This window comes from Halomonas campaniensis (assembly GCF_002211105.1).
GTDB classification, from domain to species: domain Bacteria; phylum Pseudomonadota; class Gammaproteobacteria; order Pseudomonadales; family Halomonadaceae; genus Vreelandella; species Vreelandella campaniensis_A.
Map to the genome: position 1 here is coordinate 889,555 of NZ_JPUA01000034.1, position 57,671 is coordinate 947,225.

The following is a 57,671-nucleotide window of genomic DNA, read 5'->3' on the forward strand; positions in this document are numbered from 1 at the left end:
GTGGGCTTTTTCAGCATGTTCGTCAATTTGCTCATGCTAGTTCCCCCCATGTATATGCTCCAAGTGTATGACCGCGTACTTACCACGCAAAGTCTCGATACGCTCATCATGTTAACGCTTGTCGTCGTCTTTCTTTTTATGGTGATGGGGGGGCTTGAGCTAGTTCGGTCAAGAATGTTGGTTAGGATAGGGAACCGATTAGATACCACGATTAATCAGCGTCTCTATGGCGCTATGTTTCGCCGTAGTCTAGTTGCACCAGGGTCTCAAAGCGCTCAGCCGCTAAATGACTTGACCAGCCTGCGACAGTTTCTTACTGGGAATGGCTTATTTGCCTTTTTTGACGCGCCTTGGGTGCCCGTTTATCTAGGCATTCTGTTTATTTTTCACCCATGGCTAGGCGTATTTGCCACCTGTGCAGGGATTATTTTGTTCGCGCTTGCAGTTGCTAATGAAAAATCTACTAAGACCCTACTTGCTGAAGCCAATAGCGAGCAAATTCAAGCTCAGAATCTTGCTAACTCTAACTTGCGAAACGCTGAAGTACTTCATGCTATGGGCATGCTGCCAGGCATTATGGGACGCTGGTCAAAGCGACATCATGAGTTCCTTGCTAAACAGTCACAAGCTAGTGACCGTGCAGGTGCCTTAACCAATACATCTAAAGTAATGCGCTTGCTCTTTCAGTCATTAATTCTTGGCCTGGGTGCGCTTTTAGTGCTCCAGGGTGAAATGACCCCCGGAATGATGATTGCCGCCTCTATCCTGATGGGGCGTGCGCTGGCACCTATCGATCAAATGATAGGTGGCTGGAAAGGCTTTGTCGCAGCACGTGGCGCTTATAGCCGATTAAACGAGCTATTGACGCAGATACCCGATGAGCAGCGTCATATGTCTCTGCCAGCGCCGAAAGGCATTATCGATGTAGAGAACGTAGCGGCTGCTCCTCCAGGTGCCCGTATGGCTACCATCCGGGGTATTAACTTTAGCGTCGCTAAAGGCGAGCATGTGGGCATTATTGGCCCAAGTGCGGCAGGTAAATCAACCCTTGCCCGCGTACTGCTAGGGATATGGCCAACGCAGGTTGGAGATGTAAGACTTGATGGTGGTGCGGTTAACCAATACAACCGTGACGAACTGGGCCCCCATATTGGCTACTTACCGCAGGATATCGAGCTCTTTGATGGCACTATCAGTGAAAATATTGCCCGTTTTGGGGATATTGATTCTGAAAAAGTGGTTGCTGCAGCCAAAAAGGCGGGTGTTCATGAAATGGTGCTAGAGCTTTCTAATGGTTATGACACCATTATTGGTTCTAACAGTGGTGCCCTCTCTGGTGGTCAACGTCAACGCTTAGGCCTGGCTCGTGCCTTATACGGCAATCCTGTTTTGGTCGTTTTAGACGAACCTAATGCCAACCTAGATGATGCTGGAGAGCGAGCGCTGAGCCAAGCAATCGCTCAGTTAAAAGCTGAAGGCACAACGCTATTTGTGATAAGCCACCGAACTAGTGTGTTGAAAAACATGGATAAGCTACTGGTGATGAAAGAAGGACAAGTAAGCATGTTTGGCTCTAGAGACGAAGTGCTTGCTCAGTTTGCTAAAAAACCGCGCCCCCAGGTTAACCAGCAAAGTGCTGCTCGTCTCTCTGCCATAGCAGGTGGGCGTGGCACTGGTGGCAGCGAGGAGTCGTAATATGAGCAACCGCAAAGATCAGCTCCCAGTTAAAAGCGAAATAGATGTAACACCACAAGGCCCTGCTACCATCGAAGGCGAGGCGCAAGAGAAGTTGCCAACCAGTGATAAAGGTTATCGTAGGCTTGGCTACGCTATTTTAGGTATAGCGCTTGGCGGATTCGTATTATGGTCTGTGACTGCCTCGTTGGCGGTGGCTGTTGTAGCCCCTGGCAATGTTTCTATGGAGTCTTTTAAGCGTACTGTTCAGCACCTTGAAGGGGGGATTGTTCGAGAGTTGTTGGTGCAAGATGGCGATAAGGTAGAAGCTGGGCAGCCACTGGTGATCTTGAGCGATACGCAGGCACGTTCGCAGTTGGAAATTGCTCAGTCACAGTACTTTATAAATCGTGCTATGGAGGTGCGCTTACTGGCAGAGCAGCAAGGGGCCGAAACGCTTGAGATGCCCGAAGAACTGATGTCGGTGGACAACGAAAGAATCCAGCAGGTAACGGCTGTTCAGCAAAGTCTGTTTCATGCACGTCGTCAATCACTGCTCAGTACACTCGACTCAATGGATCAGCAAATTATCCAAATGCAGGAGCAGATTGAAGGCCTAGAGGCGCGCGAACGAGTCAATAACCAGCGTATTAGCTCGTTGCGGTCTGAAGCAGAAGACTTTCGTTCGCTGTACCGTGAAGGGCTAGGCGACAACCAGCGGCTGCGTGAACTAGAACGACAAATACTGCAATACCAAGGCGATAATGCGGAGTTCCAATCTAATATTGCCCAATTACGTTCGCAAATCAGCGAAAACCGTATGCAAAAAGAGATTACTCAGCAAGAGTTTCAGGCTGAAGTGGGGGAGCAACTACGCAGTGCCCAGGCGCAAATAGCGGAAGCAGAGGAGCAAATTACCTCGTTGACCGACCAAGTGAATCGCACCGTGGTAAGTGCTCCTGTTTCAGGCACCATTGTGGGGCGTCAAGTTCATACTATTGGCGCGGTAGTTCGCCCAGGCGACACCATTATGGAAGTGGTGCCTTCTGATGATGGCTTTGTGGTAGAAGCTCGTGTACCTAATCGCGATATTGACAGCCTGTTTATAGGCCAGCTTGCTGAAATTCGTTTTTCTGCCTTCAATCAGCGATTAACAAACATTATTGATGGTGAAATTATTCACCTTAGTGCCGATAGTTTTGAAGATGAAGCGACTGGTCAGCGTTACTACAAAGCGCGCATTCGGGTAACTGATGAAGGAAAAGAAGATATGACCGAGCAGATGCATCTGCTTTCTGGGATGCCGGCCGAGGTCATGATTCGTACTGGTGAACGTACTTTTGCTAGCTACATTGCTAAGCCTGTTACCGACATGCTAGCTCGCGCTATCCGGGAGGATTAATGACACGGACGCCACGTTTTGCTCTTAGTGCGCTTGCACTGACTATCACGCTGTTAAGCCAGTCTGCATTAGCACAGAGCGATGTGCCTGCTGATCAGCAAGCCCTTAGCGAATTAGAAGCGCTTGCCAATAGCGAGTCAACGTCCCAAACGTTGCCTTCACTGCCTGATCTGTTTTCCAGGGCTCTACGCCATGACGCAGATCTTTCACGTCAGCGTTATGAGTTAGATGCCACTCGCGAAGAAGTGCCGATGGCGCGTTCTCAGCTTCTGCCACAAGTTAGTGCCTCAGGAGGCTATTTGTGGCAGGACTCATCGAATTCTCAAACGGTTGATGAGTTGAATTTGACAGGGGATGCCCCGCGGCCTGCTGAAATCGATGAAACCTATTACCAGGTTCAGCTTCAGCAACCACTGTTTAGCCTCGAACGTTGGCGCAAGATGGATGTTGCTAACGCTCAGGTTAGTGCCGCCGAATTACAGCTTGCCGTCGTTGAGCAAGAGTTGGCGCTGCAGGTTAGTGAAGCCTATATAAAAGCCTATTTAGCCTCCCAACGTTTAGGACTCTTAGAGTCTCAACAAGCTTCTCTTGAACTACAGGTACGCCAAGCGAGTCGAGCATTTGATCTAGGTGTTGGTAACCGTGTCGACTTGCTGGAAGCTCAATCTAGGTACGATCAGGCAGTATCCGACGCAGTTGAAGCTGAAAATGAGTTAGACAATGCGCTTAGCGAATTGGAACGCCTTACTGGTGTTACGCCACGGTTTCAACGTTCAGCTCCTGGTGAGCTGACCACTGTTACCCTCAATGGCGATATTGGTAATCCCGACGAATGGATTCCACGCACCAGCCAAAACCTAAGGGTATTATTAGCCCAGGAAGAGCAACAAGTTGCGCAAGCTAACACCAGCGTTAGGCGTTCGGGTTATTACCCTGAGGTAAATTTAACGCTTAGCTATTCGGATAGACAAAGTGAAGATTATCTTCGTGAAAGCGAAGATTACCGAGCCAATGTCGAGGTTAGTGTGCCAATTTATCGGGGCGGCTATACCAACGCAAGTGTTCGCCAAGGGGAAAAACGTATTGAAGCGGGCTTGGCTGCTTTGGACAACGAGCGCAACTTAGCCATACAAGAGGTGCGACAACGGATTAGGGCTCTCAATGGCGGCGAACGCCGCCTTGAAGCGCTCAATCAAGCCATTTCATCCAGTCAGCTGTTTTTAGAAGCTGCCGAGAAGGGTGAACAACTGGGGTTGAGGGATCTAGTGGATGTGCTTGATGCACGAGCAAGCCTCTATGATCAGCGTATTCAGTATGTCGACACAGTCGGTAACTATGCTTTGGATATGTTGTCACTTCACACTGCAGTGGGTAGCTTAGAAAGTGACGATCTTAATCGTATTATGTCGCTACTGGCCTCGTTGTCCACTTCATCGCAGGTAGCGCGGTAGTCAGCAACTATGGCCGTTATAAAAACAAGTCAAGGTAGCGAATGGTTGCGGCGCGCTATGCGCTGCTTTGACGCAGGTATCGCCACGTTAGTGGCATTGGTTGCCCTTTGGCTAATGCCCGATATCGATTCCGACGGCAATGATTACCTTTTTTTAATACTTATTGGCAGTTTATTACTGCCAGCAGTAGGCGAACTAATTGGACTCTACCAGCCATGGCGCGGGCGTAGCCTTTACACCATGCTCGGTATTTACCTCGCCACCTGGATTGCTACTATAGGCTTGCTCAGCCTATTGCTTGTCGCTATTCAAGGTACGCAGAGTTTTTCTCGGTTATGGATGGGGGTTTCTGCATTATCAGTTCTGGCAGTGGGCAGTATTATGCGTACCTTGCTGTATGGGTATTTAAGACGCCTGCGAGCAAAAGGGCACAATTTAAAGCGCGTGCTGCTAATCGGTAAAAAAGATAATATCGCGCTATTAGAAAAAAAAATCGTCGAAACGCCCCATGCTGGTTATGTAGTAGTAGGGCATTACGTAGATGAAGACGACACAACGTTTTTTCACAGAATGGCTGTTTTCGCAAAAGAAAATATATTTCAACGTGGTTTTGATGAAATATGGTTAGGCTATCCTTTGATCCAAGGTAATCGCGTTCGGCACTTAATGCGTTTACTTGCCGGTATTCCATCAAGTATCCGCTTTTTCCCCGATCTACCTGATATACGTTTTCTGAATCATCGCATTGCGCAGGTAGCAGGTCTTTACTCATTAGAGCTCAATTATACGCCTCTCAATGGCCCCATGCGTTTAGTTAAAGCCTTGGAAGATCGTGTGCTAGGCCTAGTGCTCTTTGTAATTTTTCTTCCTGTAATGTTGGTTGTGGCTGTCGCGATCAAATGGAGTATGGGTAGCCCGGTACTTTTTAAACAAGAGCGCCATGGTCTGGATGGTAAGCGTTTCAGAATTTACAAGTTTAGAACAATGCTCTTGCACGATGGTAGCCAAACCAAACAGGCATCACATTGTGATGAGCGGGTAACCCCGCTGGGGCGTTTTCTGCGACGTACTAGCCTGGATGAATTGCCTCAGCTATATAATGTTCTTCAGGGCCGCATGTCGCTGGTTGGGCCCAGGCCTCATGCAATGGATCATAACGATCACTACAAAGATCATATTGATATATATATGCAAAGACATCGGGTTAAACCGGGTATGACAGGTTGGGCTCAAGTCAATGGTCTACGAGGGATAACCGACGATGTAAAGCTTATGGAGAAGCGAGTAGAGTACGACCTATATTATATTGAACGATGGTCTTTAGGATTTGACTTGAAAATATTAACAATGACCTTGACTAAGGGTTTTGTTAACGGCCAGCCTTAAAAAAGAAAAGTACACTTATGGCTAATAATGAGTACTCTGCTAAAAATTTTGAAGTGAATTAGTGTTTAATGGCATGAGTATAAATGCTAAATGAAAATTTTAAGTTTGGATGCTGATAGCTGCCAAGTGGCTTGTCTCAAGGAGGATTTATGATTTTACCCGTAATTTTATCAGGTGGGTCAGGTTCACGCTTATGGCCAGTGTCTCGTGAGCATTACCCCAAGCAGTTTTTGAACCTGCATAAAGATGATGTTAGTTTGCTGCAAGAAGCGGCACTTCGCCTGAAGGATGTCGCCAATGCAGGCGCACCCATTATTGTATGTAACGAAGAACATCGTTTTTTAGTTGCCGAACAAATGCAGCAGGTCGGCTTCAAAGGTAGCCAAATTATACTAGAGCCCTGCGGTCGGAATACAGCACCCGCATTAGCAATTGCAGCGTTGGCTGCAGCTGAAGTAAACGTAGAAGCTGAATTGTTGGTAATGCCTGCTGATCACGTGATCAAAGATGTAACAGCATTCTCTGATGCGGTAGAAAAAGGCCATACGCTGAGTCAGCAAGGCAAGCTAGTGACGTTTGGTATTACGCCAGCTTCGCCGCACACAGGTTATGGATACATAAAGCGCGGTTCAGCACTGAGTGAAGGATTCGCCGTTGAAGCGTTTGTCGAAAAGCCGGATTTAGCCGCTGCTGAAAGCTATTTAAAAACCGGTGACTACCTCTGGAATAGTGGAATATTTTTATTTAAAGCCAGCAGCTACTTAGAAGCATTAAAGCAGTATGCGCCTGATATCCTAACGTCTTGCCAAGCCGCCTACCAAGCGCGCACAGAAGACATGGACTTTTTGCGCATTGAAGCGGCATCGTTTGCCCAATGCAGAAATGAGTCCATAGATTATGCGGTGATGGAACACACCAAGCAGGCAGCCGTTGTGCCTATGTCACCTGGCTGGAGTGACATAGGTGCTTGGGACGCGCTCCACGAACTGCGTTCTATCGAGGACAAGCAGAGCGGCAACGTCGTGCATGGCGATGTGATGCTCCATGAAACCCAGAACAGCTTGGTTTATAGCGATTCACGTTTAGTGGCGGCTGTCGGCGTTAAAGATCTGATCATCGTCGAAACCGACGATGCCGTGTTAGTTGCTGACCGCCATCAGGCTCAGGATACAAAATTAATCGTTAATGCCCTTAAAGCTGCGGGGCGTAAAGAGTTTCAGTCGCACCAACAGGTTTATCGACCCTGGGGGCATTACCGCACCATGGTATTAACGGATAGCTTTCAGGTGAAAGAAATAGTCGTTAATCCAGGCGGCAAGCTCTCCTTGCAAATGCACCACCATCGTGCGGAGCACTGGGTGGTTGTGCAAGGCACCGCGCAGGTTACTCAGGGTGAAGGGCATGGGGATATATCGAAGTTGCGCAGCTTTTTGTTGTCTGAAGATGAGTCCACCTATATACCATTAGGCACAGTGCACTGTCTTGAAAACCCCGGTGTGATACCTCTCAAGCTGATTGAAGTGCAAACCGGTTCCTACCTTGGGGAAGACGACATCGTCCGTTATAACGACAAATATGGTCGAGAATAAGCACCGAGGCGAAAAAAGCGTGTGGTTACAAATAGGAGCAAAATGCTGTAATGAAAGTCGCCATTGTCCACGACTGGCTGACCACCTGGGCTGGTGCCGAAAAAGCGCTGGCCGAGTTGCTCAACTGTTTCCCTCAAGCTGAGATATTTACCACCGTCAATTTTCTCTCCGAGGATGCTAACTCTACCCTTGAGCGTCATGTTATCCACACCAGTTTTATTCAGCGATTGCCCTTTGCAAAAAAGCGCTACAGGCAATATTTGCCACTCATGCCGTTAGCGGTAGAGCAGTTCGATCTCAAGGGGTTCGACCTGATTCTATCCAGCAGCCATGCAGTAGCCAAAGGAGTGATATCCGACCCCGGCGCGGTGCATATCTGCTACTGCTACAGCCCCATGCGGTACGCCTGGGACATGCAGCACCAGTACTTACGTCAGTCTGGTAAAGAGAAGGGCCTGTTAAGCTGGTTAATGCGTTGGCAGCTTCATCGCCTACGTCAATGGGACTTCATAAGTGCTCAGCGCGTTGACCACTTTGTGGCTATTTCTAATTATATAAAGCGGCGCATTGAAACCTGTTATCGTCGGGAGGCCGAAGTAATTTATCCACCGGTAGATGTGGATAAGTTTTGCTATGACCGTCCAAGGGAAAAATTTTATCTAACCGCTTCACGGATGGTGCCTTATAAGCGTATTGATCTGGTCATAGAGGCTTTCAATAAAACTCCAGAAAGGCAGCTAATTGTGATTGGCGATGGGCCAGATTATGCCAAGCTGGCATCGCTAGCAGGCCCAAATGTAACGCTTATGGGGTATCAGCCCGATCACATATTAGTGGATCATTTGGAGCGAACCCAGGCCTTTATTTTTATGGCTGAGGAAGACTTTGGAATACTGCCTGTGGAGGCTCAGGCTGCTGGAGCCCCGGTAATTGGCTATGGTGTCGGAGGATTAACTGAAACAACGCTGAACAACGTCTCAGGCCTCTGGGTTGAAGAGCAGAGCAGCAAAGCGCTGGTTGAATGTCTGCAACAATTTGAAGCACTTAAGCGCGACAATGAAGCAGCCTTCTCGCCTAAAGTGTGTAGGAAAAATGCAGAGCGGTTTGCCACGGCGAATTTTACCCAAGCAATCCAGTCGCTGGTGAAGCAACACCTGTCCCGCTAGTTGACATCTGTTAAGCCTTGATAAAACTGTTCACACTTCAGCATCGGTTGGCTACCTAGCCAGCCGATGATCTGACGTGTGTAATCCAGCCGTGCCTCGTCTACTAAATGGAAATTAGTGTCAAAGAAATCGTTGGCATCGCGCATAGCAGCTCTGGGCTTGCCTACCCAAAAAAGACCTTCTGCTGTGGCTATTTGGGGTAATGTTTCATAAAAATGTGCTTCGGTAAAAGAGTCCACATAGCTTCGCTGGAACAACATAGGGGGCGGCAAAAACACCGGGCAGGCGCCTTTTGCAAGCAATTCATTGCGAAAGCGACGTAGCCGTTCCCAATCAAAGCTACCGTCTCGCAATGCCTTGCCATAGGTTTCAGCAGGTAAAGAGTTCAAAAAATTCCAGTGACGCTCTTCACGCCGTGCACGCTCGGTGCCTATTTGATCGCCATGCTCATTCTGATGCTGGACACCATAATCACCGTTTACGGTGAAGCCCTCTGGGAGCCCGCGGTAACCTTCTAGAATTCGTGTAAAGGGTGTTTTAACGACCACCTCAAGCGTTCGCTTGAGAGGTAATTGCAGCAGGGTGCTAGGGTAGCTGTTTGCCCAATGTATCAGCGCGCTTGAAACCGCCTCTTCCCGGTTATACAGCGGATATTCAAGGGGTAGAAGTACCAAATCTCCTGGGCGGATACTGTTTTCAGCGCTGCTTAAAATTACAGGCAGAGAGATGCCAGCATTGACACCAAAATTAACGGCGGGGCGATCATAAGTTTCTTCCAAGTAAGTACTGTTAATCCCAAACATCGCGCCAGAACCAGCCAGCACCACTATTTTGGGGGACGCTAACGCATCAGCGATTTCCTGTTTATAGTTGATCGATTCAATAATCCACTCATTGTTAGGGTGAGGCCGTCCCAACTGCCCAGCCCAAAAAATTACCCACAACGTGAGAATGGCTAAACCGCCAGCGGCCATCCCTGTTAAAAACCGTACCATTTAAAATTCCTTTAGGAGGGCGTAGGACTAAAAGTTAAAATAAAGAAAAGCCTGGCTGGGCAGATCCTGCATTGCTTTCATCACTACTAATAATACCCCGCCAGCGACGACGCCTTGCCAAAAATAGTGGCGAGGTTGGTTCAGCTGCTTCACCCACGCCATACTATTTGGCATTACCAACACAATTAGCGTTGCCACTATGATAAGCAGTCCAGGTGAGCGTAGAGACATGGCCCCTTGGCCTAGGGTGCTTACAAGCTCACCAAGCGCCCCCCACTCCCATACTGTCAGGCCTGAATAGAGAGACCAAGTGTGTTCAAGACTGGTTGCTCGGAAAGGCACCCAGGCGAGCATTACAGTACAAAAGGTCAAAAGCCAGCCAGCGGTTTTGGGCATGCGAAATAGGCTAAATTGCCGCCATAAAACCATTACGGCTAATAAAGCCCCATGCATACCCCCCCATAACAAAAACTGCCAGCCTGCACCATGCCAAAGCCCTCCTAACAGCATCGTTATGAATAACGCAAATAAGTGGCGTGGTAAGCCGTGTTTGCTACCTCCGAGGGGAACATACAAGTAATCGCGAAGAAAACGTGAAAGCGTTATATGCCAGCGTCGCCAAAATGTTTGAATGTCGCTCGCTTGGTAGGGGGAAGCAAAATTTTCGGGCAGCTTTATGCCAAACAGTAACGCTAGGCCAATGGCCATATCCGCATAGCCTGAAAAATCAAAATAGAGCTGTAAACCATATGACCAGCCCGCCAAAAGCGTATCACCTGCGACGATTGAGCTCGCGGGGGTGTTATAAAGGTGCTCCACATAAGGTGCCAAATTGTCGGCAATTATTAACTTTTTAGCCAGCCCAAGGATGAGTAACAGCAGGCCACACCGAACAGCTGAAGAGCTTGGCGCCTGTAAACGCGCAAGCTGAGGAGCTAAATCTCGGTAATGAACAATAGGGCCGGCAATCAGCTGTGGGAAAAAGCTAACAAACACGCCGTAAATTGAGAGCGGCCCTCTTTGAATAACCCCTTGGCGAATATCGACTAAGAAAGCAATTTGCTGAAAGGTAAAGAAAGAAATTCCCAGCGGCAGCACCAAAGGGCTAAACGCTTGCGGTGGGAGGGCAGCGAATGAAAGGAAAAAAACGGAATACTTAAACCAGCCCAGCAGCGCTAGGTTGAAACCAACGCCCAGCCATAGCCAAGTCCGGCTTGGCCTGGATACATAGCCAGCCAGCCAATAGTTAACGACAATACTGCCCACTAAAAGCGGGAGTAGCGTAATGTCCCATACGCCATAAAAGGCAAAGGACGCCAGCCCCAACCAGCCAAGTAATAAGCGCTGATTAGCATATAATGACAATAGCCAAAAAATTAGCCAAGTAGTGGGTAAAAAAATAAAGAGAAACTCAGGTGTGCTAAAGATCATGCCGCAGGCGCTCACTCAAGGGCGGGTTGAATGGTTTAGAGTAATAAAATAGAGCCAATAGTAAACGGCGCGCAGCATAGCATACCTGATAGTCGCCCTGTGTTAGTGGTAAGGCAATGCCATGTGCGCCGTACGCCGACTATTGGTAATATACCCGCTTCCAGAAATCTCCCCATGCTCAAAGGTCTTGGAAATGGATATCCGCCCCCGCGTTACAATAGCGCTTGCTGCCAGCATCGCTGGTCTGCTGGCAAGCTACCTCTATGCGGGTATTCTCAATCCGTTGCAAGTGGAGTGGCTATTGCAAGAAGGTGATTTGCTTCAGCACTTCCTTGGTTGGCACTACTACCGCCATGAGGAGTGGAGCTGGCCAATTGGCGCTCTACACACCTTCGGCACAGAAGTACGCAGCAGTATTGTATTTACCGACTCTCTGCCATTGATTGCCATTCCCCTGAAGTTAATCCAGGCATGGCTGCCGGATCCATTTCAATATCAGGGATTAGCCTCATGGGGCCACGTGGTGCTCAATGCCACTGCTGCCAGCTGTATTTTCAGCCGTTTTAGAATGCCTGCGCTCGTGGTGATTGCGTTCAGCCTTATGGTTGCCTTCATGCCCAACGTGCTCTTCCGTGGGCCTGGGGGGGCAGGGCACGAATCGTTAATGGGGCATTGGACATTTTTATTCGCCATCTACTTAGTGCTCTTTCGCCAAGACACGGGCTGGGGAACTCGTAGCCAGTGGGGATTATTGTTGACGGTGGCAGTGATGGTGCATTTTTATCTGTTTCTGCTGGTGGGTATATTCTGGGGGGTATGGTGGCTGCTGGGCAGCATAGAGCGATATCATTTCTATATCCAACATAACCTAAAGAAGCGTTGGTGGCTGGGTTGGGGAAGCTATAGCTTGCTGCAGCCGTTATTTATCTTATGGGTAATGTGGGCCGTAGGATATCTGCATAGCAGTGGTGATTCACCAGGTGCAGGCGGGTTCGGGTTTTATTCGGCAGAGCTTGCGACCTATTTTAATGCCTACAGCTACCTGCCTGGCATTGCTAGTGCATCTGCGCTGCTTCCTTCCTGGGTGCCTAGTATTGTCGGTCAGTATGAAGGCATGGCCTATACTGGAATGGGCGTATTAGCACTGTGGATAGGGGCGCTGCTACTTTATATCAAGCAGCCTCTGCGCATATCCGCTGAGTATAAGTGGCAGCTTTATGGCTTGGCAGTACTGGCAGTGGGCCTATTCGTTTTTGCATTAAGTAATAAAATAGTTATTGGTTCATACGCAGTCAGTTTACCTTTGCCCTGGCCTGAACCGCTGCGCGCTATTTTACGCGCTAGTGGAAGAATGGTCTGGGTGCTCATGTACTTGGCTATTTTTGCGGCTGCGCTTGTATTTGCACGGCGCCTAGCACCCCGCCCCTTCATAATAGTCGCTTATGCTATCCTGGCTCTACAGTTCTTCGATTTGTATCACTGGCACCGCTACTTTCATGAGCGCAGCCAAGAAGCCAACGCTTACCGCATGGTAGAAGACCCACGCTTTGTTGGCTGGCAAACCCCCGCGCTGCAGCAAGCGTTAAGCCGGCGCCAGGCACTGCACATCTCCCACGCTGATGATATTGTCGGTATGCTGCCACTCGCTTGGTTAGCAGGCCAGCACCATATGACAATCAACGTCGCCTATGTGGCACGCATTACGCTGCCCATTATTCGTCAGGCATCAGCCTCCTCTTTGCAAGCGCTGTCGGTGGGACAGCTTAACCCTGACGTGATGTATGCCATCACCAGCCCTGAGACAGCGCAAAATACCTGTGCCTTCGCTAATGTACAGTGTGTCGCTACACCCATGGCGACTTTCGCTTGGCAACCAACACCTGAGGAAACGAAATGAGCAACGCCAGTTGGCGCCTAAGTATTATTGTGCCCGTGTTAAACGAACGTGACTCATTGCAGTCGTTTATTGCTCAGGTACTACCGGTGCTGGAGTCCTGTACCCCAGCATTCGAGGTTCTATTTATCGACGACGGTTCTACCGATGAAACCCTTGCTCAATTAAAAGTGCTTAATCAGCAGGATGCACGCATACGCTTTGTTTCTTTCAGTCGTAATTTTGGCAAAGAAGCCGCTTTGACCGCAGGGCTGGCCCACGCGCAAGGCGATGCTGTTATTCCTATGGATGTTGACCTTCAGGATCCGCCTGAACTGATCCCCGAGTTTGTGCGCCTTTGGCGTGAAGAAAACTACGATATGGTATACGGCGTGCGTGCCTCACGCCCCGAAGACTCTGCTGTTAAGCGCACTACTGCCAAAGGCTTTTACCGCCTATTTAACCGCATTACTCACTCCCCTATTCCAGGCAATGCAGGTGATTACCGGCTGATGTCTCGTCGAGTAGTTAATGTGTTGTTACAGCTACCCGAACGCAATCGCTTTATGAAAGGGCTTTACGCCTGGACCGGGTTCAAATCAAAAGGTGTGCCGTACCAGCGTCCCTCACGTCATTCAGGCGAAAGCAAGTTCGGTTTTTGGAAACTGTGGAACTTTGCCCTGGATGGTTTGGTGGGATTTAGCTCGATTCCACTGCGCGTATGGAGCTATGTAGGGGCAGGTGTTGCTCTAATTGCCTTTGTCTATATGCTGATTTTGATAGCCAGCGTACTACTTGGTGGGCGTGATGTGCCAGGTTATGCATCGTTGATGAGCGTAGTGCTTTTCTTCGGTGGTATGCAGTTACTCTCGATTGGCATACTGGGTGAATACATCGCACGGTTGTTTATTGAAGTAAAAGGCCGCCCGCTTTACGTAGTGCAGGAGGCCTCCAGATCCGCAGCGAACGAACAACCCTCGGCCATTGGCGGATGAGTAAAACTCGCGCGGAAGCTCTACAAGCCCTGCGTTTTATCGCCGTTGGAGGTGTCGCTACAGCTACCCACATGGCAGTGGCCACGCTGCTGTATGCTTTAATGCATGGCCGAGCCATAGCTCTTGCCAATTTTATCGCTTGGCTAGTCGCATTTAGCGTCTCGTTTTGGGGCCACCAGCGGGTTACCTTTAAACGACAAACCACCTTACACCGTTTTCTGCTGATGTCGTTAACAGGACTAGGGATAAACTACGCTGCATTAGGGCTATTGTTGCTCACGCCGTTGTCCCCTTTGCTAGCCATGTTAATCGCCATTGCTATTGCCGCAGTGAGTACCTACATACTGGCAAAGCATCACACTTTCGCTCTACCCAAACAGTAAGTGGAGCTGAAGTAAGTGCCATAGGGAGGAACTTACGAGGCAGGGCGCTGCCAGTAACGGTGGTGTCCAATAAGCGCTTGGCTTACCATGGCGCCCTTTGAGACTAATTTACTTAAGTCAATAACGGCTCATTACGCGTAAAAAGGTAACGGAATGCTGGAATCCCTAAAAGGGGCATGGCGCTATCGCCAGTTTATTGCCACATCGATTCGCCACGAGCTGGTGACACGTTTTGCGCGTAGCCGAATCGGCGGTGCCTGGATGATAATTCACCCGCTTTCAATGGTGCTTATTTACGCGCTAATTCTTTCCGCTGTACTGTCTGCCAAATTGCCCGGTATCGAGAGTCAATACGCCTACGCCATTTACCTAACGGCGGGGATGCTTGGCTGGAGCCTATTTAGCGAAATACTCAATCGCTGCTTAGGCGTGTTTATTGAAAATGCCAACCTGATGAAAAAGCTCGTGTTTCCTAAAATCGCGCTACCGGTAATCATTACGGGCTCATGCTTGATCAATAATCTTGCCTTGTTTGCGGTGATTTTGGTCGTGTTTGCCGTGCTTGGGCACTTTACCCCCAGTACTTTGCTATGGGTGCCTGTACTTACCGGCATAACCGTGCTGTTGGCGCTAGGGTTGGGATTAATGCTGGGCATTTTGAACGTCTTTATTCGCGATATTGGTCAACTGATGCCGATTGTGCTTCAGTTTTTATTTTGGTTTACCCCGGTGGTATATCCTGCAGAAATTGTCCCTCCTTCTCTGCAGGCAATCTTGTCCTTCAATCCTCTTTTTCACTTGGTAGGTGCTTACCATAATGTACTGGCCTACGGCCAAGCACCTTCGATCCCCGCCCTGGCGGGCTTAACGCTCTTGGGTGCTGGGTTAGTGTTTCTCAGCGCGTTGCTTTTCCGCAAAGCCAGCCCGGAAATGGTGGATGCTCTATGAACCGCACCACCAACGTAACCCCGAAGCCGTTATTGGAAGTGCGTGAACTAGGCAAAGCGTATCGCCGTTACCGCAATGAGCTTATGCGTGTAGTTAGCTGGTTCAGCACGGTTCAACCCCAAGAAGAGACTTGGATACTGCGCGATATCAATTTTGATGTCGCCCAGGGTGAGGCTGTAGGCATCGTGGGGCAAAACGGCGCAGGTAAAAGCACGTTGCTTAAGATGATAACGGGTACGCTGCGTCCCTCTGAGGGATATATACGTACTCATGGTCGCGTAGCCGCTATTTTAGAGCTGGGAATGGGCTTTAATGGTGAGCTAACCGGTAGGCAAAATGTACTGCACTCGGCGGGGTTGATGGGGTTCACTCACGCACAAGTTGATGCCGCCATGGACGATATAGAAGCCTTTGCAGAAATAGGGGAGTACTTCGACCAGCCAATGCGGGTCTATTCGAGTGGTATGCAAATGCGTGTTGCTTTCTCAGTCGCCACTGCCTTCCGCCCTGAAATTTTGATTGTTGATGAAGCGCTTTCAGTGGGTGATGCGTATTTCCAACACAAAAGTTTTGACCGCATTCGCGAGTTCCAGCGTCAAGGCACTTCGCTGTTGATAGTTTCCCATGACAAGGCGGCCATACAGAGCCTCTGTGACCGGGCTATCTTGTTAGAGCAGGGCAGGGTACTACAGGATGGTATGCCCCAAGATATCATGGATTACTATAATGCCATTATTGCTAAAAAAGAGAACGATAAAGTAGAAATCACCCCTCTAGACAGTGGGCAAATTCAAACCCGTTCAGGGTCAGGTGAGGCTAGTATAAGGCAGGTAAGCCTACATGCTGCTAGTGGCAATCCACTGGATGTTGTCGATGTCGGGCAGGAAGTCGAACTGCGGATCACCGTGGCCATTAGCGCTGACCTGCCAGAGCTAGTGATAGGCTATAAGCTTAAAGATCGTGTAGGCCAAGATGTGTTTGGCACTAATACTTGGCACACTCATCAAGTCGAACGGGAGCTAAGCGCTGGCGAAACGCTCACCTATCGCATGCGCTTCAATGCGAATCTTGGCCCTGGTAGTTATTCTGTGTCGCTTTCCCTACACAGCAGCGATACTCACTTGACTCACAACTATCAATGGGTCGATCACGCGCTGGTGTTCCAAATGGTCAATATGGAAAAAGACTTCTTTTTGGGCAGCAGTTGGATCATGCCCACTATCGAGTGCGAGCGGCAAACCGCGAAAAGTTCAGAATCTAACGAGTCAGTTTAATGGATTTTTATACCCGTTTTACCAACCACTTTCGCGGCGAGAAAGGCGCTATTAAAGATCGCTTAACGGTGTATATACCACTGTTGGCGCCCATTATGGCGCGTTACCCCGAGGCTCAGGTGGTCGACTTAGGCTCAGGTCGGGGCGAGTGGTTGGAACTAATGCAGGAAAATGGCTGGCCCGCCAAAGGTATCGATACCAACGAAAGCATGGCCAAGGCGTGTAATGAAAGCGGCCTGTACGTTGAAGTGAATGACGCGCTAACCGCCCTGGAGCAAACCCCGACAAATACCCTGGCAGCGGTAACTGGCTTTCACATTGCCGAGCATATTCCGTTCGATAGCTTGGTCACGCTGATTCAAGAAGTGCATCGAGCGTTAGTGCCGGGTGGGGTGCTAATTCTCGAAACTCCCAATCCCGAAAACCTAACCGTTGGGTTGTGGAGCTTCTATCTTGATCCTACCCATCTACACCCGCTGCCACCACCGTTGTTGCATTTTGTGGCTACCGATACTGGCTACGCTAAAGCTAATATTTTGCGTCTAAACGGCCCGAAGCCTCCAGAAGAGGGCGTCCCGTTGCGCCATTACCTGGATTGGGTGGTCTCCGCCTATCCCGATTACGCACTTATTGCACATAAGCAAGCCGATGAAGCCAGCGCCCCTTGGTTTGACTACCTGGATAAGCTAACTGAGTCTCAGCAAGGCACGTTGGAGACCCTGGCCGCCAAAATTGAGGAGCAAACCGAGCAGCTAGCGCGATGCCAGCAACAATTGGTCAAGTACGATCAAGTAGCTCAAGAAAAGCAGCTATTAGAGCAGCACAATGCCCACTTGGAACATCACCTTAACAGCGTACTCCAGAGTCGCTCATGGCGTATAACCTTGCCACTACGCCAGGTAATGGGCTGGAAGCGGGGATCCGCTCAGTCTTTCGGAAAACTTTTGCGCCGCCTGGCACAAATACCCTGGTTAAAACGGCTGGCACTTAAGGTGCTTAATCGCTTTCCGGCTCTGAAGGTGCGGGTTTTAAAGCGCATGGCTGCTAGTGAAGGATTGTTTAGTCGAGCGGGACAGCTCCGCGAAGAGGACTTCAAAAACTTAGATGCTGACGTAACTGCCGCTGTACGCCAGGAGGCGCTAACACTTCGCGATGCTACGTTAGCCGATAAGTCCTTGGTTCCAAAAGGTATTCGCCTAGAAGGTCATATTAATGGTAGCTACAGCCTCGCCTCGGTAAACCGGCACCTGTTAAATCGGCTGCATGCCAGTGAGCATTCGCCGGTGCTGTGGTTAGTCCCTCACGAGTCCAGCCTAGAGTGCCAAGTTCGCAACACGCCTGGTGGCGAAGAAGAAACCGCTCAGCTAAATACTCTTACTGACCCTTCTGCGTGGCAGACATTAGCACCGGAACAGCGCGTCGCGCTTTACCATCACTATCCACTAATTAAACCTGATCCCCGCTTTGAACTGCCGGTCGCCCTGTTCTTCTGGGAAGAGTCCTGGGTGCCAAGCGACATGGTTGACACTCTGAATCAACATTATGCTGGGGTAATTGTCACTGCTTGGTTCGTGAAAAAAGTACTCATGGACAGTGGCTGTAAACTACCTATCCACGTGATTGCGCTGCCGCTGGTGGCTAATCCACATGCTATACAGAGTAGTGCAAATGACCTTGCTCAGGTTGCACAGCAGCAGACCGTTAATTTGCTACACATCTCCTCCGCCTTTCCGCGTAAAGGCGTAGACGTGCTGCTGCAAGCCTTTGAACAGCTTGCAGCTCAGGATTCTCAGTTAAAACTAACCTTAAAAACTTTCCCTAATCCTCACAACCAGGTAGATGTTTGGGTAGAGCAATACGTTAGCGAACAGCACCGTGATCGCCTGCATATCATTATGGAAGATTTTGACGCTGCACAAATGGCTGCGCTCTACCAAGCGGCTGATATCGTGGTGCTTCCCAGCAGGGGCGAAGGTCTCAACATGCCTGCCATTGAAGCAGGAGAGTTCTCCCGTATGCTGGTAGTTACCGGCTACGGTGCTCATACCGATTTTGCCCCGGCCCAATGCTCTGGGTGGATAAACTACTGTTTTGACCATGCTCAATCCCACTTTAGCGCAGGCGAAGCGGTATGGTCAGAGCCTAGTGTGACAAGCGTTGTAGAGCAGGTACAGCAACATGTACAAGCACTCCGCCACGGCGGCGAAAGGGCCTTAGGGCACGCCGACGAGCTACACAATGCCATGCAGGCGCGCTTTTTCTCGACCTCTGCTGTGGATTCCGTATTGGGCGCTCTCGGTCGCCTACAGACGGCTGCCCGGCAGCCCCTGCCGCCGCTTTCAATAAGTCTGTATTCAAGTTGGGATGAGCCCTGCGGTATTGCTCAATATAGTGCCCATTTGGTCAGCGCCCTTGGAGAAGTCGATCCCGCTTTTACCTGCGATATCTCTGCTCCACGGTTTAGTAAAGGCCAGCAGCCCAAACCAAACGAACAGGAAAATCAGTTGCACGTGAGCCGTAATTGGCAGCGTGGTCAAAGTCCTACGCTTGTAGGCGCAGTTGGCAGCGTAATATGGCTGCAGCACCACTTCGCATTTTATGAGCTGGATAGTGACCTGCAAAAACAAGTACAGCAGTGTCGTCGCAAGGGACAACGGGTATACATTACCCTGCACACTACTCGTCCCGTGATCGACTTTGACAGCGCGCGTCGTCGCACTGTGGCCGCCACACTAGCTACTTTTGATCGAGTGTTTGTCCATACTATAGATGATCTAAACTATCTAAAACGTATTGGTTTAACCGACAACGTTACTCAACTACCCCAGGGGGTAGATGCCTGCCAATACGCTCCGGCTTCTGCAGGCAGCCAGGCACCTATTATTGGTAGCTTCGGCTTCCTGCTACCTCATAAAGGGGTAAATACGCTAATTGAAGCTTTCGCCGCTCTGCGTAAGCAGGAGGCAGTGCCGGTAGGTGCCACCTTGCGTTTGGTAACCTCAGTGCGTGATGAGCCTAGCTCACAAGAGGAGCTAGCTCGCTGTCAGCGTACTGCTCAGCGCTTGGGTATAGAAAATCATATTGAGTGGGTCACCGACTTTCTGCCGCTGGAAGAGGCTCAGCGCTACCTGGCAGAGTGCAGCGCAGTGGTACTGCCGTACCAGTACACTCAGGAGTCCAGCAGTGCGGCGGTACGTACAGCGGTGGCGGCGTGCCCGAACATCCTGACCACGCCCGCTCCCATCTTTGACGAAGTAAAAGACATCGTATGGCAAACCAGAGGCTTCGATAGTCATGATATTGCCGAAGGGATTACCCGTGTGCTGAATGCACCAGAGTCCAAAAGGGATGAATACCACAAAGCCCGTGGACAATGGCTAACCCAGCGCGATTGGTTAACGCTTGCAAATCGCTACCATGGTTTGCTCAGCGCGGCGCTAGTGGATAACTTGCTGCTTCAAACGGCTGAGTTAAATCAGGTTGACACCTAAAGTGAGCCCGCCACAATACTTAACGCACTTGACTACCGCAGAGACAGCCAATATCCGATTGCGTTGGCCGTGAGCTGACGATGAAAAACCAATTGTGAAAAACTTACTATGAAGAAAGGAACTGCGTCATGAACGCTATCGTGACAGGAATAACGGGCCAGGACGGCGCCTACCTTGCCGAGTTACTGCTTGAAAAAGGCTATACCGTGTACGGCACTTACCGCCGTACCAGCTCTGTTAACTTTTGGCGTATAGAGGAGTTGGGCATAGAGAACCACCCCAACTTGCATCTGGTGGAGTATGACCTTACCGATTTATCCTCCAGCATTCGCTTGGTGCAGCAGTGTAAACCAAGCGAAATTTATAACCTTGCTGCTCAAAGCTTTGTAGGCGTCTCGTTTGATCAGCCTATAACGACGGCTGAAATAACTGGGTTAGGAGCGGTGAATTTGCTGGAAGCGATCCGTATTGTGGATACCTCTATCCGCTTCTACCAAGCTTCAACGTCGGAAATGTTTGGCAAAGTACAACAAGTGCCGCAAACCGAAGTCACTCCCTTCTACCCACGCAGCCCTTATGGCGTGGCAAAACTCTACGCCCACTGGATGACAATCAATTACCGCGAGTCCTATAACATCTTCGCCACCAGCGGCATTCTGTTTAACCACGAATCGCCTCTGCGCGGTCGCGAGTTTGTCACCCGCAAAATTACCGATGGCGTTGCTCGTATAAAGCTAGGCAAACAAACTCACTTGGCCCTGGGTAATCTGGATGCCAAGCGTGACTGGGGTTACGCCAAAGAGTATGTAGAAGGGATGTGGCGCATGCTACAAGCTGACACGCCGGACACCTATGTGCTTGCCACCAATCGTACCGAAACCGTGCGCGACTTCGTCACCCTGGCGTTTAAAGCGGCTGACATTGAACTACGCTGGGAAGGTGAAGCTGAACAAGAAATCGCCACGGATATTGCCACCGGTGATGTCGTGGTGGTGATAGACCCACAATTTTATCGCCCATCAGAAGTAGAGCTGCTCATAGGTAATCCTGCCAAGGCCACCAATGAGCTAGGCTGGCAGCCGCAAACTAGCCTAGAGACGCTATGCAAAATGATGGTCGATGCGGATCTAGAGCGGGTTAAAAACGGCACTAGCGCATAATTCATCAAAAATCAACTTAGCGCTAGTTGCTGCTTCGGTTTAGTACGTATGCCGAAGATAACACTGCCAAGGAGCTACCATGTCTACCTGCCTGGTAACCGGCGGTAGCGGCTTTACCGGCCGCCACCTTATTGCTCACTTAAAACATCAGGGCCACCGTGTGGTGGCTCTGGCAAGCCAGCCTTGCGGGGCAGATGAAACCCACCGCATCGATATAAACGACCAAGGGGCTTTAAGCGCGCTGGTCAGCAGCATAGCTCCGCAGCAGGTTTACCACTTGGCGGCGCTTTCGTTTGTGGGGCATCCTACGCCGCTGGACTTTTACCGTGTGAATGTTCTGGGTACTGAAGCCTTGCTTCAAGCTCTTGGCAAGCTGTCAGAGCCGCCTCAAACTTTACTGGCCAGTAGCGCCAACGTTTACGGGGCGAACGGCCAAGCTGTCATTGATGAAAATGTCCCTCCCGCACCGGTTAACCACTACGCCAACTCCAAGATGGCAATGGAGTACATCGCTCGCACTTACGCCGAGCGGTTGCCAATTATTATTGCCAGGCCGTTTAATTATACTGGCCCCGGGCAGGCTGAGCATTTTTTAGTGCCTAAGATTGTTCAGCATATTAAACAGCGGGCAAACGTGATTGAGCTGGGCAATATCCAAGTAAGCCGCGACTTTAGCGATGTACGGGACATAGTGGCTGTTTACCATCGGTTACTAAATCACTGGCCAACTCAGGCAATAAGCGGCAGCATCATTAATGTGGGTAGTGGAGAAGCCGTATCGCTGAAAATGTTGATCCATAAACTGCAAATTTTGGGCGAGCATCCGTTGGAAGTGAAGGTAAACCCTGCTTTTGTTCGAAGCAATGAGATACCCGAGTTGAAGGCCTCTACTCAGCGCTTAGATGCATGGGTGCCAGACTTGAAGCGCTTCTCTCTGGATGAAACGCTTGCTGCGATGTTAGAGGCAGCACCTGCTGAGGGACAGAGAAGCGGATAGTACTATAAGAGGAAACGCTGTTTTTTATTGGCAATAGCCATGAACTATGGCAAGCTTGGGCAATGCTAAGTTAATAGAATAGGGTGAGCGAGGGATAACGAAAACATTGTTAGGGTTCGCCTAAAAGCAAATTGGCAGGTGCGGGCTAACATGGCTACAAGCCCCGCCAAATCATACGTTGCGCCTGACGATGTTTTTTTACTAAGCTCATGCTATTGACTTACCTTAGGGGCTGCGGGTACAACGTAGCAGCTAAATATTTGTAACGGTGTTGGGTATTCACCAAAAAAGGCGGAACCTAAACCGAAACGCAAGGGATGAGCATTAGTGTTGATGGCTACCATCAACCCTGATCTCTGGAGCGAGGCCTCGCTCACGGCCGCGCGTTCCATACAGGATTAAACGCGGCTAATGTCGATTCGACACTTAAACACGGAGTTACATCAATGGCTTTATCAGATACTCAAATTCAGCAGCTTTATACGGCCTACCTTGGTCGTCCTGTTGATCGCGAAGGTTTGGAATATTGGCAGGAGCAAGACGTTAGCGAGTCTGAGCTGCGCGCTAACCTAGCCAATGACAATCAGCCAGAATACGTTGAACTTTACGGTGACCGTACCCGTGAAGAGCTGGTAACTGCTATTTACCAGAATATGTTTGGTCGTGAGCCTGAAGAAGCTGGCCTAGAATATTGGGTCGATGGCGATGGTTCTTCCGTTCCTGCAAGCGAACTTCAGCAGTTATTCATTAATGCTGCTTCAACTGAAGACCGCGCTGCGTTTGATGACCAAGTTGCTTCTGACTTAGCCGATATTGAAGAGCCGACTGAGCCTTCTAATCCTGGCGAAACGTTCGTCCTGACTGAAGGTCGTGACGTTGTCACTGGTACTGACGCAGATGACGAATTTGTAGGCTTGGTTGGCCAAAACCAGAATGGCGCGGTTTCTAACGCACTGTCTACTGGTGATATTCTTGATGGTGGCGCTGGTCGCGACAAGATCGAAGCGAGTCTGATCAACGATCAGCGTGTTGAAGCTGATGGCGTAGGTACTCTTTACGTTGCACCGCGCACCACAAATGTTGAAGAAACACACATTGAAGCACTGGGTGGTGTGACTCTGGATGCTGGTCGTATGGACAGCGTTGAAGAGTTCTGGACCGATAACAGTGATCGTGAAGGCCTCTTCATTGATGACGTGCGTCTGGGTAGCAAACTGTCTGTCACCAAAGACATCACTTTTGGTATGCGCAGCGTCGATACTGAATCTAGCCTGCGCGCGGCGTTTGACACCAACTCGCTGACTAGCGAGGGCCCGCAGCAGAGCAACTCTCAACTGATGGTTCGCGTTGCTGACGTGACCACCGCAACGCCTGAGACGCCGCTGGCTAACGTTGAACTGACTATCGGCTTCAGCGTTGATGGTGAAAACTATGTTCTAGAAGACGTGCGCTCTACTGACGGCACTTATGCTGGCTTGCAAGAAGCTGTAAAAGCACAGTTGGACGAGCTGGGTCTTAACGGTTACAGCGTTGAACTGGCTAACCCTTACAACCAAGTAACCGTAGCCGGTAACACTGTGAACCTGCCGTTCACTGCCCAGGAAATCCTGGTTACCGATCCGGAAGGTAACGCTTTCTCTAACGTTAGCTTCGACTACAACAGTGTTGAGTCTGTTGACGATGAATTCCTGGTAGCCGGTACTGCACAGCCGGTTGAGCCGGACGTCAGCACTACCTTGATCGAAACCAACCTGATTCTCGACAACGCTGGTCGTGGCTCCACAGCTGGCGATGCCATCATCGGTGGTATGTCCAACTCTCAGCAATCTATTGAGAAGCTGAACCTGGAAGTTGATCGTAGCAGTAAGGTTAGCGATGTCCTTTCTGCACATGGCATGTTTGGTCTTGGAGCTCTTGATCAAGAAGCTCTTGTTGCTTTCGAACAAATCGAAGTAACTTCTGGTGCGGCGCAAGGCGACCTGTCTATCGAAAACGTAGGCAATGTCTACAACTTCGACGCTACTGCTTTTGAAGGCCAAAATCTGTCTGTTGCTGGTCAGGCTGGTCTGGAAGCCGGTAATCCGTTGGAAAACGGTGATTGGGCTCCGAACGCTGAAAACAAGGCTCATGTCTACAATACTGGTGCAAGCAACGACACCATCACAGTAGATTACTCCCTCGACAAAGCTGCTGAGTTCAACGGCTTCTCGCTGGGCATCAATACCGGTGCTGGTAATGACACTGTTCATACCACCGCTTTCAACACCATGGGCAACAATATTCCTAACCAGCAAGATCTGCAGCAGAACGTTGTGGTCAATACTGGTGCAGGCGATGACGTTGTTTGGACTGAAGGTGCAGGCGGTGTGTTGATCAGTACTGGCGCTGGTAATGACACCATCTACAGTGACAACAGCGGTTTGTCTCAACAGAACAGTGATTTTGGTGCCACGTGGTTGGTTAACACCCAGAACACTGCATTTGAAGATCTACGCGGCAACGCGGCTGGCCTCTCCTCTGGTCAAGCCACGCCTGCTGGCAACGATATTCCTGCTGTGCTTTACGGCGCTCAACTGACTGTAACACTGGCCGGTGCTAGCCTTGGTGGTGCAGTAACTTCTGCTGCAGCTGATTCTTTCGACAATGGTTTCGAAGGTATCATCAACCTGAACGATATCCTGGGTGACCGCGTTTTTGGTGATCAGCGTGATATCAATGCAGCAATTGCACAGGTTGTTAACAACCATAAAGTGCTTAGCAAACTGCTGGTTGCTGAAAACGGCCCAGACAACAGCCTCGTGATCCGTTCACAGGTTGATGGCCAGTTTGAAGCCGATGATCTGCAAATCACCTTGTCACCTGCTGGCGTAAGCGGCATGAGTGATTCGGCTAAAGGTCGTCTCGAGTCTGCCATCCGTGAAGAGTCTAATGACTCTAACTTTGACGGCACTGACGCTAACCTTCAAGCCGTATTGAATGGCTCTACCAGCGCTGCTCACGGTATTAACGGTATCGGTACTGGTGGTGGCGTTCAGGCTGACTCAGTGAACTTTGGTGGCGCTTTGACCGGTACGGCCTCTACTGCTGATAACACCGGTAATGAGATCAATGCTGGCGTTGGTAGCGACGTTATCGTTCTGTCAACAAACGGCGAGAGCAACGAGACTATCGTTTTCGAAGAAGACTTTGGTCGTAATACCGTTGTTAACTTTGACGCTGATTCTGCTAGCACTGGTGCTGATATCCTGGACTTTACTGCCTATCTGGGCAACGAACAGTTCCAAGGCGGCAGCACTTCTACGGAGTCACGCGATACGTTCGTTACCACCGGTGTTAACGGTGGTGCTACCGTAACTGCTAACAACGTCATCACCATTAACAGCTTTGCCGCTCAGGATGGTGAAACTTGGGGTGGCCTGACTGCGGATAACCTGTTAGCAGCTATTCAGAACGGTAACAGCTCTGATTACGCCAACATTGGTGACGGTACTCTCGACGTAGCGGCTAATGTTGCTGGTCTTGTTGGCAACACCGTTAAATCTGTAGTGATGATCGAGAACGATAACAACGCTGGCGAATACAAAGTGTTCGAACTGACCGGTTCTGGTGTCAACGACGCCAATACCGCCAACGAGTTCACTGATGCGTCGCTGGTTGGTATCGTTGATTTCGGTAACGAAATCGATGCTTCTGCTGTTAACCTTGCGTAATAGCGGACGCACTCCAGGTGTCGGTCTTGTACCGACATCTGGTTCCTAAACGTTATATCTTTGTTGATATACGTATGGGATAAACTGAACCCCGATCCTTGGATCGGGGTTTTCTTGTAAAGGAGATAGCATGTCAAATTGGGTTACTTTATCGCGTCAAAAGCATGCATCTATGCGTTATTCGCCGCGCCAGAACTATCGGTTCACCGCGGATCAGGCAGTCGCACCGATTCTGGCAGGAGAACTGCGACAGGCTTTGACGCAGTTCGTTATGGGTTTTATTAAGCGTGAAGAGCGCTATCATCTTGTTGCGTTGCTTGGTCGAGCAGCGCATTCACACCACTATATCCACCCCGAGGATGGTCGTTGGCTAGGGACGTATGTACCCGCCCATTTTCGTGGTTATCCTTTTGCAGTAGAGAGGCGGCAGGACTCAGATGAAATGGTGCTGCAAGTCCATGCTGATCATCTGTTACAACAAGGGGGGGAGCCACTGTTCGATGAGCAGGGAGAGCTGACAGAGACGGTAAAGCGGCAGCTCGACTTCGTTGGTGAGTGCGCTAAGAACCGTCGCCTTACTGACACTGCCTGCCAGACACTTGCTGAGCAGGGTATCTTGAAGCCATGGCAAACTACTGAAGACGGGCCAGGCATTAAAGGGCTTTATAAAGTCGAAGAGGAGGCCCTGAATAGATTGACAGCGCAGCAGTTGCATCAACTGCAAGGAGTGCCTTTGGCGGTAGCCTATGGTCAGATGTTTTCCATGGCGCAGCATGACCAGTTGGCACAGCGTGCTGCACTGCATGCCAAAATAGGCGTGACTGAATCAGTCGATGAATTATTTGCAGACGATAGCGATGATCTGCAATTCGATTTTGGTTAGTAATTTAATTGTATACGCTTGTTTCTGCATTGTTTGAGTTTACTTATTAGACATTCAAACAATGTATGCTATACAGCTAAAGTTTTGTCAATTATAGACACGCAAAGATACAATGTTGGTAATGCCCAGCATGGGATAACAGCATAATTGGGTTGCGATGAATAATTAAGCTCATTCCGAGAATATCAGAAAAATTTTATTGGCTTTTAACGAAAAGTTATGAGGCGGCATCTCGCAGCGTAGAAAATACTCTTAGCAGTCCAATGTTGCTTTATAAGGTAAGCCATTACTGGCTTGTTAAAGAGGTTTATCCATGACCCGTTATGTTGGTACTGATAGCAATACCTTTCCTTTCTCAGCCGTGGCTTACTTAGAAGCTACCTTTCATGATGGTACACGGGTCTCAGGCTCAGGTACGTTGGTCGGTCGTAACGATGTACTGACGGCTGCCCATGTGCTTTATGATCCCGTATTAGGGGCTGCTACTGATGTAGAAGTGGAGTTTGGCCGCGATGGTGGGGCACGCCCTTATGGCACCTTTCAAGCGGCTGGGCTTAATTATTATGAGTTAGATGTTGAAGAACCAGGGTTTTTGTCACCGTCCGAAAGCGAGTATGACCTTGCTTTAGTCTCGTTAGGTGATGCCATTGGTGATGATATTGGTTGGTTTTCATTGGGCGATTATGCCTATGGAGAGACCTATCGTGTGACAGGTTATCCCGGCGTATATCGTGATGCCAGTGGCCCAAGGCTCATGGAAGACAATAGCGCCACAACACTTATGCCTGGTTATGACTTAATAGACCTCAAGAACTTTGAAATTAATCCAGGTAATAGCGGTGGGCCAGTATGGTACTCATCAAGTGACGGCCCAGTGGTAGTAGGCGCCGTTTCGACTGATGAATGGGCGGCTGATGTGAGTGCTCACTTAGCAACGCTTAATCAATGGATTAAAGGCAATGACGGCTTGATTTCTCCACTGCCAAGCCAAGACGCTGAGGATAGCGCGTCTTATGTGGAGACGTTTGAATCCCTGCTAGCTGCAGCGGGTTGGGAGTGGTCTGAGACGCTTGATCAAGCGCTGAAAAGTCGAGATGAGCTACTTCGCTACCCTGGTTTAGAAAGCACTATCGATCCAGTGCTACGACTCTATACAGGTCTGCTAGGGCGAGAGCCGGATAAAGAAGGTGTTGAGTATTGGGTATCACAATTCAATGCGGGAAGTAGCTTACGCGTTTTGGCGGATAGTTTTGTGGTGTCGGAAGAGTTTACTTACTTGGCAGACCAGCTGGGCGGTGGAACGCAGGGGCGTATTGAGGCGCTTTATAGCAGTGTCCTTGGCCGCGATCCGGATTCAGCGGGTCAGGCATACTGGTTAGAACAGCTTGCAGGTGGTCAAGTAGAGCTGGCAGATATTACGTTAGCGTTTACCAACTCGGCAGAGTATGTGGCCAGTAGCTATTCTCTAGTTCAGGGTGCAAAACTGTTATTGTGGGATGTTGATTTACAGGCGTTAGACCCGGAGGCGCTAGGGTTTGACAGTCGACCGACGGCAGCTGAGGAAGAGTCGGCTACTGCATTGGTACGTTTGTATGCCGGTGTGCTGGGGAGGGAGCCCGATGAGGAAGGCTTTGACTATTGGCTTGAAGCGTTAGCAAGTGGCAAATCACTTACGTCTATCGCTGCTGACTTCTTTGCAAGCAGTGAGTTTTCGGATACCCAAGCTAAGCCTACGGCAGAGGCGCTGGTCGACTCCCTCTATGAACAGGTTTTAGGACGTGCCCCAGACGCAGAGGGAGCGGCCTATTGGCAGTCTCAGCTGCAACAAGAGGCACTGGGGGAGGGTGATTTGGTGCTGGCATTTACAAATTCTGATGAATACATCAAATCAACCCAACCAAATGTTGATTCATATGTGCAGGAGTATTACGCGCAGGCACTTATTGGGGTGCCGGAGGATATTGAGACATATCTATTGGGCTAGAAATACAGAGATTGAATGAATCCTACCGACTGACGTCAGAGGTGTATAACGAATCTTTTTACCGTACTGGTCGAATTGAGTACAATGCCGCGTTGGTTTTAGGCGACGAGATTGGGAAGTGATGGCGAAATTACCGAAAAGCATCGTTATTGAAGGGCGTCGCTACCCCACATGGGGGTTAAGTGCCAAAGCGCGTAAACAGCTGATAAATTTAAGCCTTGTAGATGCGCACATCGCAGAGCTTCAACAACGGTTGGCACATCACTATGTTGCTCGTGAACATTATCAATTGCTGCTGAAGGATGCCTTGCCTGATCCGCGCCGGCAGCCTACCGCAGCCGAAACCACCCGATACTTCTGGCAAAGTGTTTCAAAAGCATGGGCTCAAAAGCACTGGCCTCTCAGCACCCCGTCATTAGGCCTGGACGCATTTGAATCGACTAGCCATTTTCGGCAAGGCGATCGAGTGCTATGTTACGTGAAAGGCCATGGGGTGGTGGGCTGGGGGGTGGTTGAAGTGGACACTCACTCAACCAAAAGGCATGTGGTCTGGCGTGTAGGCGTGCCGACACTGGATGCAGCCCTGCCTGCCAAAATACTGAAAGAGTTTTCGTTACGTCATCCGAGTCGTTCATCACAGGCGTTGCCATCGACGGCTGATATTGAAGGACTGTTATCCGCGCTTGCCACCAAAGCAGCGTAGTGGAACGCTTTCTTGATGTGTAGTGTTTTCGACATTTACGCTCGCACCTGTAATAATTCACCTCGAATTTCATGATTACCCAAAAAGGAGCCATATATGGCGAAGGATAAAGAGCAAACAGTCACTATTGACGGCAGTGAGTACAATGTTGCAGATCTGTCTGAAAATGCCCGCAACCAGGTACTCAATCTGCGCGTGACCGATCAGGAGATTCAGCGCTTGAACCAGCAACTGGCGATTGCCCAAACGGCTCGTACAGCCTATGCGCGTGCTTTAAAAGCTGAGCTTCCGGAGCAACAAAAGACACATTAAAGGTAATTAGTGGTCAGACAGTGATATCTTGTCTAGAGCCAGTTGACTAAGGTTGACTGGCTTTTTTATGCGTAATCGGTTGGCGAACGAAAACCATCTATCCAGGCATCATCCAATACATGATCGGTGTGTAAATATTGACAAATAGGGGGCTTGTCTCTATTGATTAAGGAGGTGTGAAAAAGATGGCTGCTGTTCTCAGCCTTCTGCGTGAAAATTATAAAGGTGCTTACTAAGGGCGCTATCAATATTGATGGGTGTCCGCTTGATAGCATCGTGAGTGACGCTCCACCGACAATACAGGGAACGATATGCAGTGATGCCTGGAGGCATTAAATATGACAACCCTCTCCATTGAAAAAAATCTACAAACGCTTTATTTAGGTATCTTAGGACGTGCGGCTGACCCAGATGGATTTAATTACTGGTTAGAACAGGTCGAAAGTGGCTCTGTAGACTTGGAAGGCGTCATGGCCCTCATGCTGCAGTCTGAGGAGTACCAAGCGAGGCGCACTGAGCTGGCAGAACTGGAAGATAACGGCTGGGTAAACGAGGTTTATCAAAGCCTGTTTGCTCGAGAGGCCGAGGCCGAGGGCATTGAATATTGGGTAGAGCAGGCTAGTTCTGGCCAAACCCAACAAGCGTTGTTACAGGGTTTTATCGCAGGTGCTAGCGCAACGGATGCAGAGGCGCTTGAGGCCTATGCCTCTATTGCTAATTTTTACTCATCCAGTGTTGATGCTGATAGTTACGATGCAGAGCGCGCTCTTGTGCAAGATGGCTTTCGGAGCAATGAGCAGCTTTATCAAGACCTAGAAACACTAGATGCCACCTATGATACGTTGAGCTTAGAGCAGGCCGGGGAGTCTGTGGAAGGCAGGCCGTTGTACAGTGCTACGGTAGGCGAAGGGCCGCGCAAGTTAATGATCGTGACGCAACAGCATGGTGATGAGCCCACCGGGACTGAGGCGGCCATGCATTTGCTAGAGTGGCTAAGCGGTGATAGCGAAGCTGCACAAGCCTTACGTGAGCAAGTGACGTTGACCGTGATGCCAAGAGTCAACCCTGATGGTTTTGAGCGGTGGGAGGGTCTCGTGGCAGGTGAGTTAGATCCCGAAACAACCATCGATCCCCGACGCAATTCTGAAGATATTGACCTCAACCGTACATGGGATTCTAGTGAAGTTATTGATGCAACATTAATTCCAGAAACTACCGCTGTTAGGCAGGTGATTGAAGCGACTCAACCTGAACTAATTCTTGATTACCATAACCAGAATAACTACATCAACGAGTCAGGAGATCTCGAAACGATATCAATCTTGTGGCCGACCAATGATGACGTCGATCCTGCTATTACTGCAACAGCACAGCAAGCAGCGGTAGCTATATCACAAGGGCTCGATGATTTTGATTATGGCTACTTGTCGCTGTTTCCCGGTGGCGACACGCCTCAAATAGCACGCAATGGAATTGCTATTGATGGTGTACCTACGCTCCTCATTGAGCAGCGTGGTTTGGAGGAGTTGAGCTTAAAAGCGCTGGAAGGACTAGAGCTAGACTTTGATGCGGTTTCTAGCGCCGTAGTGCTTGAGGGCGTACTGAGTATGCTCGGTGTCGTAGAAGCTATGGGGCAAAACAGTTTTGATAGCATTGACCCTGCTTTGGCAACACTGATACCTGAGCGCGGTGAGCGAATTGAATTTGACGAGATTTACGCTGAAGAGATCGAATGGGCTGGCGAGAGCGAAGAATCTCATCAAGGTGAGATAGTCGCAGGGCTGGATACGCTGATGGAAAGTACGCCCATTATTGGCACCTCTGAGCCTCTTCCGCAAGAATTGCAAGTGGCTTAAGGATCAGCCTGTAGACGATTAGCATTGAGTATCAAAAAAGCTTCCCCATCAGCTCTGAGTTTGAGCAGGGGAAGCTTTTTATTACCTCACCCCCCCTGGCACTCTAACAAACTGTGGGTGCTGTTATTGAGCGATAGGAGGAAGTCGGCACCGCCAGTTGCTTGCGGTGCCGTTGGTTTAGCTCAAAGCCCTAGCCAAATAGATACGACTCAAGGTCGGTTTCTACGCCTACCAGGTTGGCCGCATCAAGGTAATTGTCCACCTCTGAACGGCTGAGTTGCTGGTGCTCGTCGGATTCAGTAAATGCCAGCACCATTTCAATCAGATTGGCATCACCGTTTTGCAACACCTCTTCCCAATACTGCTCACCTGCGGTGTCCGGTGAGCGATTTAGCACCCGCTCATAAAGCGTATCGATTAATGCCTCAAAATCTATCGGTTCGCCGGTGGTTAGCAAGTCTTCGTTTTCCAGCAGGCTCTCCGCTAACGCTTCTGGCGCTTGGCCACTCTCCAGCCATTCATTAAATGCTGCTTCATCGGGCGCTTCACCTACTAAGCCGCTATAGAGTCGCACCAATGTCTCGGCCAACGGCTCTTGATCTACCGATATGCCGGTATTAAACCCCAGCGAGCGCATTTCCATTTGTTCAAGATTCACACCCCAGGCCAGCAGTTTATTGCCGTTAACGAAAGGGGCGTTGGCGTTGATATACTCCTCTGACTGGACAAACCAACGGGCGACTTCGCTACGATCCCCATTGCTGTCCAGCAAGACCTCCAACCAGTAATCGCGGCCTCTTTCATCCGCCGCGCGGCCCAGCGCGGCTTGATACAGCGTCTCCACAAAGGTGGCATTATCGCTGCCCATGGATTGCAACGCGGCGACGGTCTCTTCCGCTAACATAAAGTCTTCAACAATGGTGTTGAAGCTGCCTCCAGTATTTTGTTGCGTTACCCAGTACTCCAAGCCTTCCCGCTCAGCAACACGATCAAGGATTCCGTTGTACAAACGGATGATGGGGGTCAGCACCGTATCCAACTCAGGGTAACGCACAAGGGTGCTGGTATTACGCAATTGTTCCAATAGCTCAGAGGGTAATTCCCATCCCTTTGCAGTGAATATATCAACAAAGTTAACGAGCTCGATTGGCTCAGGCTCCGGCTCAGGCTCTGGTTCTGGCTCCGGTTCAGGTTCAGGCTCCGGTTCTGGCTCCGGTTCTGGCTCCGGCTCTGGCTCCGGCTCCGGTTCAGGCTCCGGCTCAGGTTCAGGCTCCGGTTCAGGCTCCGGTTCAGGTTCAGGCTCAGGCTCAGGTTCGGGCTCAGGTTCGGGCTCAGGCTCAGGTTCTGGCACCGGTGCTGCTTCCACCGTAAAGGTCAAAGTACCGGGGACACTTTCCACACCATCCTCACCGCCATCAGCCAGGGTAAAGTCAAAGCTGGCATTGCCCGCACTGCTGCCCGCGGTAAATGTCACCAAGCCATTGTCGATGTCTTGTTGCGTAAACGTCTCGCCCACGGCTAAGGCGGTACCATCGAGCAATAACGTACCGGACGTTGGCAGGGTGTTCAGTGTATAAGTGAGCTCATCGCCAGCATCATCTGGATCGCCTTCATTCAGGTTGGCCGTCGTTAATGTGACGCTATGGCCGGCTTGTACGCTGGGGCCTGTGTTGGTGGCGATGGTCGGTGCATTGTTAACCCCTTCCACTGCCACCGTTAGAGAAGAAGAACTGACATTGCCCGCAGCATCTTGAACATCGATGGTCACGCTGGTGGTAAGTGTTTCGCCGTGGGCAAGGGCTTCAAACTCGCCATTGGGATCGAAGCTGGCCGTGCCATCGGCATTGACGATAAAGCGTCCACCGTTGCTACCCACCACCGCGTTGCCCAGTGCATCGGTGCGATTATTCACAGCGGTCACCGGGGCTGTATCGTCAGCGCCTGTGTCGTTATCGATTAGCTTATCACCTTCTCCGTTAACGCTGGTCAGTAGGGTCTCCCCTGCATCTTCGCGTACGGTGGCGGTCATGTCGTCATTGGCAGTGGGGGCGGTAGTATCCAGGGTTAGCGCAAGATCTGCAGATGCGCTGCTGGTATTGCCTGCGCTATCACTAACAATCGTATTGATTGTGTTAATGCCTTCGCTTAGATCGCCCTCCGCCAGAGTGAAGGCCCAGTCACCGCTGGTATTGGCAGTGGTGCTACCTACGCTAATGCCGTCGACACGTACCGTAAGGGTTGCTCCTGCCTCAACTCCCGCGCCGGTCAGGGTGGGTGTATTGTTATTGGTGATATTGTCACTATCGCTCACGCCGCTATCGGAATCTGCCGCTAACGTGGGTGCTGAAGCAGTCGTGGGAGAATTGGCATCAACCGAAAAATCCGTATTGTCGGCAAGATTTTGACCGCTGGGTAGTGTATCCAGGTTCGCCGAGATGCCGTTATCGTGGGAAACCAGTGTGGCGCCACCCGTCAAGTTTAGCGAGGTGACGTTAAGCCCATCGGTGTCCGTCTCACCCTCTAGCACCGTATAACGGCCACTAAACTGCGTTTGATTAGCGGCGTCGCTACTGGTGAGAAGTATCGTTGCCCCAGTGTTAAGCGTGGCTGCCAGTGCGCCGCCGTTGGCAACAAAGTCGACCGCTTTATCAAATACTACGGTGATATCAATGCTGCTGCCGACCGCAAAGGTGCCATCGGCGGTGGGGGAGGAGATCGTCTGAATAACCGGGCTGGTGGCGGTCACTACGCTGAAAAGATCGCTTTGCGTTACGGCTGTCAGCGTATTACCTGCGGCATCCTGAGCATCGCTGACGCGCACGTCCACGTGATTAATTACTTCATTGGCATCGGCAGTGTCAAAGGTGGCAATATAGGTCGTCGCATCCGCCCAACTGCCGACGTTAAAGGTAAGCGTATTCGTGGGGTCTTCTGTTGGGAAGGTGATGGTCGGGGCAACGCCCGTATTCATCGCTTCGTTGAAGCTCAGCGTAAGGGTAAAGCGCCCACTGCCGATCTGGTCGTCAGTGATGATCGTTAGCGAGGGTATGATAGCGCCATCCAGGCTCGGGCGAACAGTGTCTATGGCATCACTGCTCTGGCTGATAGCAGTGGTGTAAGCACTAGAGCTATTGCCTGCCGCATCGGACAGCACAAAGTCAACGGGAATATCGTCGCCTGGAGCGCGCGAGGTATCCCCCTCCTGTACCGTGTAAGTGGCGGTATAGCTGCCGCCGCCCTGATCGGTAAAATCGGTGACCGCTACCCCGTTCACCGTACCGGCGTCCAGCGACAAGCCAGCCTCGCCCGCGGTAATAACAACGGTCACAGTATCGCCGATTTTATGGCTGCTATTGGGTATAGAAACGCTCGTGATGACGGGGGCGACGGCATCAATGATGATGTTCTTGTTGGCGCTCAGCGAGTTGGCGGTACCCGGTGTGGGCAGGGTAAGTTCACTGTCGTTGCCTGCTGCATCGCGAATTGAGCCGCCATTGAAGATGATTCCGGCGTCGGTCAGTGCCAGGTCACTGGACTCGTCCCCCGCCTGAACGGTATAAGCAAACGTCAGCGTGTCGGTACCTGAGCCGGCCACATAATCTATGGTGCGATCCGCTGCCCCGGTTTCCAGCGTCAACTGCGGTGTACCGCTGACCGTCACGGCTTCACTGAAGGCTAAGGTGATGTTAACTGTGTCGCCCGCTTTATAAGTACCGTCGGCATTCGCTGAGGTGATGTTGGTCACACTCGGTTTCACTCGATCAACGCCGTGTGCCGAACCGCTGGTATAGGCGGCTGCTATATTCCCCGCAGCGTCCTGTACGTTCGTATTGCTGTTGAGGTCAAGGCGCAGAGTGCCGTCGCCAGTGAGTGTGTCTACGGTGACGGTGTAGCTACTACCGGTACCAGAGATGGCCGAGATAGTGCCCAACGCGTTGCCGCTGAGAGTGGTGAGGGTAAAATCATCGGTAGTGACACCGCTGACGTTTTCGCTAAAGGTGACGGTGTAATCTACTGAGGAAGCATTGGCCTCCGGCGAACCGCTGAGAGCAATGCTGGAAACGCTGGGCACTACGGCATCGATCACGATATCTTTATTGCTACTCAAAGAGTGAGCATCGCCCAGTGAGGGTAGGGTAACCACCGCATCGTTGCCTGCAGCGTCCCGTATAGTTCCGCCGTTAAGGACAATCTCAGGATCCTTTAGCGCTAAGTCAGTAGACTCATCACCCGCCTGAACGGTGTACGTAAACGTTAACGTGTTCGTGCCGGAGCCAGCGGTATAATTAACAACACGGTCAGTTGCGCCTGTTTCCAGCGTTAGTTGCGGCGTTCCGGTCACGGTGACGGCTTCGCTAAACTCCAGCGAAATATTGATGATGTCACCCACTTTATATGTCCCATCGGCCGTCGAGGAGGTCACGTTAGTGACGCCCGGTTTCACCAGGTCAACGCTGTGGACCGTGCCGCTGGTGTAGCCTGCCGGGGCATGGGTGGCCCCATCGTCGATATCGGTGCCATCGTTAAGATCCAGGCGTAAGCTGCCTTCACCACTAATACCCGTGACACTGATGGTATAGCTGTTACCGCTGCCAGCAACCGCACTAATAGTGCCAGATGCCGTACCGGTGGAGGTGAGGGTGAAATCGTCGGCAGAGACATTACTGACGCTTTCACTAAAGGTAACGGTGAAGTCCATCGAGGTGGCATTGGCAGTGGGCGAGCCGCTGGGCGCAATGCCAGTAACGCTAGGGGCTACGTTATCGACCACATTAATAGTAATATTTTCCGTTGAGGGGGTCGTACCATCGGTGGCTTGTACGCTGAGTGTATAGCTGCCGGTCACGCTGGCGTCGAGCTGGCTGGTATCGTTGAGGGTGATTTCGCCCGTTGAAGCATCGATAGAGAAGGCGTTGCCAGTGTTGCCGGATTCGATGGAGTAGCTCACTGAGTTGTCGTCGCCCGTGGTAGCGACAGTGCCCAGGGAAGTGCTGTTGGTATCGCTCTCGTTAACGCTAAAGGATTGGCCGGCTGTGATGGACGGGGCGATATCGTTAACCGAAATGGTGATGTTTTGCGTGGCGGTATTGCTGCTGCCTTCACCGTCATCGGCCTGCACCGTTAAGGTATAGCTAGTGGCAGTTTCATAATCGAGCGCTGATGCACCGGTGGCAGTTAGACGAATCTCGCCAGTACTATCATCGATACTAAATAATGTTTGGCCGGTTCCACCAATGATGGAATAAGTAACACTATCAGTGGCGCCTCCATCTCCATTGTTGGCATTCACATCGTGAATGACAAAAGAGACGTTGGCGAACGTTTCATCAATAGATAGATTCCCGGGAGCCGTATTTTCAAAAATAGGGCTACTGTTCGTGATAGCCGGTGATGCGACAAGATCGTCTATCTCAAGAATGACCTGCGAGTTAAAAGTAACCCGAACCTCATCAACGTTGTCATAGCCGGACTGAAAATCTATTCTTCCGAAAGAACCACCAGCAGTAGTAGCGTTGAAAGTATAATAGGCATCCCCAAATGTGTCGGAAGCCGTAAAGTCAAGTGATTCTGCAGAAGTTACTGCGGCTCCGTCACGGAAACCCTGGATAATGGCGACAGGATTAGTCGTTGCCTCGGTTATGCCAATTGCAACAGAGGCAAGATCAAATTCAGACCCGTCGCTCGAAGAAAAGCTAAATTCGCGAATAGTTGAATTAGCGTTATTTAGCAGTATTATTCGATCATTAGGATCGCCTGAGTTATTCAAGTTGTGGAGTGCTTCTGAGGCATTGGGGGTGGCTATTTGGTCAGCACCATCCATTGCGAACGTCCAAGCCCCAACGGTTATTGATGTAACAGGGTCTTCAATGAGAAGGCCAACACTATCAAAATTCTCATTAGATATTGCCAAGGTCGATTGAAAAAGCCCAGGAGGTGGCGACAATACATATGTCTCAATCAGGCCTTCTTGTTGCTCTAGTTCCCAGTCTCCGCCAAGGTTGCTGGCTCCGGTTAAGTCATCGGAAGCTGCTACGTCTGCTCCGGTTACCTTTGCTAGTGCCTCCACAAACTGCTGGCCCTTTTCGCCAGCACCAACATCACAGCCGTAAATAAGAATGTCGCCGTTTGGTCCCAATGCTTCGCCCCACTGTTCCAGGAAGCTGGCATAACTCGGCAGGGTTTCGCTATCCAGTGTGCTGCTGCCCAGCGCTATACGCCCTTCGCTGCCGTGGGAAATCAGATGGATAGCGTCAAGTTCGCTGCGCTGTGCTAACGCTTGGGCGATTTGTTCAATGCCGCTGGTGTTAGGGTCTAACAGTATGACCTCGGTATCCACGGGCACACTTTTAAGCAGCGTCTGATAATCGTCAACGTTTGGGTCGACGAAGATGATTTCGTTCCGGCCAGTTGGTTGGCTTGGGTGCGTTTGGCGGGTGGGGTTAACCATAAAGAGCACACTCTCTAGTTTGTGAAGAGCCCTAAGGTTCTGTTTATCTAAGCTTTTATTCTCTGCTTGTAGAGTTTTATTTAGCTTTTGTTCTCTGCTTGTAGAGTTTTATTTAGCTTTTGTTCTCTGCTTGTAGAGTTTTATTTAGCTTTTATTCTCTGCTTGCACAGTTTTCTTGATTTTTTATACCGAAAAAATAGTCTAGGTTCATTAAGGAGCTTGCTAGACAAGTACTAGGATTATGGTCCTTGGCCTAAGTATGTGCAAGATTTTACTACTAGGTTTAATGAGTTTATTGTTACTAGAGCGTGCAGCAGGATACTCTGCTCATGCGCCGCCGCTAATGGTGGAGTAGCCGCCATAAGCATTAAGTGATACCTGTATTAAAGGCATCTTAATTAAAACAGTAACAAGGAGTGCTTTATGGATCCATTTGTTGGGGAAATCAGAATGTTAGGCTTTGCATGGGCACCGGTGGACTGGGCACTGTGCAATGGTGCCCAGCTATCTATTGCACAATATACTGCCCTCTACTCTTTGCTTGGAGTTGTTTATGGCGGCAACGGTCAAACTACCTTTAACCTGCCAGATTTGCAGGGGCGAATGCCCAGGGGGCAAGGTCAGGGAGCGGGGATGCCAAATGTCACTATCGGTGAGCAGGATGGGGTGGAACATCGCACACTGACTATCAATGAAATGCCTCAACATACCCATGCCGCAGGGGCAATAACTACGCCGGATGGCGCCAATCAAGCCACCCCTGCCGCAGGGGATTACCTAGCCAGTGGAAAATCAGGTCTCAGCTCTGTGAATAATTACTTCCGTGGTACTCCCTCTGGCACGGTTGAATTAGGCAATGGCCAAACGGGCAGTAGCGGTGGGAATCAATCGTTTAGCGTCATGAACCCTTATTTGGCCCTGAACTTTAGTATTGCACTACAGGGTATCTATCCATCCCGCCCATAAAGCAACGAGTGGTGGCCGAGTGCATAAGAGCTCGGCCACCCACTGAGGAGTCATGATGTTAGGCACCATTACGGCGGCGGATTTTCAGCCGCTACAGGGAAAAGTGTGTGTGTTTGAGGCAACCCCAACGCTTTCTATGCAGTTAACGGTTGAGCAAGTCACAAGCCGTCCCGACTGCCTAGTGCCGGGCTCAGTCGAAGTGCGAGAACCCTTCTGTGTTCTACTTTCTGGACAACAAAATGAGACTAGTGTTACCAGCGCTACTGGAGTTTTGCGGTTAGGCGATGAGGCTACGCTGGAAGGCGTCTACATTAACCGTGTATTACCCCCAATGGGTGGCGTCCCACGGCCCTGGTATCAACTGGTTTTTAACTAATATTAGTTGGCTAGGGTGTTTGCGGATACCAGACCCAGCGTTCTACTGCCCCCATTAATCTTTCAAAGCGGAACCCTAGCTGCTGGTAAAGCTGTTTGGCATAAATATTCAATGGGTCTACGGAAAGGGAAACGGGGCTCATCACTTGAGCCCCTGCTGATTGGACTGCCCTAAGAACAACAGCGCCATAGCCCTTGTTTCGTGCCCTCTTGATCAGCGCGAGGTCGAGGATATGCACTTCGTTGGCACCGAAGTCTACGGTGACACGGCCGATCCGCTCGCCCTGTTTTTCGACGATATAATACAAAGCATTGGGGTAAGCGGTTCCATAACCAACCGCTTGCGCCTTTACCTGCATCTCAAGCAAGGCCTCAATGACATCTTGATCAGCCAACGCAAGTTGTAGATCTTGCCGAATATCACGATAAAGCGCTTCAAGAAAAAGGTGATCAGAATCTCTGGAGGGTCGAAGTTGCAACCCATCGTTTAAGTGCCCGCCAATACCTGCCATTCGTTTGCCATTGCCCAAGGATATAGATTGATTGAATCGCCCACCCCTACAAGTTAAGCGTGAGCTTGCCAAAAAAATTGTGAGTGCTCACCACCCCCCCTGACCCTCTAACAAGCTGCGGGTGTTGTTATTGAGCGGCAAGCGGAAATCGGCGCTGCCCAGTACCATCGCATCACCTGCCCGCACCACCCTAGCACTTACATAGACGTAGTCTTGGCCCTGTGCATAGGTGCCCATCAATATTGATCGGGCGTTGTGCTGAGCGGTTAAACGCTGAACTTGCCGTGAAAGAATCAGTTCGCCCACGCTCTCTTCGATGAACATGCTGTCACGCATTTTAACTTCGCGCACTTGCATGCCCTGACGGGATAGCGCTGATGCCATAATTTCTGAGCTCATGCGCCCCAGCGTGGAGGATTGGCTTAAATTATCGATGCTGACAAAGGTAGCGGCAATCATGGGACTATAGCGTGTGAGCTCAGGATTACTGGCAACCATCTGCTCAGCGGCTGCATGAACCAATTCCGAGAGATCGGGTTCCGGTTCGGCGGTTGTGTTGTTAGCATTGCCCAGCGCGCTGCAGCCAGCCAGTAACAGTAGCGTTATGCCCATGGCCATCCCACGGGTAGCATGGCTGATATTGTGAGTGCGCCAAGTCATTAAAAGTGTCATCAACATGAAGTTACCACGTATCAGTAAGGGGAACGGAGGGTGTGGTAGGTGCCTGAGGCACGCGGTGAGGGGCGTATTGACGACGATCACCGGCATTGATGTAGTAAATGTTGGATGAAGAGTAGAGAATTCGTTCGCCATCGATGATTTGTGTGGTCACGATGATCTCTTCGTCACCGGTGTGTGTCCAGCTACCGCTGGTGGTATCGGCAAGCATGCCTGCAGGGATTAACCCCAGAGCCGGTTCGGCCCACTGGTTATAGGGAATGGTGGCCACGGCGATACCCGCGGTGAGAGCGGTAAAAGCACCGACAGGGGGGCGGATAAAACCACGATCCCGGTGTTCGACGACTTCGACATCAAAGGTAATATTGGCACTGTTTGCAGTGGGGACTGTGGTGAGATTAGCGCCCCGTGAGACCAGCTCGCTGGTCAGCAACGCGCGAAAGCCGCGTCCAAATTCACCGCCGCTGTAGGCGTGCAGTGCTTCATTGTCGGGTTCGCTTATGTGTAAATCGCGATTGCGAACGCGCTCGCGTTGCAAAATGCTGGTAGCTTCATGGCGGGCCAGCACATCCCAGTGGTGAGCAGCCTGCATACGCTGCTGTTCGGTATAGGGATAGGTCGTGGCGATCGGCGCTTGAGAGGTGTTGGCATAAAAGCAGCCGCTGAGCATTAAGCTTGCCAGCCCCAAGCTTACAGGGCGAATGCAATTGAATAATGGAAATACTTTGGGACGAGTACGCACCTGCTGGTTCCTTTTTCGCTACAAAACGGCTTTTGATAGACTGTTCGCCATGCTTAGCTTGCCATGCCTAATTCGACGTACTTTGTTCGGCGTACTTAATTTTGACGTACCTAGCTCTATGTGACTAATTATAAGCACTTGATTGGGCATGACTAGCTGGATAAGCCTAGTTCGTCATATTTAGCTAGATCGGCCACGAGGTTAAAAACTTTAATGAGCGATAATATCCATGCTTGAAGATCATCGCGGCGGCCCGCGCCACGATTCGTTAATGTCGGCCTATCATGAAAGTGATAGTGGTAGTGGTTGGATGATCAGCTATCTCGATATCATGACCTTGTTGGTGGCTCTCTTTGTGGTCATTATCGCCGCTGCGGGGCCGATTATCCCTCAGTTGAACCAGGCGGAAAGTGTGAGTGAGGACGCTGTCACATTATCGCCTACTTTGGGAGTACCCTTGCCTGACTCTTTGGCTCAAGTAAATCATGCACGTGCGAGCATCCCTGGGTGGAGTGGGGCAGGGTTGAGTCCCATGGCCGTTAGTGCAGCACTCGGTGTGGCTGGCTTGCCAACATTGGCTGATCTTCCACGACGCGTCAGTGTTGGTGTTCCACCGCTTTTGGCAGCGCCAATGCCGCCCGCTGAGCCGGTTATTACTTTACCAAAACTATTGATGCCCGCGGGCAGCGATGATTTTACATCCCCCTTAGCTGACTACATGGTGGTGTTGACCGACCGCCCCCCGGTGAATGTAGAAGCAGTGAGCGATGAGTCAGTCTCGGGGGCACTTGCGCTAAATCAGGCGCTTTCAGAACGCGTAGAAGAGTCTGCCTATCTGCCCGATCTTGAAGGTGTTGAAGTCTCCCGGGTGGCCGAGGGGATCAGCCTCCGCGTGCAGGATCAACTGCTATTTCCTTCTGCCACGGCTGAGTTGACCGACAACGGCTCGTCACTAGTGGGCAGTTTGTTGGAAACTATTCAGCGCTACGATGGCGAAGTATGGGTTGAGGGGCATTCGGACAGCCAGACCATTAACACCGATGAGTTCTCATCTAACTGGGCGTTGTCGAGCGCCCGCGCCATTGCCATTGTGGAAGCGTTGGAAGCCGCGGGAGTCGATGCCGAGCGACTACGCGCGGTAGGACTGGCGGCCACAAAGCCATTGGAAAGCAACGCTACTGCTGAAGGGCGTGCGCGTAATCGTCGAGTTGAGGTGGTGATTCACGTCGAGTAGTGGGTGAATAACGGGAAACTAGCTAATGTTTGTTGGTAAGTATTTCAGTCGTGGGGGGCAAAAAAAACCCGCCAGGGAGGCGGGCATCAAAGGGCTTGGCTCACTGCAGCCCACTGGGATCAGGTGAGGGGTGTACAGGATCACCAGTGGGTACAATTTCAGTATAGCTATTTATAAGTCTTTGCCAAGACCTGCGACGTTTTTTTACAGCTTTATTTTTCCCTCGTGATTTTTTCTTGCACTTATTTGGTGCGTTGAAACTGCCTCTTTTTGGTGCTTGCGAGTGTTTCGATACATTTGTCCCGCAAAAAGTACTGTAACCCTCTGTTGAATCGACACTTCTCTGTTTTGGCTTATGAATTGCTATGCTTTCTATAGCAATTAATAGCTGGCCATAGCTATTTAGGTGTCCGAGACATGACGTCTTAACGAAGCGTTAAGGCCGAAGAGAGGTAGTGCTATGCCTGAATCCGCTCGTCTTTCCCCATCAACGCTTTCGGCAGCGTCACCCCCTTCAGTTGATCCCGCTCTACAGCCGCGGCTAGTAGTGACCGATTTAGATGGCTCTCTGCTAGATCATCACAGTTACGATTTCAGCCCCGCTGCTCCCTGGCTTGCCCGCTTAAAGCAGATGGGAGTGCCGGTGATTCCGGTCACCAGTAAAACCCGTGCCGAATTGATACCACTGCGCGAAGCTTTAGGCCTCACGGCAACCCCCTTTATTGCGGAAAACGGTGCGGTGATTGGGCTTCCGCCAGGCTGGTGCCATGCACGCTTAGACCGACCAGGAAGTGGTCGTGATGGCGTTGTTATCAAACATCCCGGTGTGGATATTGGTTTTATTCGTGCCCGACTGAAGGTGTGGCGCGAGCGTCTCAATGTTCGTTTTACCCGCATGGGTGACCTGAGTGTGCCAGAGGTGATGGAGCTTACCGGGCTTGACGCTGCTCGCGCCCGGAATGCACGGCAGCGTGAAGGCAGTGAGCCTTTGCTATGGCACGACAGTGACATGGCGCTGGAGGCGTTTCGCACCGCTCTGGAAGGGGATGGGCTACAGCTTACTCAAGGGGGACGCTTTTGGCATGTAATGGGACGCTCCGCCGATAAGGGCAGTGCCGTCGAGTGGTTGGTCAAGCGCTTTACGGCGTTAAGAGGTCGAACGCCTCTTTCACTAGGGTTAGGCGATGGGCCGAACGATATCACCATGCTCGAAGCAGTCGATCAAGCGGTCGTTATCCGTGGCTGCCACGAACTAGTCGTAGAACCCCGCAATACTTCACTCTATCGCACGGACGCAACAGGGCCGACCGGCTGGGCCGAGGGGGTGGCCTACTGGTGGGGGCGAGATGACCGCCGTTTAGCGACGGCGGAGAAGGGAGATGTCGTGATCCTTTGAGTACCGTTCTTTGAGTACAGTGATTTGAGTTCAGTCCTATGACACCAGGGAGGTAAGCACATGAGTGACTTTCATCAAAACGGTATTATTACGGACTTCCATAACCTTACCCGGCGCTCTGTGGAAGCGCTTGAACAAGAGCTGTGCCAGTTTGCTCGACGGCGTCCAATGGGGCTGATTTTGCCGTCGCTTTTTTCTGAGCTGGAAGGGCCGGCGCTGTCAGCAATCGTCGATGAGCTGGTTAAAGTCCCGTACCTCAATGAAATTGTCATTGGCCTGGATCGAGCCGATCGCGAGCAATTTTTATATGCTCGGGAATTTTTCTCACGCCTGCCGCAGCACACGCGCATCTTATGGAACGATGGCCCACGGCTGCGCGCCCTGGATGAGGAGCTGGAAGAGCACGGTTTAGGCGCGTTAGAGCCTGGTAAAGGGCGCAATGTGTGGTACTGCGCAGGCTATATGCTGTCGTCTGGGCGCTCGACGGTGGTAGGGCTTCACGACTGTGATATTTTGACCTATGAGCGGGGGCTGCTGGCGCGCTTGATGTATCCGGTGGCCCACCCCAATTTTAACTACAGTTTCTGCAAAGGCTATTACCCGCGCATTGCCGAGGGTAAGCTGAACGGTCGCGTCTCTCGGCTGTTGGTGACGCCGCTACTGCGGGCGCTTAAAACGGTCTGCGGGCCGATGCCCTACCTCGATTATCTGGATAGCTTTCGTTATCCACTCTCGGGGGAGTTTGCGATGCGCAGCGAAGTGCTTGAGGGTATTCGTATGCCGGCAGACTGGGGCCTGGAAATAGGTGTGTTATCAGAGTTACAGCGTAACTACTCACTGCGCCAGCTGTGTCAGGTAGATATTGCCGATGCCTATGACCACAAGCATCAACCGGTTAGCGAAGATGACCCAGACAGTGGTTTGAACCGCATGAGCCTGGATATTTCAAAAGCCCTCTATCGCAAACTAGCGACCCAGGGGGTGACGTTTAGCAGCGAAGACTTCCGCACGCTCAAAGCTACCTACTACCGCTTCGCGCTGGATTTGATAGAAGCCTATGACCACGATGCGACGATGAATGGCCTAAGCCTTGACCGTCACAGTGAAGAGCAAGCCGTGGAGCTGTTTGCCAGTAACCTGCTCGAAGCAGGCAATCTGTTTATCGATAACCCTCGAGAGCGGCCTTTTATCCCTAGCTGGAACCGCGTGCAGGCTGCGGTGCCGGATCTGCTCACCCGTATGCACGAGGCGGTCGAACTGGATAATCGGGGTAAGGTTTAACATTTTATTCATTAAAAAGGCCAACTGCCCTGGGGTAGCTGGCCTTTTCTTAGCCCTTGATGTTTAACGCTTGGCTTTTACTCGTGCTAAAAATCACTGTGCTGGTGAGCAACCCGCTGGGCAGGTGAGGAGGCGGGCAATGCCTGCGTATGCTCCATGCTTTGGTTAATGCGGAAGTGGGCAACCAGCTGGCGCAGTTGGGCGCTGAGCTGTGCGAGCGTTTGAGTGGCGTGGTTACTTTCTTGCACCAAGCTGGCATTTTGCTGGGTCATTTGATCCATTTGCGTGACCGCCTGGTTGACCTGCTCAATGCCGCTGCTCTGCTCAATGGTGGCCGCTGAGATTTCCTGAACCAGTGTGCTGAGCTGTTTAATGTCATCGACCATGCCATTGATCACATCGCCGGTATCACGCACTTGACGGCTGCCTTCCATCACTTTGCTATCCGACGCTTCGATCAAGGTTTTGATCTCTTGGGCGGCGGCAGCCGAACGGCTGGCTAGTTGGCGAACTTCATTGGCGACAACGGCGAAGCCACGCCCCTGCTCGCCGGCTCGTGCAGCTTCCACCGAGGCGTTAAGGGCCAAAATATTGGTTTGGAAAGCGATCCCGTCAATGGTGTTAACGATGCTGCTCATTTGAGTGGCGCTTTCGTTAATCGTCGCCATGGTGGAAATAACTGTGGACATAGAGTCACTGCCGCGCTGGGCGCTGTCAGCGGTGCGCGTGGCAAGTGTTCGCGCGTGATCCGCATGTTCGGCATTTTGCTTAACCGTGGCGGTAAGCTGCTCCATACTGGAGGCCGTTTCGGCCAATGAGGCGGCCTGCTCTTCGGTGCGTGTGGAAAGCTCTTCGTTAACTCCCACAATCTGATCAACACCTCTGTTAACCTGATCCGCCCCGTGATGAATATCGCCAATGGTATTGGCCAGGGTTTCACGCATACGGTTGATATCGAATAGTAAGCTCTGCTGATCCTTCGGTGAAAGCTGAGTAACTTGGGTCAAGTCTCCGTCAGCAATATGGTGCACTACGCTGGCGGCATAGCGTGGGTCGCCCCCTAGCCTGCGAGCAACATCGCGAATGACCCAGCCCATTAGCAGCGTTACCGGAAGGCCTATAATCAGCAGTACCATTATCGAGTAAATTAAACGAGTAATAAAAGCTTCGTTTATATCATCTACATAAACACCCGTGGCCAGCGACCACTGCCATTCGGGGATGTATGCCACATAGCTAATTTTGGGAAACTGCTTATCGCCATCAATGCGGCGGGAGTAGTAAACGACGTGCCCACCACCGGACTTGGCTGCCTTTAAAAAGTCGGCATACAGATCCATACCGCTGGCATCTTGGTAGTCGCTCATATCTTCACCCCGGGGGCGGTTGGGGTGAGAAACAATTTTTAGTTCGTCGTCGAACGAAAATATATATTCACCGTCGCCAAAGCCAGCGCTGGCCATATTATCGATCGCGCGCTGCTGGGCTTCTTCCAGACTGAGCTCTCCAGCGACTACCCGCGCTTGTAGCGCTTCAATTTGGCTCTGTACGCTTTCCACCACGTATTGAATACTGTCTCGGCGTTCACTCTCAATCGTCTGGCGATTCTCCCAGGCCAGCCAGCCTACCAGCAGCAGCATTGCAACCCAGATAATACCCAGCGTTCCCCAGAGTTTTTGTGTCGTCGTTAAGCGTGTCATTTTTTTCCTAGCCGATTTAGTTAAGCAACGCTGTCTCCTATCGGCTTAAGGCACCAATACCTTAGCAAAATTTAAAGTAAATGCCGCCGCGGCAAAATCGCTTGCCGCGGCGGCATACTTTTAGATTGCTTCACTCGTGATGGTAAGCGCTAAAAATCGCTGTGCTGGTGGGCTGTCCGCGGGGCAGGAGAGGAGGCGGGTAACGCCTGCGTATGCTCCATGTTTTGTTGGTTAATGCGGAAGTGGGCAACCAGTTGGCGCAGTTGGGCGCTGAGCTGTGCAAGCGTCTGGGTGGCGTGATTGCTCTCTTGTACCAGGCTGGCATTTTGCTGGGTCATTTGATCCATTTGGGTTACCGCCTGATTGACCTGCTCAATGCCACTGCTCTGCTCAATGGTGGCCGCAGAAATTTCCTGAACCAGGGTACTGAGCTGTTTGATGTCATCGACCATGCCATTGATCACATCCCCGGTGTCACGCACTTGACGGCTACCTTCCACCACTTTGCTATCCGACGCTTCGATCAAGGTTTTGATCTCTTGGGCGGCAGCGGCCGAACGGCTGGCCAGTTGGCGAACCTCATTGGCGACAACGGCAAACCCACGCCCTTGATCGCCGGCTCTTGCGGCTTCCACAGAAGCATTAAGGGCCAAAATGTTGGTTTGAAAGGCAATACCGTCAATGGTGTTAACGATACTGCTCATCTGGGTGGCGCTTTCGTTGATCGTGGCCATGGTCGTGATCACTGTCGACATGGAGTCACTGCCGCGCTGGGCGCTGTCCGCCGCTCGGGTAGCAAGCGTACGTGCGTGATCTGCGTGTTCGGCATTTTGCTTAACCGTCGCGGTGAGCTGCTCCATGCTTGAAGCGGTTTCGGCCAATGAAGCAGCCTGCTCCTCTGTGCGGGTGGAAAGCTCTTCGTTAACGCCTACAATCTGCTCTACGCCACTATTGACCTGGCTCGCGCCGAGGTGGATGTCGCCAATCGTTTCAGCGAGTGCTTCACGCATACGATTGATATTAAACAGCAAGCTTTGTTGATCCTTGGGTGAAAGCTGAGTGACTTGGGTCAGGTCGCCATCAGCAATATGCCGCACTACATTGGCGGCGTAGCGTGGGTCACCGCCTAAACGGCGAGCAACATCACGAATAACCCAGCCCATTAGCAGCGTTACCGGAAGGCCAATGATCAGCAGTATCCCAATTGAGCGAATCAAGCCAGCAATAAAGGCGGCGTTAATATCATCCACATAAACGCCTGTCGCCAGTGACCACTCCCATTCGGGAAGATGCGCGACATAGCTGGTTTTTGGCAGTTGCTCGTCGCCACCCGCACGCGTTGAGTAGTAGTTAACGTGACCACCCCCCGCTTGGGCAACACGCAGCAACTCGGGGTACAGCGCCATACCGCTGGCGTCTTCATAATTGGTCATGTCAGTGCCGGGGTCACGGCTTGGATGCGAGATGATCAGTAAGTCGTTGTTAAAAGAGAAGATATACTCCCCCGCTCCAAAGCTAACGGTGGACATATTGTCAATAGCGCGCTGTTGCGCTTCTTCCAGGCTTAGCTCACCGGCGTCGACCCTTTCTTGCAGAGCTTCAATTTGGCTTTGCACGCTTTCTACCACGTACTGAATGCTGTCGCGGCGTTCGCTCTCGATCGTTTGGCGGTTCTCCCAGGCAAGCCAGCCAACCAACAGCAGCATGGCAATCCAGATGATGCCTAGTGTTCCCCAGAGTTTTTGTGTCGTTGTTAAGTGAGTCATGTTCGTCCTAGTTTTTGTATTTGAGCAACTGTTTAACTATCGGCCCAAATGGAGCAAACCTTAGCAAAGATAGTTGTGAGCACTCTTTTGGGGTAATAGTGTCTTTATATTCTAAAAAAAATCTAAATATAGAACTTAAAATGCACTACGCTGTCTCCATAGTATGAGAATTGCATTTCCACCCCATGGGAGGCAGCGATGCAACGCCCAATCGTTACGCACTTTTTTGATGAGCCCACGAATACCTTTAGCTATGTCGTTCAGGATCCCGACAGCCGTGCCTGCGCGATTATAGATTCGGTGCTCGACTTTGATTACGCCGCTGGTCGAACCGACGTGCGATCCGCTGACAACATCATCGCCTTTATTCGTAAACACGACCTTGACGTTACCTGGATTTTGGAAACCCATGTGCATGCCGACCACCTTTCGGCAGCGCCCTACCTGCATGAGCAGCTAGGCGGAAAAACCGGCATTGGCGCCAATATAGTGGCAGTGCAGGAGATATTTGGTAAGGCGTTTAATGCGGGCAGCGAGTTTGCCCGGGATGGCAGTCAATTTGATGCCCTGTTTGATGAAGGGGATACATTCACCGTGGGCCAATTACAGGGGTATGTGCTGCATACTCCAGGGCACACGCCGGCCTGTTTAACCTACGTAGTCGGCGATGCTGCCTTTGTAGGCGATACGCTGTTTATGCCGGATTATGGCACCGCGCGGTGCGACTTTCCTGGCGGTGATGCGCGTACCCTTTATCGCTCTATTCAAAAAGTGCTGGCGCTTCCCGAGCAGACGCGGCTGTTCCTTTGCCACGACTACAAAGCCCCTGGCCGTGAGATTTTCCAGCATGAAACCAGCGTGGCTGAGCAGATAAACGGTAATGTTCACGTACATAAAGGTGTCAGCGAAGACGAGTTTGTAAAAATGCGCACTGAGCGCGATGCCACCTTGGGTATGCCACGGCTCATCATTCCATCGGTGCAGGTCAATATGCGTGCTGGGGAGATGCCTCCGGCGGAAGAGAATGGCACCGTCTATCTCAAAGTGCCGCTCAATTTTTTCTAACGGTTTAAGTGCTATTTAAGGAGTCACCAGTGGATTGGATAGCAGGGTTACAAGGGCTGGTTGGAGGGGTATTGATCGGGCTTTCTGCTACCTGGCTGATGGCAATGCTGGGGCGTATCGCGGGTATCAGCGGTATCGTGGGCAACTTGATAGCCCAGCGTCCCAGGGGTGATAGCGCTTGGCGAGTGGCTTTTCTGTTAGGGCTGATTAGCGGCCCGCTTCTGCTTATGGCGCTAGGTGGTGGTTTAGGTAACGTTGCCGGAAGCCCTGGTGAGGTGATTGGCGCACCAGTGGGAAGCGTAGGGTTAATGCTAGTGGCTGGGCTGTTAGTGGGCGTAGGCACAGGTCTGGGCAGTGGCTGTACAAGTGGACATGGTGTATGCGGGCTGGCGCGCTTGGCGCCACGCTCCATGGCGGCCACCGGTATGTTTTTACTGACGGCGCTAGTGACCGTTTATATCTCCCGTCACCTGCTAGGTTTAGGCAGCCCATAATGAATAGCTTAATGAATAGTTCAATCAATGAATCGGATAAGCGTCGTTGGCTGAAAACAGCGGCGGGCTATGCGGCGGGGCTGCTTTTCGGCCTTGGTTTGGCTATTTCAGGCATGACTGATCCCGCACGAGTAGTGGGATTTCTAGACGTGGCGGGTGCCTGGGATCCAACGCTGATGTTCGTATTGGGCGGAGCCGTTCTTACCACCTTTATCGGCTATCGGCTGGTATTTAAGCGTCCGGCCCCCTTGTTGGGTGGCGTCTTTCAGTTGCCTACCAAACGTGAGTTAGACGCGAAATTGTTAGGAGGCGCTGCACTGTTCGGCATCGGCTGGGGGCTTTCCGGCTACTGCCCAGGGCCAGCGATTGCCTCCATCAGCGCTCTTTCCTTACCACTATTGGCCATGCTGGTGACAATGGTGTTGGGGTGGTTCGCCGCTAAGCGGCTTTAAAGCTGAGAGGTCTTGTAGGAGGCCACTTAGCGGCCTCCTTGAATATATTAGGGCGCGTCGCTGCCCATCATCTCAATGAGTCGCTTATCACTGGGCATCCCCTGAATACGGTCAAGGCGCATGTGTCCGTTTTCTGTTTCGCGCTGAAAAACCGAGGTGGGCGTGGCATACAGCCCTAGCTCTTCGAACAGCTGGTTATTGGCATACACCTGCTCTTCAATTTCCCTTGGTTGGGCGCTGGCTTCGATTTCCTCCTGGCCGCTTTCATGGGCATGTAGTGTCGCTGCCGGTTCATCGGCTCCGAGTAGGGCGGCTGCTTTTCCAGGGCTGTCGGGCGCTAAGATACCTACCATGATATGACGTAGCTGCACTTCACCAGCCTCCACCCAGGGGCGAACGTCTTGCCACATTTGACGGCAGTAGGGGCAGTTGGCATCTGTAAAGGTGTAAATCACCCGGGGAGCATCAACGTTGCCATCTTGAATCCAGTGGCTTTCGCTTAATAGCTGCCAGGTTTGTGCCTCTAGCGGTGCCCGTACATGCTCATCCAACTGCGCTTCGGTAAGGTCATTACCCTCGCTATCCATCAGTGTACCCACGACGGCGTGCTCGCCATCTGGTGTCAGGTAAATCGCCATGTCCTGGCCCTGCACGCTGGCGCCGTAGCCGCGCAACCCGCCGGGGGCATCGAATTGGCCATGAATCTCCAAGCCTTGATCGGCCAGTGCCTGGATAGGGGCGGGGAGCTCGTCGGCAACGCTCGCAGAGGTGCCCACCAATCCTGCCATCAGGAGAAAACCGCTTATGACAGGGTGACGTTTTAAGTGCATTGCAGCGCCTTGTTTGAATAAGAGTGAGAGGCTAGAGATTTAATAACCGACATCTTAACACTGGCAAGCCCTAGAATAATGCTGTGCTGGTATTGTCACAGCACGACATTATTTAGGGATTAGGTGTTTTATACCTGGGGCGATATGTCGCAATTGGCGGTTTTTGAAGCTTTAGGCTTCTCGACGGTATTAACGATCAGCCACTAACCAGCGTACCGCGTAAGGTGGCAGCGAGCCTTCGGCGCTCCAGGGGTTACCAGGGTCAAGCGCTTGCCATGCGTGATTCTCAAGTGCCTGGGTGACTGCATCGCCTACGTTCTCTAAAGGGAGCGGCAGATCGGTGACGTTATACAGCGCCAATAAACGGCGGCCATCGTGCAGTGGGCCGCGCTCTACCGCCAGCAGTTCCGGTGCCGAGACCAATACTCGTTGGGCGGCATTGGGGTGGAAGCATGGCTCCTGGCGGCGCTGATCTAACAGCCGGTTTAACGCATGGAAAACATCGTGAGTGGGCGTTGAAGGGCTATCGAGTAGGAGATCAAGCTCGCTACGCTGCCAGCGCCGACGGTTGATCGAGCGCAGGCGGCCGCTGCGCTCAACCCCTTCAACGTCATTGAGTGTGCCTGTCAGGGTATGAATATACAGCGCGGGTATACCTTGCAAACTCAGCATAATCGCTTGGCTGCATAGAAAACGCGCAATCTGCCACGGGTCAGGCCCGCGGCGGGTGCCGCGCATGGCCTCGAACCAGGTAATATTAATCTCGTAAGGCGTGTCGCTGCCATCCGGGTTACTGCGCATGCTGACAAAACCGCCAAACTTGTGCATCAGTTCCAACAGCGCATCCCGCTCGTGGTCAGGCAGTAGGCCTTCCAGGGGGCGTACGCCAATGCCGTCATGACTGGCGGTAAAATTGAGATAGGTGCAGTGGTCGGGCAGAACGGGAAGGCTGGAAAGCCAGCTCTGCAAGGTACTGGCTTCCCCCCGGGTGAGGGTGTGTAGTAGCAGAGGGGGCAGGGCGAACTGATACACCATGTGAGCTTCGTCTGGCGCCCCCTCGGGTAGCCGGTTTAAACCAAAGTAGCTGATGTTTTCCTGGTGGGGCACATTGGTTTCGGTAATCAACAGCGTGCCTGGGGCCACGTGATCCACAATGGCACGCAGTAGCCGCACCACCGTATGGGTTTCTGGCAGGTGAATACAGGCGGTGCCCAGTTTCTTCCATAGAAAGGCCACCGCATCCAGGCGCACAATCCGCGTCCCTTGCTCCAGGTAGAACAGTAAAATACCCACGAACTCCAGCAGCACATCCGGATTTTCAAAGTTCAGGTCAAGCTGGTCTTCGGAGAACGTTGCCCACAGATAGCGGGTACCGCGACGGGTGGATATGGGGACTAACAAGGGACTGCTGCGCGGACGCACCACTTGAGAGACATCGGTATCAGGATCGACTTCGATAAAGTAGTCGCGGCCAGGCAGGCTGCCGCTCAGGTAATCCACAAACCAAAGGGACTCCCGTGAAACGTGGTTGAGCACCAGGTCGGCCATTAAGTCGTAATGACTGGCCAGTTCACGGATATGCGACCAGTCACCAAGGTCGGGGTTAACTTCCCGGTAGTGGATGACCGAGAAACCGTCGTCGCTGCTCCAGGGAAAGAAAGGCAGTACGTGAACGCCGCTGATACGATCACCTAACCGCTTTTGAAGAAAATCGCTAAGTACGGCCAGCGGCGGCACACTATCTTCGATAATGGAGTCACCATAGCTGATCACCCACTGATCTTTTTCGCTCCAAGAAGGTGCGTTTTTAGAGCTGGCTTCGACGGGGTTGGGTGAAAACGGGGCAAGCGACTTAAAATGCTCTAGACGCTGGTTTAAGCGGCGCTGTACTTCCCCCGCCCGGGGCCCGTAAAGGTGGCTGAGGTAGTCATGAACGGTATTTGAAAATGTGTCGTGAACGATCTGCTCAAAGGGGGGCATGGAGTGACTCCTGATAAACAATCTGCCACAAACGCTGCAGCTTGTGTGCCAAATCGTTACAATACGAAGTTGATACCGCGTTTAAACGCTAAGATACATTAGCTTATGGCAGTGGATACTGCTAAAACGCTATTAATAGCACACACATTGACAGGTTATAACACGCTAACTCGTGCAGCACGCTGACACGAGCTGACAACAGGTTGACCGCTATGCATTGCCCTTTTTGTGGTGCAAACGATACTCGAGTGACCGATTCGCGGTTGGTCGCTGATGGTGACCAGGTACGCCGTCGCCGCCAGTGTGCGAGCTGTCAAGAGCGCTTTACCACCTATGAAACCGCTGAATTGGTCATGCCGCGGGTGGTGAAGTCCGACGGCTCCCGCGAAAGCTTTAATGAAGCCAAATTGCGGGCAGGTATGCTGCGCGCGCTGGAAAAGCGCCCGGTCAGCGCTGAAGCCATTGAGGCAGCGGTCGAGCGCATTCGTCAAACCCTGCGTGCCCGGGGTGATCGTGAGATCAACGCCCGCGATATTGGTGAGTCGGTCATGCAAGCGCTTAAAACCCTCGATCACGTCGCCTATATTCGCTTTGCCTCGGTATATCGCAAGTTTCAGGATCTGGATGAGTTTCGTGCTGAGATTGATCGGCTTTCCCAAGAGCCCTCAAACAAAAGCGTGCAGCCAAAATGAGCACCGATTTTAGCCAGGCTGACCACCGCTACATGGCCCGGGCGCTGCAGCTGGCGCAAAAAGGCTTATACACCACGGATCCCAACCCGCGGGTAGGCTGCGTCATTGTGCGCGATGAGGAGATAGTCGGCGAAGGCTTTCACCTGCGTGCCGGTGAACCTCATGCTGAGATCCACGCTTTAAACGCCGCAGGAGCACGCGCCCAGGGGGCCACCGCCTATGTCACCCTGGAGCCCTGCTCCCACACTGGGCGCACCGGCCCCTGCGCCGTAGCGCTTCGCGAAGCCAGGGTCTCGCGGGTCGTCGTGGCGATGATAGATCCTAACCCCGAGGTTAGCGGCCGCGGCATTCGAATACTCGAACAGGCCGGTATCGACGTCGCGGTGGGGTTGCTGGAAAGCGAAGCGCGCACGTTGAACCCCGGCTTTATTCAGCGCATGGCCCTAAAGCGCCCCTTTGTGCGCCTGAAAATGGCGATGAGTTTGGATGGTCGCACTGCCATGGGTTCGGGGGAGTCCCAGTGGATCACCGGGCCTGAAGCGCGCACCCAAGTGCAGCGGTTACGGGCACGTTCCAGCGCAATATTAAGTGGCGTAGAGTCGCTGATCATGGACGACTCTCGGCTGACGCTACGGGCAGAGCAGCTACAGCTCAATAACGCTGACGACGTGATTCGCCGCCAGCCTTTGCGGGTGATTTTAGATACGCATTTGCGCTTACCCCTAGCGGCGGCTTGTTTACGCGAGCCGGGACGTACGCTAGTACTCACCACACCAGACCACGTGGAAGAGAAGCGCCATCGGCTAACCCAGGCGGGTGCCGAAGTGCTGGTACTACCGGCCGGTAGTGATGGGCGGATTGATCTGGTGGCAATGCTCCAGTGGTTAGCCGAAAATGAGCAGGTTAACGAACTGTTAGTGGAAACCGGCGCGACCCTAGCGGGCGCTATGCTCGATGCGGGACTGATTGATGAACTGCAGCTATTTGTCGCCCCCACGCTGTTAGGCGGCGAAGCCCGGCCGCTTTTTGCGCTGCCAGGCCTCTCACGTATGGCGGATCAACGGCGGTTAACCATTCACGATATGCGAGCGGTGGGGCGTGATTGGCGTATTATTGCTTCCCCTCAGCCGATGAGTGCATCTGGCGCATTCAGCGAGAGCAAGGTACCCTGACGCGCAAAATCGTGACTAACAGACGCGACCTGTTTCGTGAAAAATGGCACGAAAACCGTTCGTGATAAACGTTCGTGGCAACCGCTTGCAAAACATACATTGGAGATACCATGGCGCACCCCACCTCTAGAGGCTTAGCCCCTATCGCCGAGCTGGTGGACGATATCCGCCAGGGCAAAATGGTGATTCTCATGGACGATGAGGATCGCGAAAATGAGGGTGATATCATCATGGCTGCCGAAAAAGTGCAGGCTGAGCATATCAACTTTATGGCTCGTTTCGCCCGCGGCTTGATCTGTATGCCGATGACGCGCGCCCGCTGCGAGCAGCTTAACCTGCCGCTAATGGTACGTGATAACGGCTCTGGTTTTGGTACCAAATTTACGCTTTCGATAGAGGCAACCGAAGGAGTTACGACCGGTATTTCCGCGGCGGATCGAGCGCGCACAGTACAGGCAGCGGCGGCACCCCATGCTAAACCCACGGATATCGTGCAGCCTGGCCATATCTTTCCGCTGATGGCAGAACCGGGCGGCGTTCTGCGCCGTGCAGGACATACTGAGGCAGCGTGTGACCTGGCGGCTCTGGCAGGCTGTGATCCTAGCGGTGTGATCTGCGAAGTCATGAACGATGATGGCAGTATGGCGCGCCGCCCGGAGTTAGAGGCGTTCGCCCACGAGCACGGTATTAAAATTGGCACCATTGCTGATTTGATTCATTACCGTATCGTGAATGAGCAAACCATTGATCATCTCGAAGCGTCAACGGTAATGACCTCCCATGGCGAGCTCACGCTGCACGTTTTCCGTGATCGTATCCAGGGCGCCCATCACCTGGCATTGGTGAACGGCCAGCCTACGCCTGAGCAAGCCACCACGGTGCGCGTGCATCTTAGCGATACGCTGCGAGATGTGATGGGTTTAATGAAAGATGAGCAGTGCCGCTGGGATGCTCACCGCGCGCTGGAGGAAATTGCCGGTGCCGCGACAGGCGTGTTTGTGCTGATCGATGACGGCCGCCCTCATCAGGATTTAAAAGATCAGCTCGATATCTTTTTGGATCGCGTGCGTCAGCCGCGTACCAGTGATTCCGACGGTGCCGGTAACTACTTAACCATCGGCACCGGCTCGCAGATTCTGCGCTATTTAGGCGTAGGTAAAATGCGTTTACTGAGTTCACCGTGGAAGTTCTCCGCGCTGTCCGGCTTTGACCTTGAAGTCGTCGAGCGACTAGGGCCTAACGACACGGCGTACGAGCCAACTTCTCAGCAAGACTAATTTTAGCAGGAATAATTTGATGCACTCCCTCACTCAAGTTGAAGGTACCTTTGTTGACGTCGATGGTCGCTATGTCATCGTTGTTGGCCGTTTTAACCATCACGTGGTGGATAGCCTGGTAGAAGGCGCCGTCGACAGCTTGACCCGCCATGGCGTAGACGCCGAACATATTCATATTGTTCACGTGCCGGGCGCCTGGGAACTGCCACTGGCGGTAAAGCGCGTGCTAAAGGTGATGAAACCCGATGCAGTGATTGCCCTGGGCGCAGTCATCCGCGGCGGAACGCCTCACTTTGAGTACGTGGCGGGTGGCTGCAATACGGCGATCAATCACTTGCAGCTTGAGTTTGACACGCCGGTGGCAAACGGTGTGTTGACCGTTGAAAGCATCGAGCAAGCGATCGAGCGTGCGGGCACCAAAGCCGGTAACAAAGGCACCGAAGCTGCCATGGCCGCCATGGAAATGGTCTCTCTGCTCCGCGCACTGCCAGCAGGAGATACCCAATGAGCGAGCGTAAACCCTCTGCTGCTCAGCAGGGCCGCCACGCGGCGCGCGAGTTAACCGTGCAGGGGCTTTATCAGTGGCACATGACGGGAAAATCCATCACCACCATTGAAGCCGAGTTTCGTAGCCAAGTGGCTGACGATGACCTGGAAGATCACGAAAATTGGGTTAAGGTGATGGAGATTGCCGACAAGGCGCTGTTTCACGAGCTGCTCCACAATACCGTGCGTTTCAAGGCGGAGTTGGATCGTGAAATCTCCCCCCTGCTAGACCGCCGCCTGGAAGATCTTGATGCGGTCGAGCTGGCCATTTTGCGGTTAGGCGCTTATGAGCTTTCCCGCCGCATGGAAGTACCCTATCGTGTAGTGATTAACGAAGGCGTTGAGCTGGCTAAGTCATTTGGCGCCACCGACGGCCATAAATACGTGAACGGCATTCTCGAC

At 51.7% G+C, this 57,671-nt stretch carries 43 protein-coding genes (2 of these 43 only partly in view); 33 read left to right on the top strand and 10 right to left on the bottom strand.

Annotated elements, in window-relative coordinates:
- The 6 genes from JI62_RS16485 to JI62_RS16510 form a co-directional block, all read left to right on the top strand.
- Window positions 1-1,695: the 3' portion of a type I secretion system permease/ATPase gene (locus JI62_RS16485; RefSeq protein WP_088701173.1), read on the top strand. The gene continues 69 nt to the left of window position 1, outside the view; the window shows 1,695 of its 1,764 coding nt (coding positions 70-1,764); the start codon falls outside the window, past its left edge; it ends in the stop codon at window positions 1,693-1,695.
- A 1-nt stretch (window position 1,696) separates the two neighbouring features.
- Window positions 1,697-3,076: an HlyD family type I secretion periplasmic adaptor subunit gene (locus JI62_RS16490; protein WP_088701174.1), complete on the top strand. Its 1,380-nt coding sequence runs from the start codon at window positions 1,697-1,699 to the stop codon at window positions 3,074-3,076.
- Window positions 3,076-4,527, top strand: coding sequence for a TolC family outer membrane protein (locus JI62_RS16495; RefSeq protein WP_088701175.1), 1,452 nt, complete (start codon window positions 3,076-3,078; stop codon window positions 4,525-4,527). The genes JI62_RS16490 and JI62_RS16495 overlap by 1 nt, the downstream gene beginning before the upstream one ends.
- Window positions 4,528-4,536: 9 nt before the next feature.
- Window positions 4,537-5,913 (top strand): undecaprenyl-phosphate glucose phosphotransferase, encoded by a 1,377-nt coding sequence (locus JI62_RS16500; RefSeq protein WP_240513271.1) that lies wholly within the window; start codon window positions 4,537-4,539, stop codon window positions 5,911-5,913.
- 149 nt (window positions 5,914-6,062) lie between these two features.
- Window positions 6,063-7,502, top strand: coding sequence for a mannose-1-phosphate guanylyltransferase/mannose-6-phosphate isomerase (locus JI62_RS16505; RefSeq protein ID WP_088701177.1), 1,440 nt, complete (start codon window positions 6,063-6,065; stop codon window positions 7,500-7,502).
- 50 nt (window positions 7,503-7,552) lie between these two features.
- Entirely contained in the window at window positions 7,553-8,668 is a 1,116-nt protein-coding gene (locus tag JI62_RS16510; protein WP_088701178.1) for a glycosyltransferase family 4 protein, read from the top strand.
- Here JI62_RS16510 and JI62_RS16515 read toward each other — a convergent pair.
- On the bottom strand, window positions 8,665-9,663 hold the full coding sequence (locus JI62_RS16515) for a hypothetical protein (RefSeq protein ID WP_088701179.1): 999 nt from the start codon (window positions 9,661-9,663) through the stop codon (window positions 8,665-8,667). The two genes, JI62_RS16510 and JI62_RS16515, sit on opposite strands and share 4 nt — an antisense overlap.
- A 27-nt stretch (window positions 9,664-9,690) precedes the next feature.
- Window positions 9,691-11,094, bottom strand: coding sequence for an MBOAT family O-acyltransferase (locus JI62_RS16520; protein WP_088701180.1), 1,404 nt, complete (start codon window positions 11,092-11,094; stop codon window positions 9,691-9,693).
- Between the two features lie 193 nt (window positions 11,095-11,287).
- On the opposite strand from JI62_RS16520, the gene JI62_RS16525 reads away from it, so the two are divergent.
- The 14 genes from JI62_RS16525 (at window position 11,288) to JI62_RS16590 (ending at window position 31,663) form a co-directional block, all read left to right on the top strand.
- Window positions 11,288-12,991: a DUF6311 domain-containing protein gene (locus JI62_RS16525; RefSeq protein ID WP_088701181.1), complete on the top strand. Its 1,704-nt coding sequence runs from the start codon at window positions 11,288-11,290 to the stop codon at window positions 12,989-12,991.
- Window positions 12,988-13,962 (top strand): glycosyltransferase family 2 protein, encoded by a 975-nt coding sequence (locus tag JI62_RS16530; RefSeq protein ID WP_088701182.1) that lies wholly within the window; start codon window positions 12,988-12,990, stop codon window positions 13,960-13,962. The genes JI62_RS16525 and JI62_RS16530 overlap by 4 nt, the downstream gene beginning before the upstream one ends.
- Window positions 13,959-14,345, top strand: a complete 387-nt coding sequence (locus JI62_RS16535) for a GtrA family protein (protein WP_088701183.1) — start codon at window positions 13,959-13,961, stop codon at window positions 14,343-14,345. The genes JI62_RS16530 and JI62_RS16535 overlap by 4 nt, the downstream gene beginning before the upstream one ends.
- A gap of 153 nt (window positions 14,346-14,498) precedes the next feature.
- On the top strand, window positions 14,499-15,293 hold the full coding sequence (locus JI62_RS16540; protein WP_088701184.1) for an ABC transporter permease: 795 nt from the start codon (window positions 14,499-14,501) through the stop codon (window positions 15,291-15,293).
- Window positions 15,290-16,567 (top strand): ABC transporter ATP-binding protein, encoded by a 1,278-nt coding sequence (locus JI62_RS16545; RefSeq protein WP_088701185.1) that lies wholly within the window; start codon window positions 15,290-15,292, stop codon window positions 16,565-16,567. Before JI62_RS16540 ends, JI62_RS16545 begins: the two co-directional genes overlap by 4 nt.
- A complete protein-coding gene (locus JI62_RS16550; RefSeq protein ID WP_088701186.1) occupies window positions 16,567-20,058 on the top strand; it encodes a glycosyltransferase in 3,492 nt (1,163 codons plus the stop codon). Before JI62_RS16545 ends, JI62_RS16550 begins: the two co-directional genes overlap by 1 nt.
- A gap of 128 nt (window positions 20,059-20,186) precedes the next feature.
- Window positions 20,187-21,218 carry a GDP-mannose 4,6-dehydratase gene (gene gmd / locus JI62_RS16555; protein ID WP_088701187.1) on the top strand — a complete coding sequence of 344 codons (1,032 nt, stop codon included), beginning with the start codon at window positions 20,187-20,189 and terminating at the stop codon, window positions 21,216-21,218.
- A 79-nt stretch (window positions 21,219-21,297) separates the two neighbouring features.
- On the top strand, window positions 21,298-22,215 hold the full coding sequence (locus JI62_RS16560) for an NAD-dependent epimerase/dehydratase family protein (protein ID WP_088701188.1): 918 nt from the start codon (window positions 21,298-21,300) through the stop codon (window positions 22,213-22,215).
- Window positions 22,216-22,661: 446 nt separating this feature from the next.
- On the top strand, window positions 22,662-25,925 hold the full coding sequence (locus JI62_RS16565; RefSeq protein ID WP_088701189.1) for a DUF4214 domain-containing protein: 3,264 nt from the start codon (window positions 22,662-22,664) through the stop codon (window positions 25,923-25,925).
- Window positions 25,926-26,055: 130 nt separating this feature from the next.
- Window positions 26,056-26,808 carry a SapC family protein gene (locus JI62_RS16570; RefSeq protein ID WP_088701190.1) on the top strand — a complete coding sequence of 251 codons (753 nt, stop codon included), beginning with the start codon at window positions 26,056-26,058 and terminating at the stop codon, window positions 26,806-26,808.
- A gap of 313 nt (window positions 26,809-27,121) precedes the next feature.
- The gene (locus JI62_RS16575; protein ID WP_088701191.1) at window positions 27,122-28,792 is read left to right on the top strand and encodes a DUF4214 domain-containing protein; all 1,671 of its coding nucleotides are present in this window, start codon (window positions 27,122-27,124) and stop codon (window positions 28,790-28,792) included.
- Between the two features lie 118 nt (window positions 28,793-28,910).
- Complete coding sequence (locus JI62_RS16580; protein ID WP_170938572.1) at window positions 28,911-29,495, top strand: hypothetical protein; 585 nt, start codon at window positions 28,911-28,913, stop codon at window positions 29,493-29,495.
- Between the two features lie 96 nt (window positions 29,496-29,591).
- Window positions 29,592-29,807, top strand: coding sequence for a DUF6447 family protein (locus JI62_RS16585; RefSeq protein ID WP_088701193.1), 216 nt, complete (start codon window positions 29,592-29,594; stop codon window positions 29,805-29,807).
- A gap of 338 nt (window positions 29,808-30,145) precedes the next feature.
- The gene (locus tag JI62_RS16590; protein ID WP_088701194.1) at window positions 30,146-31,663 is read left to right on the top strand and encodes a M14 family zinc carboxypeptidase; all 1,518 of its coding nucleotides are present in this window, start codon (window positions 30,146-30,148) and stop codon (window positions 31,661-31,663) included.
- Between the two features lie 190 nt (window positions 31,664-31,853).
- On the opposite strand, the gene JI62_RS16595 is transcribed toward JI62_RS16590, so the two are convergent.
- On the bottom strand, window positions 31,854-38,111 hold the full coding sequence (locus JI62_RS16595) for a DUF4347 domain-containing protein (protein ID WP_088701195.1): 6,258 nt from the start codon (window positions 38,109-38,111) through the stop codon (window positions 31,854-31,856).
- A gap of 423 nt (window positions 38,112-38,534) precedes the next feature.
- Between JI62_RS16595 and JI62_RS16600 the strand changes: the two genes are divergently transcribed.
- Window positions 38,535-39,077: a phage tail protein gene (locus tag JI62_RS16600; RefSeq protein WP_088701196.1), complete on the top strand. Its 543-nt coding sequence runs from the start codon at window positions 38,535-38,537 to the stop codon at window positions 39,075-39,077.
- Between the two features lie 55 nt (window positions 39,078-39,132).
- Window positions 39,133-39,453, top strand: a complete 321-nt coding sequence (locus JI62_RS16605; protein WP_088701197.1) for a hypothetical protein — start codon at window positions 39,133-39,135, stop codon at window positions 39,451-39,453.
- A 10-nt stretch (window positions 39,454-39,463) separates the two neighbouring features.
- On the opposite strand, the gene JI62_RS16610 is transcribed toward JI62_RS16605, so the two are convergent.
- The 3 genes from JI62_RS16610 to JI62_RS16620 form a co-directional block, all read right to left on the bottom strand.
- Window positions 39,464-39,964 (bottom strand): GNAT family N-acetyltransferase, encoded by a 501-nt coding sequence (locus JI62_RS16610; RefSeq protein ID WP_240513272.1) that lies wholly within the window; start codon window positions 39,962-39,964, stop codon window positions 39,464-39,466.
- Between the two features lie 87 nt (window positions 39,965-40,051).
- Window positions 40,052-40,624, bottom strand: a complete 573-nt coding sequence (locus JI62_RS16615) for a FlgO family outer membrane protein (RefSeq protein ID WP_240513273.1) — start codon at window positions 40,622-40,624, stop codon at window positions 40,052-40,054.
- Between the two features lie 22 nt (window positions 40,625-40,646).
- Window positions 40,647-41,312 carry a hypothetical protein gene (locus JI62_RS16620; RefSeq protein WP_430750725.1) on the bottom strand — a complete coding sequence of 222 codons (666 nt, stop codon included), beginning with the start codon at window positions 41,310-41,312 and terminating at the stop codon, window positions 40,647-40,649.
- A gap of 301 nt (window positions 41,313-41,613) precedes the next feature.
- Between JI62_RS16620 and JI62_RS16625 the strand changes: the two genes are divergently transcribed.
- From JI62_RS16625 to JI62_RS16635, 3 genes are all read left to right on the top strand, one after another.
- On the top strand, window positions 41,614-42,618 hold the full coding sequence (locus JI62_RS16625) for an OmpA family protein (RefSeq protein WP_088701199.1): 1,005 nt from the start codon (window positions 41,614-41,616) through the stop codon (window positions 42,616-42,618).
- A gap of 460 nt (window positions 42,619-43,078) precedes the next feature.
- Complete coding sequence (locus JI62_RS16630) at window positions 43,079-44,014, top strand: HAD-IIB family hydrolase (protein ID WP_088701200.1); 936 nt, start codon at window positions 43,079-43,081, stop codon at window positions 44,012-44,014.
- A gap of 60 nt (window positions 44,015-44,074) precedes the next feature.
- The gene (locus JI62_RS16635; RefSeq protein ID WP_088701201.1) at window positions 44,075-45,295 is read left to right on the top strand and encodes a glycosyl transferase; all 1,221 of its coding nucleotides are present in this window, start codon (window positions 44,075-44,077) and stop codon (window positions 45,293-45,295) included.
- An 86-nt stretch (window positions 45,296-45,381) separates the two neighbouring features.
- Here JI62_RS16635 and JI62_RS16640 read toward each other — a convergent pair whose 3' ends face one another.
- Together JI62_RS16640 and htc2 are read right to left on the bottom strand one after the other, a co-directional pair.
- On the bottom strand, window positions 45,382-46,995 hold the full coding sequence (locus tag JI62_RS16640) for a methyl-accepting chemotaxis protein (RefSeq protein WP_088701202.1): 1,614 nt from the start codon (window positions 46,993-46,995) through the stop codon (window positions 45,382-45,384).
- 149 nt (window positions 46,996-47,144) lie between these two features.
- Window positions 47,145-48,761, bottom strand: coding sequence for a methyl-accepting chemotaxis protein Htc2 (gene htc2, locus JI62_RS16645; protein WP_088701203.1), 1,617 nt, complete (start codon window positions 48,759-48,761; stop codon window positions 47,145-47,147).
- A gap of 198 nt (window positions 48,762-48,959) precedes the next feature.
- Between htc2 and JI62_RS16650 the strand changes: the two genes are divergently transcribed.
- The 3 genes from JI62_RS16650 to JI62_RS16660 are packed head-to-tail and all read left to right on the top strand — an operon-like array spanning window position 48,960 to window position 50,772.
- Window positions 48,960-49,826 carry an MBL fold metallo-hydrolase gene (locus JI62_RS16650; protein ID WP_088701204.1) on the top strand — a complete coding sequence of 289 codons (867 nt, stop codon included), beginning with the start codon at window positions 48,960-48,962 and terminating at the stop codon, window positions 49,824-49,826.
- A gap of 29 nt (window positions 49,827-49,855) precedes the next feature.
- The gene (locus JI62_RS16655) at window positions 49,856-50,320 is read left to right on the top strand and encodes a YeeE/YedE family protein (protein WP_088701205.1); all 465 of its coding nucleotides are present in this window, start codon (window positions 49,856-49,858) and stop codon (window positions 50,318-50,320) included.
- Between the two features lie 11 nt (window positions 50,321-50,331).
- A complete protein-coding gene (locus JI62_RS16660) occupies window positions 50,332-50,772 on the top strand; it encodes a DUF6691 family protein (RefSeq protein WP_088701363.1) in 441 nt (146 codons plus the stop codon).
- A 47-nt stretch (window positions 50,773-50,819) separates the two neighbouring features.
- Here the strand turns inward: JI62_RS16660 and dsbG are convergent, their stop codons facing one another.
- Entirely contained in the window at window positions 50,820-51,602 is a 783-nt protein-coding gene (gene dsbG / locus JI62_RS16665; protein WP_088701206.1) for a thiol:disulfide interchange protein DsbG, read from the bottom strand.
- Between the two features lie 189 nt (window positions 51,603-51,791).
- Complete coding sequence (locus tag JI62_RS16670; RefSeq protein WP_088701207.1) at window positions 51,792-53,582, bottom strand: sugar phosphorylase; 1,791 nt, start codon at window positions 53,580-53,582, stop codon at window positions 51,792-51,794.
- A 212-nt stretch (window positions 53,583-53,794) separates the two neighbouring features.
- Between JI62_RS16670 and nrdR the strand changes: the two genes are divergently transcribed.
- The 5 genes from nrdR to nusB form a co-directional block, all read left to right on the top strand.
- Complete coding sequence (gene nrdR / locus JI62_RS16675; protein WP_088701208.1) at window positions 53,795-54,274, top strand: transcriptional regulator NrdR; 480 nt, start codon at window positions 53,795-53,797, stop codon at window positions 54,272-54,274.
- Window positions 54,271-55,446 carry a bifunctional diaminohydroxyphosphoribosylaminopyrimidine deaminase/5-amino-6-(5-phosphoribosylamino)uracil reductase RibD gene (ribD, locus tag JI62_RS16680; RefSeq protein ID WP_088701209.1) on the top strand — a complete coding sequence of 392 codons (1,176 nt, stop codon included), beginning with the start codon at window positions 54,271-54,273 and terminating at the stop codon, window positions 55,444-55,446. The genes nrdR and ribD overlap by 4 nt, the downstream gene beginning before the upstream one ends.
- 110 nt (window positions 55,447-55,556) lie before the next feature.
- Window positions 55,557-56,723, top strand: a complete 1,167-nt coding sequence (gene ribBA / locus JI62_RS16685) for a bifunctional 3,4-dihydroxy-2-butanone-4-phosphate synthase/GTP cyclohydrolase II (protein WP_088701210.1) — start codon at window positions 55,557-55,559, stop codon at window positions 56,721-56,723.
- A 19-nt stretch (window positions 56,724-56,742) separates the two neighbouring features.
- Complete coding sequence (ribH, locus tag JI62_RS16690; RefSeq protein ID WP_088701211.1) at window positions 56,743-57,231, top strand: 6,7-dimethyl-8-ribityllumazine synthase; 489 nt, start codon at window positions 56,743-56,745, stop codon at window positions 57,229-57,231.
- Window positions 57,228-57,671: the 5' portion of a transcription antitermination factor NusB gene (gene nusB / locus JI62_RS16695; protein ID WP_007114491.1), read on the top strand. Its footprint extends 51 nt past the window's final position; the window shows 444 of its 495 coding nt (coding positions 1-444); its start codon is at window positions 57,228-57,230; its stop codon lies off the right edge, out of view. Before ribH ends, nusB begins: the two co-directional genes overlap by 4 nt.

Excerpts from the sequence above, each read along its gene's own strand:
- JI62_RS16650 (WP_088701204.1), top strand. The coding sequence starts at position 48,960 with ATGCAACGCCCAATCGTTACGCACTTTTTTGATGAGCCCACGAATACC.
- ribBA (WP_088701210.1), top strand. The coding sequence starts at position 55,557 with ATGGCGCACCCCACCTCTAGAGGCTTAGCCCCTATCGCCGAGCTGGTG.
- JI62_RS16490 (WP_088701174.1), top strand. The coding sequence starts at position 1,697 with ATGAGCAACCGCAAAGATCAGCTCCCAGTTAAAAGCGAAATAGATGTA.
- JI62_RS16515 (WP_088701179.1), bottom strand. The coding sequence starts at position 9,663 with ATGGTACGGTTTTTAACAGGGATGGCCGCTGGCGGTTTAGCCATTCTC.
- JI62_RS16530 (WP_088701182.1), top strand. The coding sequence starts at position 12,988 with ATGAGCAACGCCAGTTGGCGCCTAAGTATTATTGTGCCCGTGTTAAAC.
- nrdR (WP_088701208.1), top strand. The coding sequence starts at position 53,795 with ATGCATTGCCCTTTTTGTGGTGCAAACGATACTCGAGTGACCGATTCG.
- JI62_RS16565 (WP_088701189.1), top strand. The coding sequence starts at position 22,662 with ATGGCTTTATCAGATACTCAAATTCAGCAGCTTTATACGGCCTACCTT.
- JI62_RS16495 (WP_088701175.1), top strand. The coding sequence starts at position 3,076 with ATGACACGGACGCCACGTTTTGCTCTTAGTGCGCTTGCACTGACTATC.
- JI62_RS16500 (WP_240513271.1), top strand. The coding sequence starts at position 4,537 with ATGGCCGTTATAAAAACAAGTCAAGGTAGCGAATGGTTGCGGCGCGCT.
- JI62_RS16575 (WP_088701191.1), top strand. The coding sequence starts at position 27,122 with ATGACCCGTTATGTTGGTACTGATAGCAATACCTTTCCTTTCTCAGCC.
- JI62_RS16505 (WP_088701177.1), top strand. The coding sequence starts at position 6,063 with ATGATTTTACCCGTAATTTTATCAGGTGGGTCAGGTTCACGCTTATGG.
- JI62_RS16535 (WP_088701183.1), top strand. The coding sequence starts at position 13,959 with ATGAGTAAAACTCGCGCGGAAGCTCTACAAGCCCTGCGTTTTATCGCC.
- htc2 (WP_088701203.1), bottom strand. The coding sequence starts at position 48,761 with ATGACTCACTTAACAACGACACAAAAACTCTGGGGAACACTAGGCATC.
- JI62_RS16610 (WP_240513272.1), bottom strand. The coding sequence starts at position 39,964 with ATGGCAGGTATTGGCGGGCACTTAAACGATGGGTTGCAACTTCGACCC.
- JI62_RS16625 (WP_088701199.1), top strand. The coding sequence starts at position 41,614 with ATGCTTGAAGATCATCGCGGCGGCCCGCGCCACGATTCGTTAATGTCG.
- JI62_RS16605 (WP_088701197.1), top strand. The coding sequence starts at position 39,133 with ATGTTAGGCACCATTACGGCGGCGGATTTTCAGCCGCTACAGGGAAAA.
- JI62_RS16640 (WP_088701202.1), bottom strand. The coding sequence starts at position 46,995 with ATGACACGCTTAACGACGACACAAAAACTCTGGGGAACGCTGGGTATT.
- JI62_RS16590 (WP_088701194.1), top strand. The coding sequence starts at position 30,146 with ATGACAACCCTCTCCATTGAAAAAAATCTACAAACGCTTTATTTAGGT.
- JI62_RS16520 (WP_088701180.1), bottom strand. The coding sequence starts at position 11,094 with ATGATCTTTAGCACACCTGAGTTTCTCTTTATTTTTTTACCCACTACT.
- JI62_RS16670 (WP_088701207.1), bottom strand. The coding sequence starts at position 53,582 with ATGCCCCCCTTTGAGCAGATCGTTCACGACACATTTTCAAATACCGTT.
- ribH (WP_088701211.1), top strand. The coding sequence starts at position 56,743 with ATGCACTCCCTCACTCAAGTTGAAGGTACCTTTGTTGACGTCGATGGT.
- JI62_RS16540 (WP_088701184.1), top strand. The coding sequence starts at position 14,499 with ATGCTGGAATCCCTAAAAGGGGCATGGCGCTATCGCCAGTTTATTGCC.
- JI62_RS16560 (WP_088701188.1), top strand. The coding sequence starts at position 21,298 with ATGTCTACCTGCCTGGTAACCGGCGGTAGCGGCTTTACCGGCCGCCAC.
- JI62_RS16615 (WP_240513273.1), bottom strand. The coding sequence starts at position 40,624 with ATGACTTGGCGCACTCACAATATCAGCCATGCTACCCGTGGGATGGCC.
- dsbG (WP_088701206.1), bottom strand. The coding sequence starts at position 51,602 with ATGCACTTAAAACGTCACCCTGTCATAAGCGGTTTTCTCCTGATGGCA.
- JI62_RS16660 (WP_088701363.1), top strand. The coding sequence starts at position 50,332 with ATGAATAGTTCAATCAATGAATCGGATAAGCGTCGTTGGCTGAAAACA.
- JI62_RS16545 (WP_088701185.1), top strand. The coding sequence starts at position 15,290 with ATGAACCGCACCACCAACGTAACCCCGAAGCCGTTATTGGAAGTGCGT.
- JI62_RS16550 (WP_088701186.1), top strand. The coding sequence starts at position 16,567 with ATGGATTTTTATACCCGTTTTACCAACCACTTTCGCGGCGAGAAAGGC.
- JI62_RS16600 (WP_088701196.1), top strand. The coding sequence starts at position 38,535 with ATGGATCCATTTGTTGGGGAAATCAGAATGTTAGGCTTTGCATGGGCA.
- JI62_RS16630 (WP_088701200.1), top strand. The coding sequence starts at position 43,079 with ATGCCTGAATCCGCTCGTCTTTCCCCATCAACGCTTTCGGCAGCGTCA.
- ribD (WP_088701209.1), top strand. The coding sequence starts at position 54,271 with ATGAGCACCGATTTTAGCCAGGCTGACCACCGCTACATGGCCCGGGCG.
- JI62_RS16585 (WP_088701193.1), top strand. The coding sequence starts at position 29,592 with ATGGCGAAGGATAAAGAGCAAACAGTCACTATTGACGGCAGTGAGTAC.
- JI62_RS16510 (WP_088701178.1), top strand. The coding sequence starts at position 7,553 with ATGAAAGTCGCCATTGTCCACGACTGGCTGACCACCTGGGCTGGTGCC.
- JI62_RS16595 (WP_088701195.1), bottom strand. The coding sequence starts at position 38,111 with ATGGTTAACCCCACCCGCCAAACGCACCCAAGCCAACCAACTGGCCGG.
- JI62_RS16525 (WP_088701181.1), top strand. The coding sequence starts at position 11,288 with ATGGATATCCGCCCCCGCGTTACAATAGCGCTTGCTGCCAGCATCGCT.
- gmd (WP_088701187.1), top strand. The coding sequence starts at position 20,187 with ATGAACGCTATCGTGACAGGAATAACGGGCCAGGACGGCGCCTACCTT.
- JI62_RS16620 (WP_430750725.1), bottom strand. The coding sequence starts at position 41,312 with ATGCTCAGCGGCTGCTTTTATGCCAACACCTCTCAAGCGCCGATCGCC.
- JI62_RS16570 (WP_088701190.1), top strand. The coding sequence starts at position 26,056 with ATGTCAAATTGGGTTACTTTATCGCGTCAAAAGCATGCATCTATGCGT.
- JI62_RS16635 (WP_088701201.1), top strand. The coding sequence starts at position 44,075 with ATGAGTGACTTTCATCAAAACGGTATTATTACGGACTTCCATAACCTT.